This is a genomic window from Novosphingobium sp. FW305-C-30-35 (genome assembly GCF_058783135.1).
This window is the reverse complement of the sequence record NZ_JBYSYJ010000003.1, coordinates 226,450-282,146: the sequence shown is the minus strand read 5'-3', so window position 1 is coordinate 282,146 and position 55,697 is coordinate 226,450. Positions and strand designations below refer to the sequence as shown.

Below are 55,697 nucleotides of genomic sequence, written 5' to 3'. Positions count from 1 at the left end.
CACGGAACTGACCTCGTCGGCCATCCTGCGCTGGTCGCAGGAGCGGCGCGTCGAGTGGCACTACATCGCGCCGGGCAAGCCGATGCAGAACGGCTTCGTGGAAAGCTTCAATGGCCGTCTGCGCGACGAATGCCTCAACGAGACGCTGTTCACCTCACTGGCTCATGCCCGGTTCGTGCTCGCTGCATGGCGGCACGACTACAACAACGTCAGGCCACACTCGAAACTGGACGGGAAGACCCCCGCTGAGATCGCCGGCGAACGTGTCTGGGGGCATGCCCCCAGACACGTTGCCATCCCATCAAACATCAATCATGAAGGAGCGAGACTCTACCTCTGAGCGGTAACAATCTGGGGAGCACGTCACCGACTTGCGCCTTATAAGCCGTGAGACAGATAGTAAAGGCATTTAGCAGTTTGCATTTGGTCATCCGAGGCTATCCGACTACACAGCGCTATGGATGAAAAACCAGATACCATGTCACGGTCTCAGCGTCGGCAGAAGGTCATCACCGATGATGACCGCATTCTCTATCTTATGGACGAGATCAGTCGCGGCGCGCGCAGAGTGTACGATTCGAGGGTCGCCAGGATCGGTCTCAATCAGACACAGTGGAGGATCATCGGACAACTTCTTCGCGATCCTGCCCTTACGCAGGCTGAAATCGCCAAGAAACTGGAACTGGAATCGGCGACCATCGGCCAGGCGGTTGCAGGTCTTTGCGCTCGCGGGCTGATGAAAAGGCTTCGAGCTGAGACGGATCGGCGAGCGTGGCAGCTCATCCTCACGGAGCAGCTAGATGATATGCTGCCCGAACTGAGAGGCTCCGCGGATAGGCTTCATAATCTGCTTTGGCGCGACATTGCCGCCGACGAGAAGCAAACGTTGCAGCAGATTCTTGCAAGGGTATCGGAAAATCTGGACCAATTCCGGGCCGAGGCTGAGTAATATCATGGCATCGCCCCCGGAAAAGCCTATCAGCAGCATCGCTCGCGCCGCGGAGATTGGCCGAATCTTAATGAGGCACGGTGCGAAGACTCTCGCCGGAGCCCTCGGATTTATTCCCTCTTCGAGCAATGTCATCGATCCTCGCGAATTTCGTCCGGCCGCAGTTGTCGCGTTCCTCCGTGACATCGGGCCAGTCGGCATAAAGCTGGGGCAGCTCCTCGCCACCCGAAGCGATCTGTTTACCGAACACTGGATCACTGCATTCTCAACTCTGCACGATCAGGTGTCGCCGGTGCGCTTCGCAGATATCGAGCCCGTACTTGCTTCAAGCTGGGGTGAGGACTGGCGGAACGACTTTGCGCAGTTCGACGAACAGCCTCTGGCGTCCGCCTCGATTGCACAGACCTATTCCGCCAAGCTACGGGACGGTAGCGAGGTCATCGTGAAAGTTCGCCGCCCGGGCACCGCCGCGCGCATGGAAGCTGATGTGCGCCTGCTTGTGCGTCTTGCCGAGATCGCGGAAGCACGCTCGCCTGACATCGCGCGTTACCGGCCAGTCGAGTTTCTGCGGACCTTCGGCCGCAATCTTGCCTGGGAGATGGACCTCGCTGCGGAATCCCGAGCCTGCGAGCGGATCGGCGCATATCTCGAAACCATCGGCGTCAGGACCCCGGCCATCCATTGGGAACTGACCGGGCTGCGGGTGAACGTTCAGGAACGCCTGTACGGCAGGCCCGCGTCTTCGCTGGGCGCCTCATCGGGCGATCCGGAGGTGGCGGCGTTCGCCAAGTGCTATGCCAACGCAGTCCTGCGCATGATCATTCTGAACGGCGAATTCCACGGCGACCCTCATCCCGGCAATGTTTTCCTGATCGGCGAGCAGGATGTCGGCTTCATCGACTTCGGATCGGTCGGGACGCTCACCAAGGCCAGGCGCGACGAGATCGTCCGCCTCGTGCTTGCGATTGCTGGTGAGGAAACCAGCGATGTCGCGGATGTCCTGCTCGCATGGGCGGGGGAGCCGAAGGTGGATCGCGATGCGCTCGCGGTGGATCTGGATCAGTTGATTGGAGAGTTCAGGGGGACCGTGCTATCTGGCATCGAGTTCTCGCAGATTTTTTCCCGCGTTTTCGATCTGTTGCGGGATTATCGACTGGTTCTGCCACCTGATCTGGCCATTCTTCTGCGTACCTTGTTGACTGCAGAGGGCTTCGTCCGATCGCTGGCACCGGACTACAACATCGCCGAAGAGACCCGGCCGATCATGACGGAGCTTCTCGCCGAGCGGTTCTCGCTCGGCAGCGCTCGGTCGGGTTTGAAGAGACTTCGCGGTCAGCTGCTGGGGTTGTCGGCGTCCTTGCCCGACATACTTGCCACTGCGAACTCGATCGCAAAGTCAGGATATGTGCCGGTTCAGCTCGATCCGCTCAGTATCGAGCAGCTCGCTGGACTTCGCAATGAGCGTCAGTCCTTGAAAGGCCCTCTAGCTGCCGCATTGATCATAGCTAGCGCGTTGCTTGTCGATCAATCCTGGCTTCTGGCTGGCGGCGCGCTTGTGATTGCTGGGGTGGTGCTCATCCGAAAGTCATAATGAAGGAGCAACTTAATTCGTGCACGGTCACGATACGGCGAAGCCGAACTTAACGAGGATTTCGTGCGCCTCACTTCAGCGACCAAGACGCATCGCGAAGAAAATTTTTCGACCTATTGCGATTGAAGGCTTATTTTCCTCAATCAGACGAAACTTTGGAACGGCAGCTTTCAGGCGTGTCCTCGCCTGACTTTATGGCCGCTATGGGGCGCTTTGCTGACCTTCTGCTTTCCCCTCAGCGATCGACCGCTTCCGGCTAAATACGACGTTCAATTCAGTCAATCTGAGGGTCTGGCTCTGGTCGGCAGCCGTCTTGACCGAACGCAGCGACCTGAAGCAGTTTACCGCAAATCGGACCCCCGGGCCTGTTGTTCAGCAACGTCCGACATTCCTGTCGTTGGTCGTTCATCGACCTCGTGGTTAGAAAACACCGCTTGTGCGGTCTTGGGTACCACTGCGGGCGATGCCGGCAGCTTCGGCCTGACGGCCGGGAGGGAAGGGGGGTGGGAAGAGAGTGATCGAACAAGGGGTTCGGTCGCAATCGATCCACCTAGGAGAACGTCCATGAACATCGGTGAAATCCGCAAGAACGCCAACGGCCAGCTGATCGGCTCTGTCGAAACGCTCACCATCACCCGCACCATCGGCCTGCGGCCGGTGACCTCCAGCAACCCCCGCGCACCCCGCTACGAGATCGTCGCGCTCAACGACCAGCGCCGCTGGGTGATCGTCGGCGCGCTCTTCGAGCTATCCTCGAACTCGACCGGCGAGAGCTTCTACCAGGGCAAGATCGACGACCCGTCGATGGCGCAGCCGCTCTACATCGCCGCTTTCCCGCGCGAGGACGGCACCATGGCGATCGCCTGGCAGCGTCCGCGTCGCAGGAACAGCCAGCTCGGTTCGGCCGAATACGGCGAGAGCGACATGTTCCCGGCCGACGATGCCGGCGGCGACCTCGGCGCGGAGCAGGCCGGTGACGGGCGCAATGACGACGGTCTGGGCGACAGCACCGCGACCCCGCCTGCCAAGCGCGGCCGGGTGGGTGCCAAGGACGGCACCGAACACGATGGCGCGCTGCCGCCGCTCGTCGAGGCCTGATCGGCAAGTCCACCTCCAACCGGCGGGGACCCCAAGCGGGTCCCCGTCTCCGTGCAAAGGCCGCGGATGCCCCCCCCCCGCGGTCTGAGGCGGAACGCCGGCACTGCCCCCCGCCCGGCGTTCCGCCTCTTCGCTTGCATGGGGATGTCCGGAGAACCAGAATGCTGACTGACAGTGAACGCTTCGCCTTCATCACCCGGCGTCACCACGCCTTTGCCAGTACCGGTAATGCCTACGATGCGGTCCAGTGCGACGAGGCCATCCATACCGGCGACACGCTGGTCGTGTTCACGGAGGAGGGTGGTCGGCGTCGCCAGCCCCAAGCCGTTTGCGGTGACGCAGGCGCACGGGCATCTCCATGCCTGTCCGCGCCGCCCGAGGGCGAAACGCTAGCGGATCTCGCCCGCTCGATCCACTTCAACGCTGCGGACTTCGAACACGCCGCCGAGATCGCCCGGCGTTTCGGGTTTCCGCTCGACCGGCAGATCGAGGCGCTCTCACTCGCCCGGCGGGCTGAACTAGCGGGCCTCAGAGCGGCAGGATCGACTGTTGCGATGACGGCGCATTCGCGGGCGCGTCGACCGCGTCGGCAATCACGCGTGCGAGTTCGAGTGCGGCATCTTCGCGCAGCCAGTAGCTTGGGGCAGTGATGCCGACCCGCGCCCAGCCCGGGGCGTCCAGGATCGCATGAGCGACAGCAGACGTATCGATTTGTTCCATGTCGATATGAGAACATAGAAAGAACATGTTTGCAAGACGGCTGGCACCGCTGCCCGTTCCGATTGACAGGGCAGGGTGGTCGGCCGAGCATCCCCCCATGTGCAAGTTGTATCGCATGACCAGGGCCCCTGGGAAAATCGTCCGGCTGTTCGGTGCGCGCGGCGGCGCAGGCGCGAACTTCGCCGCCGAAGTCTATCCCGGCTATCCCGGCCTCGTCGTTGCCGACGGCGAGACGCGGGTGATGACCTGGGGCTTTCCTCTCGTCCTCAAAGGCAAGCACGGTCAACCGCTGAAGCCAAAGCCCGTCAACAACGCGCGTGAGGACAAGCTCGGCACTTCGTTCTGGCGGCCAAGCTTCGAGCGCCGCCGCTGCCTGATCCCGGTGACCGCCTGGGCCGAGGCCGAGGGCATCAAGGGTCAGATGACCCGGACCGGGTACTCGCTGGCGGGCGAAGAGGTCTTTGCCGTCGCAGGGCTGTGGCGCCCGACCGAAGAGTGGGGCGCGGCCTATTCAATGGTGATGGTGGATGGCTGCCCGCAGATGGGCGACGTACACGACCGCATGCCCGTCGTCCTCGCCCGAGAAAACTGGGAGCAGTGGCTCGCGGGCACACCTGCTGAAGCCTTCGCGCTGTGCCAGACCTGCTCCAGCGCACTCGCCGTCGATCGCACAGCCGAACGCTGGGGGGCAGGGAGGCCCACAGCGACATCAGGCTGAGGGGAGGGGGGCTTCGCCGGTCGGATCAGACCCAAGCGAAAGGACCCAGGCCCATGGACGACCGAGCCCCCGTCCACATCACCATCGGCGGCGCATTGCCGCGCGAAAATCTTGCCCTCTTCGCCGCGCACGCGGCCGACTATGACCTGCGCACCGAGTGGGACGGCGAACCCTTCGATCCTGCGGCACTGCCCGGCGGCGAGCCGCTCGAGCTCTACGGCACCGAGCTCAATGGCGGACAGATTCCCGAGATCGACGCCTTCTGCGCCGAGCACGGCCTGCCGTTCCGCCGCTGGTCGGGCGGCTGCCTCGGTGCGTTCCTCCCCGAAATCGTCCTGTTCGATGGGCGAGGGCCGATGCGCGACTACACGGCAAGCGAAGACGAATTCGTTCTCTTCACCACGTCATGGATCAACAGCTTCACGCGGCTGCGCGATCTCAAACGCGAGATGGCCCGCGCCGAGATGACCATCCCGGCCTTCGAGGTGACTAGAGGTGCGAGCGATGACCGCAGCTGACGCAACCCTGCCGGCCGCCTCGCGCGAAGCCGTGCTCGCCCGCTTCCCGCTCTCGCGGGTGAGCGAGGCCTTCTTCGACGACATGCTCGGCGTCCTGCCCCCGGCGCACATCGCCGGCGTGCCAGGCTTCTTCGCCAGCGAGGCGGTGAGCGAGGACATCCACGCCCAGTTCGTTGCAGCCGGTGACCGCTTCTACGGGGGCTACGTCGGGCTCAAGGATCGTGCGGGTCTCATCACCCATGCCGCATCGCCGAGTTCGAGGCAGCGCATCCGGACGCATTGGAACTTGCCTGGTATCCCGACAGCTCACTGGGGGCTGCGTCATGAGCCGGCACCGGATTCTCGAACTCGGTGCCGGTCCCGCCGACGGCGAGGCCTCGGGCGGCACCGGCCAGGCGCTGCGCATCGCCGCCAGCCACGGCGTCTCCGTCTTCAAGCTCCAGCCGCCGCGAACACGCGCCCACGTCGAGCGCCACCCCGTTCTCTGATCCGTTCAATTCCGCGCCTGGTCGCCGTTCTATCCCTTGCCTTGGCAACGGGACGCGTCGGCGCGCGGCAACACGAAAGCCCTAGCCATGTCCTCGATCAAGCTCACCCTCGAACTTGCCTGCACCAGCGAGGAAGCCGCGCGCTTTGCCGCGGTCGAACTGTTCCTCGCCGAGGTGGGCGAGGACGCCGAGGCCGAGCCCCCGGCCGAACTCGACGCCATCTTCGGCGCTCGGTCACGCGAGACGATCCTTGGCCTTGCCGGGCACCCGCAGCCGCTCGGGATTACCTTCCGATATGGCCAGGACCGAGGCGTGATGACGCTCGCTGCGGCGGGCGGCACACCCAACCTCGCCGCGCTGCCCGTGCTGCTGCTGTGGCTCTATCCCGACAAGCTGCCCATCGCCTACTCGGTCCACGTGACCGAGCGGCCCGAGTTGCCGGTCTGGACCATCGTCGGCCTCAATTGCATCGAGATCACCCAGCACGAGCGCGAAGTCGCGGCGCGGCTCGAAGCTTTGCGGGCGGACCACGACACGCCCCGGCGTCTCGATCTGCTGCCGACGAAGCCGCTGCCCGGCACAGGCGACTGGGCCCGCTCAGGCCGCCTGTTGCCCGTCCCAGCTTCGCCGCGGCGCCCGGCTGACGCGGGCCGGGAGCGGCTCGCCTTCCTTCCACAGCAGGTGCGCTACGCCTTGCCCGGCGAGCAGCGCTTCCAGCGGCTCTGCGACCTCATTGTCGCGGTCGTGGATGTGGATGGCGATCGCTTCCTCGCCGGTGTCCTTGAGCACCAGGCTGGCGATCGGAGTGTCGGCATCGAGATTGACGCGCAGGCCCTTCACGAACCGCCGCTTTTCCGCGACTGCCTTTCCGACGAGATAGCGTTCGTCGCTGGTCTCATAGGGCAGCCATTCCGCCGTCACCGGCATGAGCGCGACCTCGATGAGATCGAAGGTGCCCTCGCGGCGCCGCGCGAACGAGCCGGCAAGAACCAGGTGGCCGCTTTTGCCGTTCGGACTGTCCTGCGCCTGCCACAACGCGAGTTCGCCCGCGAACCGCTTGTGGAAGCGCCGCGCCATGTCCTGGTCCATCACGAACGGCATGTCGCCGACATGGCGCAGGACGATCTTTTCCGCGCCGTGCGCGGCCACGATCTCCTTGATCTCGCCCACCACCACCATCATTTCATCGCGTGAGGCATAGACCCGGGCAAGCGCCGCGCGGCGGCGGACCCGGATTTCCTCTTTCTCCTCGACTTTGAAGCTCTCGGGCACGAATAGGACGTGGGGCAGGGCTTCCTGCTTGGCGCGGCAGCTGGCCGCCGCCTCGAGCAGCGCGCGGCGCACCACGAACCAGGTCCGCTTGCCCGCCATCTTCGGATGCCAGTGGGTGAGTTCGGCACGGTCCCAGAGGACGTGCAGCAGCCCGCGCATCGAGAGCTTCTGACCTGTTGATTTCACCGTCGGCTTGTCGTTGGTCAGCGCCGCGGGCGCGAGCCGGGCGGCCCCGCGCGAAAGCGGGAAGCCGAGCTTCAAGCTGGTCTCGCCGCTTGTCTCATCGTCACGCACGGCGCTGCCACTTACCTGGCCCATGCCGGTGAGGTAATCGGGCGCATCGTAGTGATCGCAGGCGGTCGCATGGCGCGCGCCCGAGCCCGGCCAGCGCGCGAGCACGTAGCCATTCTGCCGGTGCGAAATGTAGAGGGGGAGTTCGCTTCCCTTGCGGCATTCGCAATGGACCGGGCTTTTGCGCTCGTAGGCTTCGCGCAGCACGTGCTGAAGTTCATCGCCTTCGACCACGCTGCGGCCGAGCACACGGTATCGCTGGATCATTGGGGTATCTCCAATTTCTCGCGATCGACGCTGCCCGTTCGACCTCTCGCGCATCTCCTTCGTTTTACGCGGCCCCGGGTGGGCTCGCGTGAGTCAGTCTATGCTGGCCTTAAGGGCGCGGCAAGGCTTGCTATGCACGGGGGTGGTGTGTGGAAAACCGCGCTCCGGCTTGGCTTGCACGGTCCGCGCTGGCATCACTGCGCGATGACGGCATCCGACCAGCAATTTCCTTGTTCGATCTCGATCTCGACCCGGTGGTCGAAGACCGCAAGAGCGCCACTACGCCTGCCGGGCGCTTCAGCAATTTCATCGTCTATGTCGACGAAAGCGGCGATCACGGCATGCAGACCGTCGATCCCAACTATCCGCTGTTCGTCCTCGCATTCTGCGTTTTCTACACGAAGCACTACAGCGAGAAGGTTGTCCCGGCGCTCGAGAAGTTCAAATTCACCCACTTCGGCCACGACATCGTGATCCTGCATGAGCGGGAAATCCGCAAGGAAACGGGTCCCTTCAAGTTCGCCAACGAGGCCGAGAAGCTGGGGTTCATCGATGGTCTCAGCGGCATCGTCGACAAGTCCAACTTCATCCTGATCAGCTGCGTGATCGACAAGCACCGGCTCGGCGCGCGCGATGTCGAGCGAGACAACCCCTACCATCTTGCGCTCGGGTTCTGCCTTGAGACACTCTACGAGTTTCTCATCGAGAAGAACCAGGACGCCAAGAAGACCCACGTGGTCTTCGAGTGCCGCGGCAAGAAGGAAGACAAGGACCTCGAACTGGAATTCCGCAGGATCTGCGACGGCGAGAACAAGCTCGGGGCACCGCTGCCGTTCGAGATTGTCTTTGCCGACAAGAAGGCGAACTCATCCGGGCTGCAACTGGCCGATCTGGTGGCGCGGCCGATCGGCATGAGCGCGCTGCGGCCGAGCCAGGACAATCGCGCGTTCGATGTCCTGACCCGCAAGTTCTATTGCGACGGCGGGCGCGAAAATGTCGGCAGCGGTTATGAGAACTGGGGGCTCAAGGTTTTCCCGCCCCAAATAAGCGAAAAGCCCCGATGAAACTCACCGAGGCTATGACGCCGACCGGGAACCCCCAGTCCACTTGTGCCCCCTATATGCGCACTCCCGGCCAATTGACAAACGGAACATTGTGCCAATCCGGCCGAGCCGAAGCGAGGCGATGGGCCGCGAAAGAGTTGGGCGCGTGATGGACGACCTGTTTGCCCCCGCGTGGCCTCGTCGGAAGAACACTGGTTCGTGCCGATCTCGTCCCGCTCTGCGGCGGTCCGGCTCAGGTGGTCGTCGACTGCGATCTCGAGGAAGCCGACCTTTCCGGGCTCGATCTCACCCGCTCGCGCTTTGAACGCTGCAACCTGCGGCACAGCGATCTTGCGGGGGCAAAGCTTGAAGGTACGGTCTGGCAAGGTTGCCGGGGACCGTTCGCCAATTTCTCGGGCGCGAACCTCAGCGAGGCCAAATTCATCGGCGGCGACTGGAACAATTGCGCGATGCGCCGGGCCAGCCTGACCTCGACCCGCTTCACCGGCTCCAAGCTCACCGGCGCCGATTTTACCGAAGCGCGCGCCATGCACGTCCATTTCGAGGAAGTGCTGCTGGTCTCTGCCAAGCTGCCGGGCTTCTCGATTCGCAAGGAAACTCTGCGCCGGGTCGATCTGTCGGGTGCGGATGTGCGCAAGGGCGATTTTCGCATGACGGTGTTCGAGGACTGCTCGCTGCGCGAGGCGCTGGTCGCCGGATGGCGCTTCGAGGGCTCAGACCTGCGCGGTGCCGACCTCGGCGGGCTACGCCTGGTCGATGCGGGGCTGTTTCGCGGGGCGACCATCTCGCGCGAGCAGGCCGGGCAATTGCTGGGCGAATTGGGGCTCAATGTCCGGTAGGTCGCAGGGCCGGGCGGCTCACCGGTCCTGAAGTGCGTTTTGTTCCAGGCTTTCGGTCACGCCTTCGGCAAGACCGAGGCAAAGCGCGGCTTCCTCGCGGGAGAGCGTGACCTCTTCAGCCGCTAAGACACTCAGCTTCGCGCGCAGCACCTCAGTCATCGCGCGCGCCACCTGCAGGGCGCTTGGCATCATCTGAGGATCAGCCATGGTCCGGGATCCTTTCCCTTAGATGGCTCTGCCTGCGGCAGCGGGGCCAGTGCGGCCGGGTTGAAGTGCGTTCATACCGGTTTTGCGGGAGTCTGGCGAGGCGGGGAGGGAAGGGGGCACCCCGGGGCCCGCGTCCCACGCGGGCGCCGCGGCGACCCGCTCTACTCGCTAGGGCGGAGCGTCGGCACTTTTGCACCGCCGCCCACCCAGGCCTTCGGGTGACGATCGGGGCCAGTGGAGGAAGCGGCGAGGCTGGTTGGCGCGGGCGGGCGAGGGCGCTAGGCTCTACCCATGCCGATCGCTCTTGCTGCCGCCGCCCTTTGCATGTCGCCTTCTGTTCACGACGGCGACACGATCCGCTGCGGCCGCGAGCGTGTCCGCATCGCCAATATCGATGCACCCGAACTGCCCGATAGTCCCAAGTGCCAGGACCGGAGACGGTCCTACGCCTGGTGTGACTTTGCCGCAGGCGAAGCCTCGCGGGTTGCCCTGACGCGGCTGCTGTCGCGCGGACAGGTGACGATCACGCGACTTGGCACCGCCCCCTATGGACGGACGCTCGCCTCGGTCTCGGTGAACGGCGTGGATGCCGGCGACTATCTGGTCGCGCAAGGCCTCGCGAGGCCTTGGCGCTGAGCGTCCCCATCGGGGGCAGGCGATCCATGCTCGCCTGCGGCCGCCTTCTTGCGCATCTGACGAATAGCCTTGCCGTAGCGCATGGCACTGGACGGGAGGGGCTGGGCCCGGCCCCGTGTGACCGTGCGTCACTGACCAGTATGGAGCGGGGGCCGAGGAAGGCAATGCCCGCTGCGCGGGCGCTGGCGGGTGGGAGCAGGTCCTGCCGAAATGGCCGAGGCTGACGGATCTGATCTTTGCGGGGATCCGCTGAGCCTGACCTGACGAAACCGCCCTTCGTTTGCCGATGAACCCTGCAGCGCCAGTCCCCGGCCGCAACCCAAAAGCAGCGGACCGTGAAGCCCTTCGGGCCTGCCGCACCACTCCTCGCTTTTGGGTTTCCCTCACATGCGTTCGGTGCGGGCGCGGGCCTTTGGCCCTGCCTGTGGTGTTCATCGGCGGGCGGTTCCGCCGAGTTCCAGCCACGGAGAATACCCCATGAAGAACCTCGTCATCCTGATCGGCCGCATCGCTGCTGCTCCCGAAACCCGCCACGCCGGCGAGACCGCGATCACCTCGTTCACCCTCGTCACCGATCGCCCCAAGCTGGTCGACGGCAAGACGGTCAAGAACGAGGCCGGCTACGCCGAGACTCTCGCCGAATTCCACCGCGTCACTGCTTTCAACGGCCTCGGCACCTCGGTCGCCAAGCACAAGAAGAAGGGCGACCTGGTCGAGGTGCAGGGCCGCCTACACTACTCGAAGTGGACCGACCGGGAGGGCGTCGAACGCTACGCGGTCGAGATCGTCGCCGAGGAAGTCCTCTTCCTGTGACACCGAGCCCGGGAGGCGGTAGCGCCGCCTCCCATTGGGATCATCCGGACCGGCCCCCGATTGCTCATGAAGACGATGTCCAGAAGGAGCGGCGGTTGCGAAAAGGCAACACTCCGCGTTCTTTTCGCACGTGCAGCATGAAGGGGGCTGGCCCCTATGTGGCATGCCTTTCAGGCATCCTCTCCCAAAACTTTCCAAGGGGCTGGCTCACGCCGGCCCTATTTTTTTGCCTGTCGGGTCGGGGCTTGTGCCCCTTGCGGGGCATGGCATCTGTGACACTTTGCCCTCGGGCAGAGTGTCATGTTGCGCTGCGCCCGTGACATGCGCGGAGGGCGGGTCATCGATTATGCCTGCACGATGGCGGAAGTAGTCGCGGAGAGAGGGCAGCGCACGTGTGGCAGGGCAAACCAGATGGCGTCTCCGGGCGAAGTGTCACGGGCGACAAATGACAGGGCAGGGCACAAAGGGGATTCACAGGATTCACCTTTTGTGCTCAATACTGATTGATGGAACGAGCCCCTGAAATCACTGGCGTCGGTGGGATCTACGCGGTCCTGGTCGAAGCCTCGAACCGCCCGCGCTATGCGTTTCTCGTCCTTCAACTGGTAGCCGAAATTGCCGACGGGCGAGGGCAGGCCGGACCCTTCGTCGCGCAGGGCGGCGTGCCGGTGCTCCTGCGCGAATGGCTCTGCTCTCAGCTTCTGCCGATGAGCGAACAGCCCGCTCGTCGTGCGGCGATGCGTGCGCGCGTTGCCGCTGCGCTGAAGGACGAACTGACCGGTGACGCTGTTCGCGATGCCGCGCACATCGAAGCGGCGGTGGAAGAGCAGGTCCAGGCCGTGGGCCGCGCCAATGTCAGCCGCGCGATTTCCGATCTGGTCCGCGCCGGGCTGATGACCCGGCACTATGCGGGCTACGCCACCAACCACAAGAACCGCGGCGGCGGACGTCACGCGGTTTATGTGGTCAAGCCAGGCGTCCTTGCGCTGCTGCGCAAACCTGCGCCGCCGCAGCGACAACGTCCAGGTCCTGCCAATCCCCAAGGCGAACTCTTTGCGGCCTGATCTATCCATGGTCGCTCCCGGCTATCCCGCCATGCAGAAAAGCTTGCGGCGAGGATCGGGCTTTGGCCCTACGCCCGGCCATAGGCCGAAGGTCCGAGCTCCGCGGTTATGGCTTCGGTCGTGCCCTGACTCAGCACGGGCTCAACGTTCTGCCGCTGCCAGGGAAGCAGCGATGGCGCCGATCGACTGGAACAGCACGAGTGGATCGTCGCGCGAAGGCAGGAAGCCCTTGCCTAGCCAGAAGGCTGCAGCCTCGTCATCGATGGCATTGACGATCACTGCCCGGCCGCCAACGAGGCGGGCAGCTTCCAGACACCGTCCCAGAGCGTGCCGCAGCAATCCCGAGCCGATGCCCTGTCCCGCCCATGCCAGATCGGTCGCGAGTTGACCGAGCAGCAGGCAAGGCACGGGATCGGGCGGTTGCCCCGTCCGGATGGACCGCGGCAGAATGCCGGGTATCACCGATGTCGGAGCCAGGCCGTAGTAGCCCACCACCCGCATCGCCTCATGCACGACCAACACCGCAGTAAACCCGCGCTCTTGGTTTGCGAGGGCGCGCCCCTTGAGCCAGTGATTGAGCGATGGCTTGCCGCAGTCGAAGTCATCGACTTCGTGAGCTGCGTTCAACAGTTCCGGCGCCGACAGGCCCAATTGTCAGTGCCGATCGTCCGAGGGCATGTCCCAAGGCGCCGGTCGTCTGAGCACATCGACGAGCGAGGGAACGGCCTCGGCAGGCTTTTCGAGCAGCGCGATGAATTCGGCAAACCCTTCGGTGCTCATCCGCACGAGCCTCTGGTCCATCAGCACATCCTCGGCGGCGCGCACCGCCGCTTCTCGCACGAAATCGGTTCGCGAGCGGCCGCGCGCAATTGCCGCACGATCGATCAGGGCAATGTCGGCATCAGGCAGACGCATCGATACCGGGTGATCCTTGCGTTCAAGGGACTTGGCCATATTCTATCTCCACAAGGCATCATACAGGGTGTATTGCAAAATGCAATACAGACTAATTGCGGTCGGACGGGGTCCATGAGCAATTCGGAATTCTTGAGTGACGTATCCGACCAACACGGTGTTTCTCCCCGGCGTCTGGCTGCGGCGCTCAGGACCGCCGAATCCGAGTTGGCCATTGTTGCCTGGGTCTCGCCTGAAGCGCTTACCAAAGCTGCCCGCATCGGAAGCGTGACACCGCAATCGCAGTTGGTTGAAATTTGCGGGATCATCGACCGGATCATTCCTTGGGCGGCCAGCGCGCCAACGGCCTATGCCTGGTACCGGTCGCAATCGCTGCCTTCTTTCGGTGATGCAACGGCTGAAGAACTCGCGCGTCAGGGATGGAGCAACAAGCTGCACGCTTATCTTGATCGGCTGAAAGATGGCGGCTTTGCCTGATTCTGGAGTGCTATGCTTCGCGCGATCGCACTTGCCGCGCGACGGGAAATCCGTGTAAACCATTGATATGATTTAACATAAGATATATTATCAATTTGAAACCGGTGGCAGCGGTGACCGCTCGCGTCCCGCCGGTTTATCCCACATTTTCCCCTCTTGCCAGGTTGTGGGATAAACCCGATCCTGTCTCGCGCTTTGGGTGCCGATCAGGTCGCCTGCATTGGCCTCGATCTGCGGGCGGCGCATCCTTCAGGTGACACCGCTCCGAGATCATCGGTCCCAAAGAAGCGTCGCATCTGGTCGTCGATTTCCATGTCTTTGCTTTCGGATTTACAAGCGGCCTGATGACCTCGTCCGCCTCGTCGAGTGCAGAGCGCATCGCACAGCGGGTCCGGCGATCCCGGCGCAACGTGTTCATGCGATCGATCTTGGCGAATTTGGAGGCTATGACACGGTCGGGCGCGCACTTCTCCATCAGGTGCTGTCAGGCCGTCTGGTCCGGATTGGCTAGCACTACTTTGGCAGAAGTGTAGACGGGCTGGGATTGAACGAGCATCCGCAGTGAGGGCATTGCAATGGTGGAGAGCGTGACAGGCAGTCAATAATGGCTTGGCGTACTGCTGGCAGGCTGGGTTGCGGCGGCGGGCCGCAGACTCTTTTTTTTCCGTCCCGCCTGGGCGATCCGGCGGAATTGCAGGAAGGCATAGGCCAGCATCGTCATCAATGCGTGGCGATGGAGCCCGGTCCAGGACCGGCCCTCGAAGTGGTCGAGGCCGAGTTCTTCCTTAAGTTGCTGATGGGCCTGCTCGCATATCCAGCGCGCTTTGATCGCGCTGGCCAGGTCCTTGACCGGAGTGCCGGCGGGCAGGTTCGAGAGATAGTATTTGCGTTCGCCATTCGAACGATGCTCGCCCACCAACCAAGCTTCCTCCCCCGGCATATGCTGGGCTCCGGCGGAGCCGATCCGCTGGGGAGCTCCGTCGGCGATGCGCACACGCACAGCAGCAAAGCGTGCGCTCAGGCGTCCCTTTGTTCCCTTGCGCCAACTGACCTGACGCCACTTAGCGTCTTCGAGCATGGTGTGTGCAGCCCGGGACTTGACGTCTGGCACGTGCCGAACCCGCGGTCGCCCGCGAGCCGCCACCGGGAAGATCAGTTCCACATCGGACGGGTATACCTTTTGGTGCCGAGGGATGCCGACGGCCCAGCAAAGGCCGCGCTCGCTCAGTGCCTGCCGGAACGGAGCCGACAACCCATAACCAGCATCGGCCAGCACGCAGCCGAAGCGCACTCCGGCAGCGATAACTCGGTCGATCTCTTCGATCGCGATCTCCGGTTTTGTGCGATACTCACGCAAGGGCGCAGGCACGCCGGCCTTATCCATTCTCGCGGCATCGCTCGTCCAGCTTTCCGGCAAGAACAGCCGCAAACTCAGCATGACCGGAACTTCGCCCGAGGCCAGTGTCACCGACACCAGCGTCTGGCAGTTTGCGTTCTTACCCAGCGCTGTGGCGTATTGCGGCGCGACGCCAACCGACGCCTTGCCCTTCTTCGGCAACGCGGTGTCGTCAATGATCAGCCAGGCTCCGTCACCGCCCACCAGTTCATCCGCCTGACTCCACAAGGTCGCTTCCAGCGGCGCGCTGTCCCACAGGCCCGCCCCGATGAAATGATGCAGCCGGTCATAAGCAATGGCGTCAGACCGGGCCGCCATGGGCTGGATACTCTTGCGATCACCCGGCCCAATCAGCCCGGCGATATAGGCCGGACACATCCGGCGCCGCGTTTTGTTACCCAGCCAGCCCAGATACGGCTCAAGCCACCGCTCCAGATCCGCACGCCAGTCCTCGTCCATCGCCAGCCTCCGTCAAAGCTGGCTCCCCATGAATCACGCATTACGGGCCAAGGGAATCCCAAAACCACACTTCTGCCAAAGTAGTGCTAGGCCGTGTTGACAAAAGGGATTCCCAAACCGGTCGGGTTCTGATTCAAGGCTGCTCTTTGGGGAGCGGTCATGGGCCGTGGGGACTTGTCGGATGCTGAGTGGGAGTTGATCGGCCCGCTGCTGCCATCTGAGCGGGGGCGCTGGGCACGACCTGCTGGCGACAACCGGCGGTTTCTAAACGGTATGCTTCACGTGCTGCGGGTGGGCTGCCCCTGGCGGGACATGCACGAGCGCTACGGCAAGTGGAACTCCGTCTATGTGCGGTTCCGACGCTGGGCCGAACAGGGCGTCTGGGATGCCCTGCTGCAAACGCTGGTCGAGCTCGGCTTGACCGACGACTGGCAGCACATGATCGACAGCACCACGGTTCGCGGCCATGTCTCGGCAGTGGGCGGAAAAGGGGGGCTTGTGCGCAGGCTTTTGGTCGATCACGCGGCGGCTTTACGAGCAAGGTCCATGCCCGCTGCGACAATCAAGGACTGCCTATCGGGTTCGTCCTGACCGGCGGCGAGGCTTCGGATTATGGGGCGGTCGATGACCTGATGGCCCTGCCATTGCCCAAGCCCAAGGCGCTGCTTGCCGACAAGGGCTATGACGGCGACCGGCTCCGCGAAAACCTGCTCCTGCGCGGGATCTTGCCCATTATCCCGCCCCGGTCGAACAGGAAAACGCCAGTCCATCCCGACTATCGGCGCTACAGGGACCGCAACCGCATCGAGCGGATGTTCGGCAAGCTGAAGCAGCAGCGCCGCATCGCTACCCGCTACGACAAGACCGTCCTCTCGTTCGAGAGCTTCCTCAACCTCGCCGCCGCACGGCTATGGCTGAAGTCTTTTGTCAACGCAGCCTAGCACTACTTTGGCAGAAGTGTAGACGGGCTGGGATTGAACGAGCATCCGCAGTGAGGGCATTGCAATGGTGGAGAGCGTGACAGGCAGTCAATAATGGCTTGGCGTACTGCTGGCAGGCTGGGTTGCGGCGGCGGGCCGCAGACTCTTTTTTTTCCGTCCCGCCTGGGCGATCCGGCGGAATTGCAGGAAGGCATAGGCCAGCATCGTCATCAATGCGTGGCGATGGAGCCCGGTCCAGGACCGGCCCTCGAAGTGGTCGAGGCCGAGTTCTTCCTTAAGTTGCTGATGGGCCTGCTCGCATATCCAGCGCGCTTTGATCGCGCTGGCCAGGTCCTTGACCGGAGTGCCGGCGGGCAGGTTCGAGAGATAGTATTTGCGTTCGCCATTCGAACGATGCTCGCCCACCAACCAAGCTTCCTCCCCCGGCATATGCTGGGCTCCGGCGGAGCCGATCCGCTGGGGAGCTCCGTCGGCGATGCGCACACGCACAGCAGCAAAGCGTGCGCTCAGGCGTCCCTTTGTTCCCTTGCGCCAACTGACCTGACGCCACTTAGCGTCTTCGAGCATGGTGTGTGCAGCCCGGGACTTGACGTCTGGCACGTGCCGAACCCGCGGTCGCCCGCGAGCCGCCACCGGGAAGATCAGTTCCACATCGGACGGGTATACCTTTTGGTGCCGAGGGATGCCGACGGCCCAGCAAAGGCCGCGCTCGCTCAGTGCCTGCCGGAACGGAGCCGACAACCCATAACCAGCATCGGCCAGCACGCAGCCGAAGCGCACTCCGGCAGCGATAACTCGGTCGATCTCTTCGATCGCGATCTCCGGTTTTGTGCGATACTCACGCAAGGGCGCAGGCACGCCGGCCTTATCCATTCTCGCGGCATCGCTCGTCCAGCTTTCCGGCAAGAACAGCCGCAAACTCAGCATGACCGGAACTTCGCCCGAGGCCAGTGTCACCGACACCAGCGTCTGGCAGTTTGCGTTCTTACCCAGCGCTGTGGCGTATTGCGGCGCGACGCCAACCGACGCCTTGCCCTTCTTCGGCAACGCGGTGTCGTCAATGATCAGCCAGGCTCCGTCACCGCCCACCAGTTCATCCGCCTGACTCCACAAGGTCGCTTCCAGCGGCGCGCTGTCCCACAGGCCCGCCCCGATGAAATGATGCAGCCGGTCATAAGCAATGGCGTCAGACCGGGCCGCCATGGGCTGGATACTCTTGCGATCACCCGGCCCAATCAGCCCGGCGATATAGGCCGGACACATCCGGCGCCGCGTTTTGTTACCCAGCCAGCCCAGATACGGCTCAAGCCACCGCTCCAGATCCGCACGCCAGTCCTCGTCCATCGCCAGCCTCCGTCAAAGCTGGCTCCCCATGAATCACGCATTACGGGCCAAGGGAATCCCAAAACCACACTTCTGCCAAAGTAGTGCTAGGGTCTTTACGCCAAGGCCGAGCCCTCGCCGCTGACCGGCGGGCCTGGGGATATCATCGGGATCCGGATCTTGGCGAGCGAGGCCGTCGAGCGGCTAGGCAAAATCGGTTTCGCCATCGAAGCTGGATACTGCCTACAATAGCAAGCGCTCGACCGAAGTTCCGACTGGACGCGCGCTGCGGTCTCAGCCCGGATCCGCCGACAGATCGGCTACGATGGCCACTTTGTCGTCTTCCAGCGCATCGGATCTCAAAGGTCCTACCGGCTCGCAAGTGAAGTTCAACCAGCCTGATCATGCTTTTCGCATGGTCAGTTGGCCCAGAGCACCGATACAGGAACACCGGAAATCTTCTCACTGAACGGTCGCGGCCCGTCATAGTCGTGGAGCACCAGCCCACGAACGAATTTGTCGCCCGCCGCCTCTTCGAGTTTGCGCAGCCCCGAAAAGTCCCCGCGACGCAACGTCGCGGAAGCCTTGACCTCGATACCGACGACGCGTCCCTGTTGATCCTCGAGCACGAAGTCGACCTCGTCACCCTCTTTCGTACGAAAATGCGAGAGGGTCACGCGTGCATTGCTCCAGCCGATCAGCTTGCGTAGTTCAGACCCGACGAAGCTCTCGAGGAGCGGGCCGAAGCGCTCGGGATCTGTCTGCGGCGGTGCCGGGCTGAAGCGACGGAGCGCGGCCAGGAGGCCACTGTCAAGGAAGTGATGCTTCGGTGTCTTGATGAGGCGCGAGATACGATTGCTGAACCAGGGCGGCAGCGTGTCGATCAGGAACATGCGTTCGAGCGTCTCGATGTAACGCCCGACTGTCGCCCGCGAGATTTGCAGTGCCGACGCCATGTTGGAATGATTGGATAGCTGTCCCGACTGCTCCGCGAGCAGCCGGACCAGCAAGGGGAGCTTTTCCAACTGGTCGATCGTAGCAATGTCGCGCACGTCCCGATCGAGGATCAAGGCGAGATAGTCGTCGAACCATTTGATCCGCCGCTTTCCGTCGGCGCGACCTATGGCTTCGGGATATCCGCCTCGGGTGACCAGCTGCGCCAGATCCTGCCCGACAACGGGTTCACCGATCACAATCGGATCGCCGCTGAAGAAGCGATCGATCGCATCGCCTGATCGTTCCAACAGCTCCGCCTGGGCGAACGGAAAGAGTTCGACGATCTCGATACGGCCCGCGAGCGAATCCCCTATCGTTGGCAGCGCCATGACATTGGCTGAGCCCGTCAGCAGGAAACGTCCCGGGGTTGTGTCGGTATCGACCGACTGCTTGATCACCAGCATGAGTTCGGGAGCTCGCTGGATTTCGTCGATGACCGCACCCTCCAGGTTCCGGATAAACCCGACCGGATCGCTCTTGGCGTTGGCAAGAATAACCGGGTCATCAAGCGACAGGTAGGGGCGACGCTCGTGAACGAATTGTCGCACAAGGGTCGTCTTGCCCGCTTGGCGCGGACCTTCGACCAGCACGACGCGCGTATCCTCGAGTGCTGTCGCCACAGCCGTCTCTGCACGGCGCGGTACGAGCGGCAATTTTGGAGATGCGATCATGGCCAATTGCTACATCAAAGTGCGTCCAATCGTCAATCTAAGCCTGACCAATCGTCAGTCTATATCCGTCCCATCGCCAACCCAGCCCTCTCACAGCCGCTTGATCAGCGAAGAGTAGCGGTGTTTTGCGGTTAACCCCGAACGCCCCTGCTCCTTTCAGGTTCAGGGTTTCGGGGGCAAAACCGTAATCTCTCTCTCATCTCGGTGGCTGAGCGAAATCAGCATCGCCATAGCATGACGCCTGGGAGATTGGCGGCCGTCAAGGATCGCGGGTGCCCCCCGATTTTGGCCTGCTGCGGCTAGCGCCTTGCGATCAAAAATCGGCTCCCCCCACGCCCGCTATTCGCGGCGGCAGCGCGTGCGCGCCGCCGTCCCTGACTGCCTGACTCCGGCGTCCTTCAAGGCACATCTTTCATCAGCGTGATGAGAGAAAATTCCTTTTGGAGGTTATCATGACGGACCGTTTCTCGAACTTTGCCGACCTTGCTGAACACTATGCGCGCGAAATCGCCACGCCCGACTACGCCCGGGCGTTCATGGAGCAGACCGAACTGGCCAAGCTCTCGATCGAGCATGAGCCGAGCGCAGCTGAAATGCCCGACCCGGAAGCGGCGCAGGCGGCGATCGAGATCATGCTGGCAACGGTCTTCGACCTGTTCCGCGACACCCGGATGGAGGACTTCGCCGGCGAAGTCGCCTGGGGCATCGCCAACAGCTTCCATGTCGTGGCCAAGCGCCTCGATGATCGCGAGGATGCGATGGCGAACCGGCTTCAGGAGAAGCTGCGCGAGTACGATCCGAGCGAGGTCTACGCCACCGACCTTGAGGACCTCACCATGCAGGCCCGTAGCCTTGCCGAATGCCGCGATGCGATGGAATGCATGCGGGATCATGCCGCGCGGATCTACCTCGTCGAAACCGGCCGTCCGTTCTCGCCGGTCCGGGGTTCGCGGGTGTCCTCCAAGACCAATGCCTCCATGATCGAAGCGCGCGATTATCTCGCGGCACAGAAGGCGCAGCGGCGCGAGCAGTTCGCCCCCTCGGGTCCGGTTGTGGTGTTCTCGGGCGGGCAGCAGTTCACCGACATTGCATTGGTGGAAGACTACCTCGATGCGATCCACACCCGGGTCCCGTCGATGGCGCTGGCAACGACCGCGCAGAACAAGGGCGCGGACGTGATCGCAGCAGCATGGGCCTCGCGCCACAATGTGCCGGTGATCCTGTGCAAGCCCGACACCTCGCGGGGACCTTCTGCGCCCTATCAGCGTAATGCGCGCATGCTCGCCTTCAAGCCGGTCGAAGCGGTGGTGTGCAGCGGCGGTGGCATCCAGGCGAACCTCGCTGACCGGTTGCGTGAGGCGCGAATTCCCCTTCACATCGTGCGCGATGCTTCGGCCCAGAAAGAGGCTCTGGCGGCGAAGGCCAAGGCTCCAGCGCAGGCTGAACGCCCGGCAATGAAGCGCGTTGCCGATGGCGACGATCTCCCGCCGCTCTGAGCGGGGCTGATCTGTCTTCATCAATCAGAAGGGTGTCCGGTCTCACCGCCGGATGCCCTTCATTTTTGTCGATCGGGACGCACACTGTCATGCCCGGCTCGCTCGCTTCCTGCCCCCGCCAGTAATGGCCTGACGGCCTTCTGGCGGGGCTGCGAAGGCTTCGCATCGGCCGGGCGCTCAAGACCCGTGCCTGGGACCGCCGGGGTGCTGCCCAACAGGGTTAGACACTCTCGCAGAATTCCAAGCATGATGGCCGCCATTGGCCCGCGTCAAGAAGCACGGTTCCCCCAATTTTTGCGCCTGAAGAAGGCGAAAAATCGGCTCCCCCACCCCCGCTCACGCGGCGGGCCGCGGGCGGCCCGTTCCTGACCCGGGCCAAGGTTGGCCATACCCGAGGAGACCTCTTCGATTCCTTTGACAGGAGGCTCACATGAACGCTCTTACCAAGACCCTCGACATCCCGGCTTTCGACCACATCAGCTATGACGCCGCGGTACGCGCCGCGACTGTCCGGGCTCAGCACAGCTTCTTCGACAGCCATGTCATCGAGGACGAGTTCGGCGGCTTTCTCGCCATCGACGAGGGCGACTACAACGCCCTGCCCCAGGACCTGATCGACCGGATCGTCCAATCCGTCCCGGGTATGATGGCCGACGACTTCGACGAAGCGAACATCGGCCGCGCCGCGAGCTTCATGAGTGTGGTGATGGATCCCGAATGGGACGCGGACTGCCCGTTCTGACAGGCCGCATATAGCACCGCGCCGGAGGGCTCTTGAGGGCTCTCCGGCCCCTCTTTTTGCTTGTCCCCGATAAAGCGCAGCCGGGGCCCCCTCGCCTGCCTGCCGACGCAGCCAGCAACTTTGGGAACCCCGGCTGCGCCGGCCTCGGTCGAGACCGGTTTCAGCTTGCCCGCAGGCGCTTCTCAGCTTCGTCCAGACCGAGCTTTCCAAGAGCGGCGAAGAATGCTTCGACCCTCTCGAACGGGGCCTTGCCGAGAACCGATTTGTGCATCAGTTCGACACTCGCTGCCCGCTCGCTTTCGCGCAGTTTTGCCTCGCGCGCTTCCAGCGCTTGACGCTCCTTTGCGATTGCCTGTCGTTCCGCTTCAAGGCTTCCTTTCCTGGCCATGATGATACCTCGTGGGTTGGTGCTGAAACCTCCCGCGCCAAAGATTCCAAGCAGTGTCTGACGTGGCAAGCCCTTTGCCACCAGTCCTGGAAATAAATCTTGCGACCCCGTCCTGAAATCAGCGGTACTCATTGGCTTAAAGACAGGTGGTCAAAGCCCGAATCCATGCGCCAGAAAGACCAGAAGCCAGTCACCAGATACAAGGCATCGGATTATGGGGAAGATTTGCACACCCTACACGGCAGGGGCGTAGGGAAAATGGCGGAAATGCGTGTGTTTACAGAGTGGACATTTGGTAATACATCGAATTACAGCGTTGAAGCTCGCCGTTAAAGTCCCGGAATTGCGCTATTTCCACGGTATTACATTGTAATACGCCATTTGGTCCCCAACCGCTTTCTTGCCAAGGGCCCACCGATGGCCTAAAACCGTTCTCGCGCAATCTCCACCAGGCCCTTTCGAAGGGCGTGGTGATGACTGAAACAGTATTGATAACACTCCGGCTTCCACAGCCGCTGGCCGATGCGGCGCACGCCGCCGCAATCGCGCAAAACGTCTCCCGATCGAACCTCTTGCGAATCGCGCTTGAGCAATTCCTGGGCGTCATGTCGGGCACCAGCGAGGCAGATCGTCGCCGCCAGTTTTCGGCCGAGTATCTGTTCCTGGTTGCCGACCTCATTGTCCAGCGCCAGTTCCCGGATGCCCACAGCGCGCTGATCACCGAAGCCGAACGCCGGATGGAGGCGCTCTGTGCCGCGTCCTGACACCTGGTCCGACCGGGCGCGGCCGGGCAAGCTGCAGCACCATTCCGCGCGCGGGAACATGCCGCGCAACGCCGGCGATTTCACCCGCGGCTCGCAGCTCATCACCCATGAGTTCATGATGTGGTTTGCCTCGGCGAAGATGCCGCTGCTTGTGTGGTTCTTCACCTTCTGCATCGCGCTTTCGATCGTCCTCGCGCTGCTGCTCGAGAGCCAAGAGATCCAGATGATCCTGATGCGGGTCTACGCCTCTGGATGGACCTTCATGGAGTTCTCGCACGCCAAGATTCTCAACCTCACCCTTCCCTCCGGCGAAGTCGTCCGGGCTCCTGTTGGCATGGTCGCCTCGCACCCCGATGTCGTCGTCGCCTGGAACAAGCTGATGCGGGCAATCTGGGGCTCGCTGTTTATCTCGCTCTTCGTCGCCGTGCCGATCGCGGTGTGGTTCGTCGACTTCTCCAAGCGGCGCGGAAAGTCGATCCTCGAGGAGCGGCACCAGCGCGGCGCCATGCTGGTCGATGCCGCCGAACTTGCCGATGTCATCAACGCTCATAACCGCGACATGCTCGGCGAAGAGATCGCCGAGCGCCTCCCCGGCATGAGCTTCGACGAGGTCATGAAAATGAGTCTCGCGGCGCGCAAGGAGGCGGGCATCCATCACGCCTATTCAATCGCGGGAGTGCCCTTCCCCTGGCGGACCGAGCAGGCCCACACGATCATGATCGGCTCGACCGGCACGGGCAAGACGACCCAGATGCGGGCGCTCATCGCGCAGATGCGCGCACGGCGCGACCGGGCCGTCGTGTTCGACCTCACCGGGGCCTATGTCGAGGCGTTCTACAACCCCGCAACCGACACCATCCTCAACCCGATGGACGAGCGCTGCCCGTCTTGGTCGGTCTTCGCCGAAGCGAAGAACCATGCCGACTTCACCAGCATCGCCGCCGCCCTGCTTCCGGCAGATGGCGGCGGCGCAGAACCCTTCTGGATGCTGGCTGCGCGCACGCTGTTCGTCGAGACCTGCATCAAGCTGATCAAGCTTGGCGAGGCGACCAACCAGGCGCTCGCGAGCCGCCTGATGATGGCCGACCTCAAGGAGGTTCACAAACTTCTCGAGCACACCGTCGCCGACCCGCTGACCGCGCCCGAAGCCGCCAAGATGGCAGAATCCATTCGCGCCGTCTTCAACACCAACGCACAGGCTCTGCGCTTCCTTCCCGAAGGCAAGGAGCGCTTCTCGATCTCCGACTGGATCCGGGCCGAGAACAAGCCCGGCTCGATCCTGTTCATTACCTCCTTGCACAACGAACTGGTGCTCAACCGGGCGCTGCTCTCGCTCTGGATGAACCTTGCGGTCCACACCCTGATGCGCCTGCCGCGCACCCGGGATCTTCGCACCTGGTTCTTCTTCGACGAAGTCCACGCGCTCCACCGTTTGCCCGCGATCGAGGACGGGCTGCAGACCGCGCGCGGCTTCGGCGGCGCCTTCGTGCTAGGCATCCATTCTTTCGCCAAGCTGGCCGAGACCTACGGCAAGGAGGGGGCGCAAAACCTCGCCTCGCTTGCGCGCACCAAGCTCGTTCTCGCCGCAGCCGACCGAGACACCGCCGAGCACTGCTCGGACTACATCGGGCACCGCGAGGTGCGGATGATGGATGAGGCCTACAGCTACGGCTATTCCAACATCCGCGACGCCGCCACGATCACCCCGCGCTCTGAAGTGCAGCCTTTGGTGCTCCCCGATGACATCATGAAGCTGCCCTCGCTGCGCGGCTTTCTGGTGTTCCCCGAAGGCTTCGATGCCGCGCGGATCAAGCTTACCTACAAGGACTATCCCAAGGTTGCCGAAGGCTATGTCTTGCGCGCGCATGTCGAGCCGATCGAGTTTGCGCGCGATGCCGACGATGACGCGGAAGGCGAAGCCGGCGGACGCGAAAACAAAGATGAAATTGAACTCTTCCCTGCACCCGCGATCGACGACGAACCGGCAAAGCCCTGTCCCGCTTCCCGCCAGGAAGAGCTGAACTTTGCCGCCGCGCAGGCCGAGCCCACGGCAGCGCCGCAATCCAGCCTCGGGCGCTCGATGATCGCCAGCGCCGAGATCGTGAAGAGCGCGTCAACTGCGCGCGCCAACGAGCCCGAAACCGCATCCAAAGCCCCCCGCAGTGCGGCCCTTAAGCTCCCCGCCCAGCGGGCCACGCAGGCTGCGCGCGAGCTTGCCGAAGCGATCGACCGCGAGGCCGCGGACGGACGGGGGAAGGAACCGTCGCGAGAGCCTGAGCTCGATACCCCCTCCGCTGACGGCGGCATGGAGATGTAGGCCATGCACTCCATCGCATCCGTCAGGTCGTCGAGCGGCGCAGCCGACTATTTCGCGAACGATAACTACTACACGGCCGATGAACACGCGGAAGCCGGGGTCTGGGGCGGCGAGGGTGCGCGCGCGCTCGGACTTAAGGGCCAGGTCGAGCGCGATCAGTTCGCGGCGATTTTGAATGGGCGGCTGCCCGACGGCGAGATGGTGGGTCAGGTCGAGGGGCGTCGTCTGGGTCTCGACCTTACCTTCTCGATGCCCAAGTCCGCTTCGATCCTCGCACTGGTGAGCGGCGACAAGCGCATCCTCGATGCGCACCTCGCCGCCGTAAAATCGACGATGTCTCAGCTCGTCGAAAAGCAGTTTGCCGAGAGCCGCAATTACGACCGCTCGCGCAGCGGCGAGCCGCAAAAGACCGGCAATCTCGTCTATGCGCTGTTCGCCCACGACACGAGCCGTGCGCTCGATCCGCAGGGCCACATCCATGCCGTCGTCGCCAACCTGACCCGCGATCCGAAGGGTACCTGGAAGGCGCTGTGGAACGGCGAGATCTGGAAGAACAACACGACGATCGGCCAGTTCTACCATGCCGCCTTCCGCGCCCAGTTGCAGAAGCTCGGCTACGAGACCGAGGCCGCCGGCAAGCACGGATCGTTCGAGATCAAGGGCGTGCCGAGGGAGGTCATCAAGGAGTTCAGCCAGCGCCGAGAAGACATCCTGACCAAGGTCGAGGAACTCGGCATCGCTTCCCCGCAGGGACAAGACCGGGTGACGGTCAATACCCGCGATCCCAAGCTCGCCGTCGAGGACCGCGCAGCACTCGTTCAGGCATGGCAGGATCGCTCCGCGGCAGTGGGATTCGACGGCAAGGCGCTGATCGCAGAGGCCAGAGCCCGCGCCGAAGTACAGGCACGCCCAACCTTCCGTGAAACCGCGACCGCGGCGCTCGGTGAAATCTCAACCCGGATCGGCGCCGCGCTGCGCACGCCGAGCCCGCTGGCGGTGAGCGGCGCGGCAGCGTTGTTCCTCCCCGCCGGCACGCTCAAGGCACAGCACGCCACCGCATCCGCAATCCGCCACTTGTCCGAGCGCGAGGCGGCGTTCTCGCCGCAGGCGATCCTTAGTGCCGCGCTGGGTTTCCAAATCAAGGGTCTTGAAGGCGGCGCCGTCGTTGAGCGGATCGGCGAACTCATTCGCGACGGCCACCTGATCCCCGGCAAGACTGACCGGCTCGATGGCCATTTCGATCTGGTGACGACGCCGGCGGCACTCGCTATGGAACAACAGATTCTGGACCGCATTGATGAGGGGGCCGGAAAGGGCCGCGCGTTCATGCCGCCCGAGCAGGCCATGGCGCGGCTGCAGGACGCGGCGCGCGAACTTGGGCAGGCCCGCGCCGGGGTCGATACCTGGCGGCTGAACGAAGGACAGCTCGCAGCCGGCGTCGCGATCCTCTCCGGCACCGATCGCTTTCTCAATGTCCAGGGCGTGGCGGGTGCGGGTAAGTCGACGCTGCTCGGAGCGCTCGACAAGGTCCTGAGCAATGAAGGCGTCAAGCTCGTCGGGCTCGCCTTTCAGAACAAGATGGTTGCCGACCTGCGCGGCGGGGGCGGCCAGGGCATGTCGGCCGAGCAGATGCGCGAGGCCGGGATCGAGGCCTACACGATCGCCAAGTTTCTCAGCACCTATGGCGGGGCCGCGGCCGCGGGATCGGGCGAGCGCTTCGAGGCCGCCAAGGCGGGTCTCGCCAATACCGTCATCATAACCGACGAAAGCTCGATGGTCTCCTCGCGCGACATGCTGCGACTGACCGCGCTTGCCGAGCAGCTCGATCTCGCCAAGGCACCGTTCATGGGCGACCGCCAGCAATTGTCGGCGATCGAACAGGGCAAGATGTTCGCGGTCAGCCAGGCCGCGAGGCAAGCCACCGTGCGGATGGACGAGAACATCCGCCAGAAGAACTCGCCCCTGCTGCTGGCTGTCGCCGGGCTCTCCAATGAAGGTCATGCGAGCCTCGCGCTCGATCTGCTTGCGGCTCACGGCCGGGTGATCGAAGCAGGGCCCGACCATGTGGCCCGTGCAGCCGACATATGGCTGTCACTCAGTCCCGACAAGCGCGAGGCGACCGCCATCTTCACCGCCGGGCGCGAGGACCGCGCCGAGATCAATGCGCGGGTCCAGGTGGGGCTGCTCAAGGAAGGCACGCTCACCGGATCGGGTCTTCCCCTCACCACCCTGCAGAGCGCCAACACCACGCGCGAGGAGCTTCGCTTTGCCTCGACCTACCGGGTTGGACAGGTGTTCGACGCGCGGATGGACGTGCGCGAACTGGGGCTGAAGCGCGGGGAGTACGAGGTCCGCGAAATCCGCAAGAATGGCAAGGTCGTGCTCGAGGCCGGGGGACGGCGCAAGGTCATCGCCCCTGACCGGCTAGACCCCGATCATCGCTTCGACCGGATCGGGCTCTACGAGCAGAGAGAGCTCAAGATTCATGACGGCGAGACCGTGTTCTGGCGCGACCAGGATGGGGCGCGCGACATCGCCAAGTCGACCTATGCGACCGTCCTCGAGGCCCGGCCTGAAGGTGTGCGGGTCGAGCTTGCCGACAAGAGGCAACTGGTGCTCGCACCGGGCGATCCGATGCTACGCCGGCTCGACCTTGGCTATGCGCTCAATGCCCACATGGCACAGGGCATGACGAAACCGGAAGCGATCGAGGTTATATCCTCCTCGCAGCGCAACCTTGCGACCCAGCGCACGCAGAATGTGCTCAACACCCGTGCGACCGACGACATGATGGTCGTCACCAACGACCTCGAGGGCCTCAAACAGCAGCTCGACCGGACGCCTGGGAACAAGACCTCCGCGCTCGAGGTGACAGGCAAACTTGAGGTCGAACCCCGCCACCACAATCCGGTCAATGCCCGGAAGTTGCCGGAACTTAGGATGAGCGCAGATCTCAAGGCGAAGCTCGACGCGGTATTGGGGCCAGCATCCGAAGCTCCGGTCAGGCAACTCCCCGTGCCCGAAAAGTCGCTGGGACTCGATCTGTGAAGTTGTCCCAGTGCATGGGCAGCCTTTCGCACTTCGGCGTTCAGACGAGCTTTGTCGAGGCGTTGAATGACAATGCCGGTTGCCCTTGCATTGCCCATGGATCGTCGCTTCCGAGCCATGATCTGCGGGGACAGCGCGCGCTTTCACTTCCTGCCCGTAAGGGCAAGACGGCGCGGTCCGGGTTACCTCCCACCGGGCCGCGCCAATCCTTCACCCAGACACTACTGGTAAGAAAGCGGCTCGGCAGGCTAAGGACGAGCATGTCGTCCGGTCTGCGGGCGGCTGCCTTCCGACCAGATTGCGCCATCCATGACCTACGACGCCATCCCGCCCCCGTGTCTCCAGGTACCACGACGGCACTACCGCACCGGGAGCGCGTGGGCCGATATTGCCGGACGAAGACAGGCTGTGCTGGCGGCTTGGGTTTGTCGACGAATGAGCGGTGGAGGTCAGCGGGCGGGGCCGGGTGTGAGGACGTATTGTCGATGTCGACCGGATCGAGGTCGAATATGTCGAGATGCAGTTGGGTCTGAGTAGCCCGGGTCAGCTTTCGGTAAGTGTCTCACTTGCCTTCAGCAGGGCATTCCAATCCTCGGGCGGGTTGCCCTTGTCGAGCATAGCCCTGAAGACGGCATAGGCGTCGTTCTTCGCGCCATAGGTGCGAAGCGTGTCACTATCGTTGACCCATGCGAAGATGATGATCTTTGCGGATGTCGAATAGCGGAAAAACAGGCGGAATCGCCCATTTCCGAACTTCGCCCGGAACCAGTGCTTGCGGGACGGGCCCAGCGTCCCGCCCTGTCGGAATTCGGGGCGGGCTGGATCGACGGGGATTAGCTCAAACATCAACTTGCGAAGCGCCGTGAGGAGCTTCGCGTTGGCAGTCGATGCGTATCCGCTGGGACCCTTCGCACGGGCGCGTTCGACAGCAAGCGTCAGCTTCTCCAGTTGGTCGAGGAAAAGGCTCTGTTGCAAACTCTGACACGGTTTCCAAGATTGGGCTCATGTACTGTCAAGGTCAGTTGCGATGAACGATTTCAAAGGACGGCATTTTACCGGCGAGGTCATCCTATGGGCGGTGCGCTGGTATTGTCGATACGGCATCAGCTACCGTGATCTCGAGGAAATGCTGTCCGAGCGTGGGATCGATGTCGATCATACGACGATCTATCGCTGGGTGCAGCGCTACGCGCCGGAGATGGAGAAGCGTCTCCGCTGGTTCTGGCGGCGCGGCTTTGATCCGAGCTGGCGTCTGGATGAGACCTACGTAAAGGTGCGGGGCAAATGGACCTACCTGTACCGGGCGGTCGACAAACGGGGCGACACGATTGATTTCTATCTGTCATCGACACGCAGCGCCAAAGCGGCGAAGCGCTTTCTGGGCAAAGCTCTTCGTGGCCTGAAGGACTGGGAAAAGCCGGCCAAACTCAATACCGACAAGGCACCCAGCTACGGCGCAGCAATCGCTGAGCTGAAACGCGAAGGCAAACTGGCGGCGGAAACCGAGCACCGGCAGGTGAAATATCTGAACAACGTGCTCGAGGCCGACCACGGCAAGCTGAAGATGCTGATCAAGCCGGTACGTGGCTTCAAGTCGATGCCAACGGCCTACGCCACGATCAAGGGCTTCGAGGTCATGCGCGCCCTACGCAAAGGACAGGCCCAGGCATGGTGCCTGCAGCCAGGTATCATGGGGGAGGTGCGCCTGGTTGAAAGAGCATTCGGAATTGGACCCTCGGCCCTGACCGAAACCATGATTATGCTCAATAAGCATTTCGCCAATACTGCCTAATCCCCCAACTGGGTGACGCCGCGCGGCCGTGCCCCATGTTTGCAACAGAGCCGCCCATGGCACCGCAGACCACCCGGGAACCGCAGCCTTCGCCGCGGCGACGGCCGCATCGGCTTGGGAAGCCGACGCCCGAGGTACCTTGCAGAAGGCCTTTCCGGTGGCAGGATTGATCACATCCATCGTCATGTCGCCATCGACGAGATCGCCGCCGATCAGCAGCTTGTAGTCAGCCATGGTCCTCTCCCGGCGGTTATTCCCGCCTTCAAAATCAGATTGTCAGAACTTCGCGCCTACCGTCACACCGTAAGTGCGCGGGTTGCCGATGTGGTTGTAATCAAAGCCGAAGCCCGCCAGCAGATCGACGCGTGACGTGAAATAGAACTTGTCGGTCAGGTTCTTGCCCCACACTGAGGCATTGAACCGGCCGTCAGCGCTCTCCCAGTCGATGTGGCCGCCAACCAAGGCATATGACGTCTGCCGAAGCCGCGGCACGTTCAGCACCTCGAAGAACTGGCTGGATTGGTAGGAAACGTCGGGGTGAACCGACACCTTGCCCATGTCTCCATCGACGAGCGTAAGATCGATTGTGGCGTTGAAGGTAAAGGTCGGCGCGTTGGACAGGCGATTGCCGGCGACATTCACCCCGCTCACGCTGCCGCGCTGGATCCTGGTGGCCAGCACGCCCATGCCGCTATGCAGCGTCAGGCGATCATTTGCCCGCACGGTAATTTCCGCTTCCCCACCGTAGATGCGGGATTTCGGGATGTTGAGCAGCGTCTGCGCCGCTGAGGCAGGATCGAAGTTGATGAACTGCTGATTCCGGTAATCGTAGTAGAAACCGGCAAAATTGAGCGTCACCCGCCGATCAGCAAACTGTGTCTTGGCGCCGATTTCGTAGGACGTGACCTGCTCCGGCTTGGCAATCGAAAGCTCTGCCGGATCGAAGAAGGCCTGCGCGTTGAAGCTGGGCGCGCGATACCCGCGGCTGACGCTGGCGTAGATCAGGTTGCCGTTGGCCAGCTTGTAGTCGAGCCCGATCTTACCTGAGAGATTGTCCTGCGAATAGCGCAGCGCGGAAACAGGGATCAGGTTTGCGATCAAGGAGCCGTCAACGCCCAGCGCATCTGACCGGAATCCGCTCTGCTCGCCGGTGTCGTGGGTGTAGCGCAGGCCACCGCGCAGCGTCACCGCGTCAGACAGCTCGTACTTCAGGTCGGAATATATTGCGTAGCTCTTCTTGAGCTGGTCAAAACGGTTGCGGAAAAGGCATGCCAGCGGCAGACCTACCGCGCAATCATTGGCAGTGATGCCGGGCAGGCCATCGGAATCGATGTCTTTTCCGATCTCGAAAGTGGTCTCGTTGAACACCTTTTCTCGGTGGAAGTAGCCGCCGAGGATGAAATCAAACGGTCCGCCAAAATTGCTGGTCAGGCGCAGATCCTGTGCGAACTGGGTGGCGCGGTCATTGTAGGGGATTTCCAGCAGCTGCCCCGCCGTGCCGTCGGTGTCCTCGTAGAAGAACAGGTTGCCCTTGTCCCAGGCGGTAATGCTGGTGACCGCAAGCGTGTCGGAAACATCGAACGTGCTTGTCAGCGCCACGGAATAGGTACGCGCACGCCGCTTTGTATCGATGTTCGAGGCGATTTCGCGGCGGCCAAGTCCTGGGCGGTTGGCGGCTTCGGGCTGGGCATAGATGCCGTAGTTGTACGGATTCTGGAAGCTGGTGGATGCGCGCAGCACGAAACGCACGGTTTCGCTTGCCTCCACATTCAGTGTCGCACGGACCGCATATTCGTCGGTGGAGGCGAGGTCGGGCTTGCCGGGCACGACGTTCTTGAACCACCCGTCCGCCTTGGCATAAGTCCCCGCCACTCTCAGTGCAGCCTTGTCCCCCAAAGGCACGTTTACCGCCGCGTTGAGGTCGATGCGGTCATAATTGCCATAGCCTGCGTTAACATAGCCGCTGGTTTCGCCAAGCTTGGCACCATTGGCGATGATGTTTACCGCGCCGCCCGTTGTGTTCTTGCCATAGAGTGTGCCCTGCGGCCCGCGCAGCACCTCTACCCGTTCAAGGTCGTACATCGCCACGCCAAGGAAGGCGAAGTTACCCTTGTATACTTCGTCATAGTACGTCGCCACCGGGCTTGCCTGGTTGAGGCTGTAGTCCGACATCGACACGCCGCGCAGCGAGAAGATCGGAGTATTGTCGCCAACGATCGACGTCAGCTGGAGGTTGGCAACCTTGGTAACAAGGCTGTCGACGTTCATCACGCGCGACTTAGACAGCGCGTCGCCACCGATGGCCGATACCGAGATCGGCACCGACTGAAGGCTTTCCGCCCGCTTGGTTGCGGTGACGACGATTTCGCCCTCAGGCACCGCCTCATCGGCCTGCGCCTGTTGCGCAAATGCCGGAGAGGCCAGAAGGATCGAACCGCTGGCTACCCCTGCCATGGCGATCGATCGGAAAAGACGTTCCCTCATTGTCTTTGCTCCCGGTTTCAGGGTGATTGTATTCGTGCTCTATCCTTCGTGAACCTTGCTGTCAATCGGCGTTCAATCGGGACCCCCTATCGGCGCGCAAAAGGGACCCCTCTGCGGCTATGAGGATCCTTTGATGTTGAGCGCATGTTTCGCGCTGCTGGCGGCGTAGGGAGGGCGTAGCCCGACCGGAGGCGTCAGCAGCGCGAAGGCGGTTTTCTGGCTGGGTCAGCTGCGGTTTTTGAAGCGCCAGCTGTCGTTGCCTGTCTCGACGATATCGCAATGGGGCTCTGTTGCAAACATGGGGCACGGCCGCGCGGCGTCACCCAGTTGGGGGATTAGGCAGCATTGGCGAAATGCTTATTGAGCATAATCATGGTTTCGGTCAGGGCCGAGGGTCCAATTCCGAATGCTCTTTCAACCAGGCGCACCTCCCCCATGATACCTGGCTGCAGGCACCATGCCTGGGCCTGTCCTTTGCGTAGGGCGCGCATGACCTCGAAGCCCTTGATCGTGGCGTAGGCCGTTGGCATCGACTTGAAGCCACGTACCGGCTTGATCAGCATCTTCAGCTTGCCGTGGTCGGCCTCGAGCACGTTGTTCAGATATTTCACCTGCCGGTGCTCGGTTTCCGCCGCCAGTTTGCCTTCGCGTTTCAGCTCAGCGATTGCTGCGCCGTAGCTGGGTGCCTTGTCGGTATTGAGTTTGGCCGGCTTTTCCCAGTCCTTCAGGCCACGAAGAGCTTTGCCCAGAAAGCGCTTCGCCGCTTTGGCGCTGCGTGTCGATGACAGATAGAAATCAATCGTGTCGCCCCGTTTGTCGACCGCCCGGTACAGGTAGGTCCATTTGCCCCGCACCTTTACGTAGGTCTCATCCAGACGCCAGCTCGGATCAAAGCCGCGCCGCCAGAACCAGCGGAGACGCTTCTCCATCTCCGGCGCGTAGCGCTGCACCCAGCGATAGATCGTCGTATGATCGACATCGATCCCACGCTCGGACAGCATTTCCTCGAGATCACGGTAGCTGATGCCGTATCGACAATACCAGCGCACCGCCCATAGGATGACCTCGCCGGTAAAATGCCGTCCTTTGAAATCGTTCATCGCAACTGACCTTGACAGTACATGAGCCCAATCTTGGAAACCGTGTCAGAGTTTGCAACAGAGCCCTAGCGCGAGGCCCTCGCGATCGCACTGATCTCGACGACGACGCCCGGAATCGCCAGGCCGCTGACCCCGAGCGCGGTCCACGCCGGATACGGCGGTTTCACGAACGAGTCCTTGACCTCCGGGAACCAGTCGAAGATGCCCGCGACATCGCCCACGTGGTGGCTCGTGATGCTCACGATGTCGTCGAATCCCAGCCCTGCCTCGGCGAGGACGGCGCCGATGCCCTCGAACGCCAGGCGAGCCTGCTCGGCCGGGACCTCGGGAGCCTCGCCAGAAGCATCCGCACCGATCTGACCCGAGATGAAGAGGAGGCCGCCGGCCTCGAATCCGGGTGCGAAGCCGTACTCTTCGGCGAACTCGGCCATCGACGGGGGGATGATCGGCCGGCCCCCGGCGCGCTGGCCGGTCACAGCGCCAGCCCCTCCAGCGGCCCGGCTCATCGTTCGCCCTCTCGCGCCGAACCGGCGAGGATCTCCTGGGCGATCGCGGCGGCCGCCTTCTGGCCAGCCCGCACGCCACCCTCCATGTAGCCCGACCACTGGTACGAAGCCTCGGTACCGGCGAAGTGGATGCGGCCGATCGGGTCGCGCAGCGCGGCACCGAAGTTCGACATCACGCCCGTGGGCATGTAGGTGACGGGGCCGCCCCTGGCCCATTCCTGCTCGGTCCAGTTGGTCTCGTGGTAGTAGCTGGGCTCGGCCGCTTGCGGGCCGAACGCCTTGACGAGCACGTCGATGAAGCCCTGCTTCCGCTCCTCGGGCGACTTCGCCGACCAGCGGTCGTAGTGCGTGCCGCCGACGAAGCCGATGAGCGCCGAGAGCGAGTCCATCGGCTTGGTGCCGTCGAGCACGAAGACGCCCATGTCGTCGGTGTCGACGAGCGCCCCCGAGTTGCCCTGCTCGACCCAGAACGTGCTGGGGTAGCGCGCCTGGATCTTGAAGTAGCGGCCCATGGGCGCGCGCGCCTGGAGCTGCGCCCGCGAGGTCGGCAGGGCCGGCTCGAAGCGGATCTGGTTCGCGGCGATGGGCGCCATGGCGATGATGACGTTGCGGGCCCGGAGGCTGCGCTCCCCCGAGAAGACCGTGATGCCGTCATCGTCCTGCGCGATACGGGTCACCGGCCAGTTGAGGAGCACCTTCTCGCGCCCGATGGCGTCGGCGATGCGCCAGCTCACCTGAGCGGCGCCCCCGACCCACCAGGCCCACTGCGCGCCGTCGCGCGTGCCCATGAGCTGGGCGACGCCTTCGCACTCGCTGACGTAGTAGGCCCAGTAGAGGAGCGAGACCTCGGAGGCGTCGGCGCCGAGGAACACGTTCACGAAGAGCGTGTGGAGGCGCTTGACCTCGGGGTGCTCGAAGGACTCCTCGATCCACGTGGCGACGGTCTTGCTGTCGAGCTCCGCGGCGTCGGGCGAGGCCCAGGGCTCCTCATAGCCGACTCGGTCCGCGAGGGCGTCGAGCGCCTCGAGCGATGCCTCGTACTCGGCGGTGAACAACAGGCTGGGGTCGAGCTTCTCGTCGGGTGCCCGGTGCACGTTCCCGAGCATCATGTAGGTGTCGTCGCCGGGCTTGCCGGACGGCGTCATCTCGAGACCCAGGCTCGTGCCGAGTTCGATGAGGTGCTTGTGCGTCTCGCCGATGAACATGCCGCCCTTGTCGAGGGCACCGCCCGGCATACCTTCCGGCTCCGTCCAGGTGCGTCCGCCGATGCGGTCGTTGGCCTCGACGATGAGGACCTCGACGCCCTGGTCGTGCAGCGACTTCGCGGCAGCGCTGCCGGAAATGCCCGCGCCGATGACGATGACATCCGCGTCGTAAGTGGTTGGCGCAAAGCCGTTGGTGTTGACCATTGCTCTCTCCTGCTTGTCGTTCTCCTGCGGCTCACTGCACTGCTGTGTGCTCGCGTGTCAACCGGCGCGCAAATTTGACCCCCTATCGGCGTCCAAAATTGACCCCAGCTGATTGTTGTTTTGGCGGTTATCCCGGTAGTCCATAGGAGGGCCCCGCGGACGACGACGCGCGCCGTCAGGAGCGCTGGCGGCGGCGTCCGTGGGAGGTACCTGTGGACCCACCGGGTTAACCGCCGGGGATGGGGGTCCGGGGGAAGGGGTTCAGCTGCGGTGTTTGAACCGCCAGCTGTCGTTGCCCGTCTCGATAATATCGCAATGGTGGGTAATGCGATCGAGCAGCGCCGTCGTCATTTTGGCATCGTGGAACACGCTCGGCCATTCGCCGAACGCCAGGTTGGTGGTGATGATCACCGAGGTCTTTTCGTAGAGCTTGCTGATCAGGTGGAACAGCATCTGGCCGCCTGATCGGGCGAACGGCAGATATCCCAGCTCATCAAGCACGACGAGGTCGAGCCGGGCTAGTTGCGCTGCAAGGCTGCCTGCCTTGGCCTGACGGGCCTCTTCCTCGAGCCGATTGACCAGATCGACGGTGTTAAAGAACCGCCCTCGTGCCCCGGCACGGACCACGGCGGCAGCGATGGCAAGGGCCAGGTGCGTCTTGCCGGTGCCGGTGCCGCCGACCAGCACGATATTACGCTGTTCAGGCAGGAACGATCCGGCGTGTAGAGAACGAACCAGCCCTTCATTGATCGGTGTATCGTCGAACACGAAGCCATCCAGATCCTTGATCGCAGGCAGGCGGGCTGCGGTCATGCGGTAACGGATCGACGCTGCTTCGCGGTGTGCAACTTCAGCATGCAGGAGGTCGCCCAACATCTCCATCACGGAGCGGTCGCGGCGGATGCCATGGGTGACCGCATCGTCGAAGGCTGCGACCATGCCCTTCAAGCCCAGCCCCTTCAGGGCGCTGATCATCTCATGCCGCTGCATCAAGGCCTCGCACCGTGTCGTAGCGCGCGCAGTCGGCAATGGGCGGATGCTTGAGCTTGAGGTCCACCACGACGTCGATGGGCTGCGCTACCTGCGGTTCGCGTCGGCGCGACAGGATATTGAGGACCACTTCGTCGTTGACCGCGCCTGCCGCCAAGGCTTCGCGTATCGCGCCCTCAACCGCGGCAAGGCCATCGTCGATCACGGCAGCCAGTACCCGCACAAAGCGCCGGTCGGCATCGTCGCTCCTGCCTAGCTTGCGACGCAGCTGTGCCAGTGCAGGCGGCAGCTCCCAGTCATGGAACGGCGCGCCGTTGCGCCAGGCGCCGGGCTTGCGCGCGAGCACTGGCAGATAATGCCAGGGATCCAGCACGGTCTGGTTGCGTCCGAACATGCGGGCATGCTCAGCGACCACCTTGCCGGCATGGCGGATCACGATCCGGTCGGCATAGGCGCGTACCTGCACCACCTGCCGAGCGGCACTGGCCATGACCGAGTAGCGGTTGCGATCGAAGCTGACGAGGCAGGTCGCGGTGGCAACATGTTCGCTCTCGAAGAACCCGTCGAACGGCACGGGCAGTGGCTGCAACATGGCGCGCTCCCTCTCCAGGGCCGCAGCGATGGTCGTGTCTTCCAGGTCCGGGTGGGCATAGCGCTCGGCCCAGCGCCGGCACTCGGCCTCCAGCCAGGCGTTCAACTCCTCGATAGTGGCAAAGCGCAGGCGAGGCTTGAACAGTCGCTCCCTGCCAGTCTGGACCTGGTTCTCGACCTGGCCCTTCTCCCACCCCGCCGCCGGACTGCAGGCCACAGGCTCCACGCCGTAGTGGTCGGTCATGATCAGGAACCGTCGGTTGAACATGCGCTCCTTGCCGGTGAACACGGTCGTCACCGCGGTCTTCATGTTGTCGTAGATGCCCCGGGTGGGCACACCGCCGAAGAAGGCAAAGCCGCGCACATGGGCATCGAACACCATCTCCTGCGTCTCGCGCGGATAGGCCCGTACGAACGGTGCGCGCGACCAGCACAGCCGCATATGGGCCACCTTCACCCGCATCGGCTTGCCTGCAATCTCGACGTCCTCGTGGCTCCAGTCGAACTGGTAGGCCTCGCCGGGGCGGAACAGCAGCGGGATGAACACCTTACTCATGTCCCCGGCATCCACCCGGCGTTCCCGCTTCCAGCGCGCCGCATACCGCCGGACCGCATCATAGGAACCGGTGAAGCCCTCCCGCTCCAGCAGATCGTGAAGCCGGGTCAACCGTAGCCGATCACGGCGGGGCCGTTCCTCGTTCTGTTCCAGTAACTCATCCAGGCGCTCCCGGAACGGGCCGGTCTGCGGACGTGGCTGCTCTCGCCGCTCATAACTGAACTGCGCCTCGGGTGCCCGGATCGCCTTGCGCACCGTATTGCGCGACAAATGCATATCCCGCGCGATCGCCTTGATCGGTTTACCCTGCCTCGCTTCTCGTCGGATCTTCGCCGTCGTCTCCACAATCAACATCCCCATCCCCCACCGCTTGGAAATCCCAAACGGCGGTGCCTCACACCCAGGAATGAAGGGGTCAATTTTAGACGCCGATCACCCCGCTATGGGGGTCAATTTTGCACGCCGCTCCACACATCGATGCGGCTACCGTGGCCCCAGTGCAGACCACACTGCAAAAACGCATCCTGCGCGCCTTCGTTGCTCGGGGCCTGCTGGAGAACTGTGACGCCAAAGACATGCTGGGCTACAAACACAGCGGCTTCTCGGTGGATGCGGGGGTGTGCATCGAAGCCCACGACCGCGCTGCGCTGGAGCGGCTGCTGCGCTATTGCGCGCGTCCACCGTTTTCCATGGAGCGCCTACGCAAAGAGGGAAGCAAACTGGTGTACCGCTGTGCCAAACAGCGCAGCGAGCCCACCAGTGACAAGCGTGGTGCCAAGGCAGATGAGCTGCACCTCACACCGCTGGAACTGATCGACCGCATCGCCGCGCTGGTGCCACCGCCACGCACCCACCGGCACCGCTACTTTGGTGTGCTGGCACCAAACTCGCCGCTGAGAGCGGCGGTAACGGCGCTGGCTCAGCCTGCTGCGTCGCAACCAGCCACGGTGGAGACTGCACAACCTGGCGCGGGCGTACCTGGGGTGGCGGCGCCGGGCAACGCGGCCACACCCACACCCGAACCTGAAGCACGCCCGAAGCGAGCGGCGCATTACTTGTGGGCGGTGCTGATTACCCGCATCTACGAGGCATTTCCGCTGCTGTGCCCCATGTGCGGTGGGCAGATGCGCATCATTGCCTTCATCACCCACACCCAAGTTGAACAGTGCCTTCATAGAACGGATTTTATATCAATAGGATACGCGAGTGTGCGCGGGTGTTACCACTACATTTTGCGGCTGATGTGTGGGACGCGCGAACGCGCGGCGGAGCTTACGTTGCGGTCTGCTCAGCAATGTTGGCTGGGAGTGCGATGCCGACAGCCTTGAAGACGTTGCCCACGTCACCTGTGACGTGCGTGCGTGTGGTAATGGCCTTGCCATCCTTTTCGATGGTGGCCTGCTGGAGACGATCGAGATCGTTGAGAAGCGGCTGCCATTCGGGCTGGAAGCCCTTGTCCTGGCATAGCCGGGTCAGTTCCTTGGCGAGCGTCAGGGCAAGGAACGAGACGAAGACATGGCCGCGGATCGCGGCATCGGACTGATGGAAGATCGGCCGGGTATCGAAGCTGGCCTTGGCCACGCGGAACAGGGCTTCGACCTGTAGCAAGTCTCGATAGCGGATGACGGCCTGAAGCGGGGTGATCCGGGCATTGGTGCGCAGGACACTGATGCCGTCGAAGCGGGCCTCGTCGGCGAGTTTGCCCAGATCGATTTCGAAGCTCTTGCCGCTGGCTTTGAGATAACGCCGATAGGCCGAGTTACCGACCAGCGCCTTGTCGCCCTTCTTGAGCTGGGCCTGGAGCCCGTCGATGATGGCCTGACGGTCCGCCTTGTCCTTCTTGGCTTCGGCCTCGTTCAGCGTGACGATGTAACGCTGGGTGTCCTTGCCGCTGCCGACACGGACCTCCTTGACCCACAGCTGGGTCTCGCCTGCCTGCCGCTCGAGCACGAGCGGAACCATCGGAGCAGTGTCGTTCAACACGACATCGCGGATGACGCTGCTTGATCGCTCGCGGGCGCCGAGGATGTATTCCATGCCCAGCTCTTCGAGTGCGGCAATAGTGTCGGCGCTGATCATGCCGCGATCGGCCACGACGCAGGACCGGGTAATCCCGAAGCGCGTACGCAGGCGCGTGACGATGGGCAGGAGGACTTTCACATCGGCCGTATTGCCCGGCACCATCTCGGTGCAGATCGGCCGCCCCTGGGCATCGATCACCACGGCCAGGATCATCTGCGCAAGCTCGGGCCGGTGATCCTTGGAATGACCACGCCGCCCCAGCGTGTCACCGCCTGCGCCGTAGAACGATAGTGAGGTGGTATCCATGAACACGAGGCTCAGATCCGTGAACAGGTCCCGGCGCCTGTCGAACAGCTTCTCCTCGATCACGTCCTTCACGCATCGGGGTGCCAACGCGCCTTCAGCCTTCTCCTCGATCTCCTCGCCCAGCCAGGCCATGGCACGGTAGAAGTGATGGAGCGCCAGATCCTCAACTCCGTCGATGGCATAGCTCTTCATCCAGTCGGTGCACGCCCGGTCCGAGCCTGACACGAACGGCTCTGTTGCAAACTCTGACACGGTTTCCAAGATTGGGCTCATGTACTGTCAAGGTCAGTTGCGATGAACGATTTCAAAGGACGGCATTTTACCGGCGAGGTCATCCTATGGGCGGTGCGCTGGTATTGTCGATACGGCATCAGCTACCGTGATCTCGAGGAAATGCTGTCCGAGCGTGGGATCGATGTCGATCATACGACGATCTATCGCTGGGTGCAGCGCTACGCGCCGGAGATGGAGAAGCGTCTCCGCTGGTTCTGGCGGCGCGGCTTTGATCCGAGCTGGCGTCTGGATGAGACCTACGTAAAGGTGCGGGGCAAATGGACCTACCTGTACCGGGCGGTCGACAAACGGGGCGACACGATTGATTTCTATCTGTCATCGACACGCAGCGCCAAAGCGGCGAAGCGCTTTCTGGGCAAAGCTCTTCGTGGCCTGAAGGACTGGGAAAAGCCGGCCAAACTCAATACCGACAAGGCACCCAGCTACGGCGCAGCAATCGCTGAGCTGAAACGCGAAGGCAAACTGGCGGCGGAAACCGAGCACCGGCAGGTGAAATATCTGAACAACGTGCTCGAGGCCGACCACGGCAAGCTGAAGATGCTGATCAAGCCGGTACGTGGCTTCAAGTCGATGCCAACGGCCTACGCCACGATCAAGGGCTTCGAGGTCATGCGCGCCCTACGCAAAGGACAGGCCCAGGCATGGTGCCTGCAGCCAGGTATCATGGGGGAGGTGCGCCTGGTTGAAAGAGCATTCGGAATTGGACCCTCGGCCCTGACCGAAACCATGATTATGCTCAATAAGCATTTCGCCAATGCTGCCTAATCCCCCAACTGGGTGACGCCGCGCGGCCGTGCCCCATGTTTGCAACAGAGCCGCGCCGGCCACCCTTGGCGGCTGGCGATGACGAGGACCAGAATAGTGACGGCGAGACGCCCGAGCCTCAGCAGGATCGCGCGCGATGCCGAGCCGCCATGTGTGACGAGGTCGGCTTCTCTCGCGATGGCCGCGAAATGGGCGAGGCCGACCGCAAATCCGAGGGCCAGGAACAGGATGGGGGAGAGCTGGCTCATTGCCGGTGCATCCAGCGCCAGCCCGACCAGCAGCCGAGGGCGAGCCCGACGAGCAGGAGCGGCGCGGTCCAGAAGATGCCGCTATCCAGCCGGTGGTCGAGCCAGCGGCCGATCGCGAGACCGACCAGCGCGGGCAGGACGATCTGCCAACCGAGCACGCCGATCTGGCCGAGATTGCGGGCGACGGAAGGAAGCCGCTGCGCAAGCCGCCGCCGTTCCGCGCGGGTCCGGATGGCTTCGACGATCGGCTGCTCGGGCTTGTCCGCGTTCACAGACCAAGCTCCCGGCCACCACCCTGCAGGGCCTCGACCATATGGCGGATCGCCTGCATCCTGAGCTTCGCCGACGCGGTCCGTTCGGATCGTTCGCCCTCGTCGCGCTCGCGGTAGCGCGCGAGCACGTCATGCTCGAGCGTTCCAAGGTCATCGCCGACATGGCCTTCGCGCGTCGCGACCGCGACCTCCGTGCCGTGGCTCACGGTCAGAATGCCGTTGCGCACCGCGCAATAGCCGGGAGCGCCATCGGAGCCCCGCCAGGAGACGATCGAGACGCCAAGCGCGGTCAAGAAATCGGCATGGCCCGACAGGATGCCGAAACTGCCGCTGGCGTCCTCGGCGCGAACCGACGCGACATCGGCGTCGACGAGGATCGCGGTCGGATCGGTGATGCGCAGCTTCATGCGCCCTGCCCCACGCGAGAGCGTGCCTCTTCAATATCGCCCACCATGTAGAAGGCGCTTTCGGGCCAGTCGTCGGTCTCGCCCGACAGGATGGCCGCGACGCCCTTCAGGGTATCAGCCAGCGCCACCGAGCGGCCGGCTTGCCCGGTGAAGGCCCGCGTCACCATGAAGGGCTGGGTCAGGAAGCGCTGAAGTCGCCGCGCCCTGCCGACGATCAGCCGGTCTTCGCGGCCCAGCTCCTCGATGCCGAGCAGCGAGATGATGTCCTGCAGCTCGCGATAATGCGCGATCGTCTCTCGGACCTGCTGGGCGAGCGCGTAATGATGATCACCCACGACCTGCGGATCGAGCAGGATCGACGAGGACCCCAGGGGATCGACCGCGGGATAGATGCCTTCGGCCGCCATGGCGCGCGAGAGCAGAATGGAACTGTCAAGATGGGCGGAGATGGCGGTGACCGCAGGGTCGGTGAAATCGTCGGCGGGCACATAGACCGCCTCGATCGCGGTCACCGCAGCCCCATGCACAGAGGCGATGCGCTCCTGCAGCGCGGCCACCTCGCTGGCCAGCGTCGGCTGATAGCCGACGCGCGAGGGCATGCGTCCAAGCAGGCCCGACACCTCGCTGCCGGCCTGGACGAAGCGGAACACATTATCCATGAGCAGCAGGACGTTGCGCTTCTGCTCGTCGCGGAAATGTTCGGCGATGGTGAGCGCGGTCAGCCCGACCCGCCAGCGCGCGCCCGGCGGCTCGTTCATCTGCCCGAAAACGAGCACGGTCTTGTCGATCACACCCGAGCCGCGCATGTCGGTGAGCAGCTCATGGCCCTCGCGCGATCGCTCGCCGATGCCCGCGAACACTGAGACACCCTCGTAGCGGGCGACCATCGCGTTGATGAGTTCCATCACCAGCACGGTCTTGCCCACCCCCGCGCCCCCGAACATGGCGGCCTTGCCGCCCTGGGCAAGCGGTGCGAGCAGATCGATGACCTTGATGCCGGTCTCGAACATCGCCGTCGCCGCGCTCTGCTCGTCGAGCGGTGGGGGTGCGCGATGGATCGGCCTCAATGGCACATCCGGTCCGAGCGGCGCGCCGCCGTCCCCCACCTGCCCGGTCGGCGTAAGGAGCCGCCCAAGAACCTTGTCTCCGACCGGAACCGCGATGGGTGCGCCCAAGGCCACCACGCCGACATTGCGCGCCAGACCGGAGGTCGGCTGAAGCGCGACGGCGCGGACGGTCCGATCATCAATATGGCTCTGCACTTCCGCGACCAGCGGGCCTGACGCCGCATCGATGCGCAGTGCTTCATTGACTGCGGGCAGCGGCCCTTCGTCGAACTCGACATCGAGGACGGGACCGCGGAGCGCCGCAATCCGGCCGAGCCTGGCTATGGATGGTATCACGCCCATGCCGGTTGCCGGGTCAGACCATAATCATGCCCGACCGTGCCGCGATCATGACGGGACGGGTAGAAGTCGCTGCCCGCGGGCACGACATGGACGACAAGCCAAAAGTGCATTGGCTGAGCGTCGCAGGCAAGCCGCAGATTCGGCATACGTAGAGTTACCGATTCTCTCTGATTCAGCCTCGCCGAATATCGGCGGCGCGACGCGATGAGCCTCAGGCCAGGGCTGCATGCCCGATACGCTGGAGCTTAGACGCGAAGAGAAAGGTTCATCGTCCCATGCCCTATCCGGTCGATCAACTTGCCGCGCTCGCCAAAGCGAATGTCGGCCTGATGCTGAAGCTCGCCGAAGTCGCCCGGAAAGTTGGCGAAGAGTCGCTCGAGGTCGGCAACCGCGCCGCCGGCCGCTTCGCCGAAGAGGCGCGTGCCTCGATTGCGGGCGCGACGGACAAGACGTCGGACGCCGGCGCGGTCAGCCCGGCCGGACCGCGGGCACTGTTCGAGGACATGGCCACGGTCCGCGAGCATATGATTGCCGGCACAAGATCGGCGTTCGAGGAATGGCAGCAGGCCTGGCAGGCCGTCGCGAGCGCTCCGACGGCTCCCGGGGCGCTGGATGCCTTTGCTGCCATTGTCGGACCATGGTTCGGGCAGAAAAGCCCGGGCGACGGCGAGAAGCAGGCCACCAGCGACAAATAGGATAGCCCCCGATCGCGGCGAGCCGCCCTAGCCGAGCAGGTGCTGACCGCCATCGACCGGAATGATCGTGCCGGTGATATGGCGGCCGGCATCGCTCACCAGGAAGGCGGCGAGCCCTCCGACATCCTCGATGGTCACGAGCTGGTGCTGCGGGACCGTCGCCGCGGCCCGTTCGAGCAGCTCGTCGAAGCGGTCGATGCCGCTGGCAGCGCGGGTCGCGATCGGGCCTGGCGAGATCGCATGGGCGCGAATGCCCTTGGGGCCAAGCTCAGCCGCGACATAGCGGGTCGCGCTTTCGAGGGCCGCTTTGACCGGCCCCATCAGGTTGTAGTGCTCGACCACCCGCTCCGACCCGTAGAAGGTGACGCACAGCAGGCAGCCGCCATCCGACATCAGCGGCTCGGCGAGACGCGCCATGCGCAGGAAGCTGTGGCACGAGACGTCCATCGCCAGCGCGAGGCCTTCGGCCGAGCTGTCGACGACGCGGCCGTGCAAATCCTCGTTCGGCGCGAAAGCGATCGAATGAAGCAGGAAATCGAGGCCGCCTTATTCGGACTTCACCCGCTCGAACAGGGCCTCCAGTTCGCCCGGCACCCGGACATCGCACGCGGCGAGCCATTCGACTCCCAGGGTCTCCGCGACGGGCGCCACGAGCGGCTCGGCCTTTCCGTTGAGATAGGTCGCCGCCAGTCTCGCGCCACAGTCGTGGAAGGCCTGGGCGCAGCCCGCCGCGATGCTCTGCGCGTTGGCGATGCCGATCACCAGGCCGCGCTTGCCAGTAAGATCGACGAGAGGTTTCATGGTTTCGGCTCCTCACGCAGAAGATCGGCGGTGTGGATGGCGATCATCCACTCCTCGTCGGTCGGGATGATGCGCACCGTGACACGGCTGAACGGCGCGCTGATGACCGACGCTCCGCGGAGATTCGCGTCCGTGTCGAGCGCCACGCCGAGCCAGCGGAGCCGATCGGCGACGCGGGCGCGGATTTCAGGCGCATTCTCGCCGATCCCGGCGGTAAACACGAAGCTATCGAGCCCCCCGAGCGAGGATGCGAGGGCGCCAGCCTGGCGCGCGATCTGCCAGACGAAGAGGTCGATCGCTTCCCCAGCGGCGGGCGTTTCGCTGCCGAGAAGCGCGCGCATGTCGCTCGATGTGCCGGACACGCCCAAAAGGCCGGACTCACTGTAGAGGAGATGCTCGACTTCGCGCGCCGTCATGCCCCTCTGCTGGAGAAGATAGAGCACCGCGCCCGGGTCGAGCGCTCCGCACCGCGTGCCCATCACCAATCCGTCGAGTGCGGTGAACCCCATCGTCGTGTCGATGCTGCGCCCCCCGTCCATCGCACAGAGGCTGGCCCCGTTGCCGAGATGCGCGGCGATCGTGCGGCCACCGCCTGTATCGGGATCGATCAAACGCAGCTGCCGCGCGATATATTCGTAGGAGATGCCGTGAAAGCCGTAGCGCCGCATGCCCTCTTCGCCGAGCGCGCGCGGCAGCGCGAGGCGCGTCGCAACCGGGGGCTGGCCATGATGGAAGCCGGTGTCGAAGCAGGCGACTTGCAGCAGAGCGGGGCGCAGCCTGGAGACGGCGCGGACCGCGGCGAGATTATGGGGCTGATGCAATGGCGCCAGTGGGCAAAGCGCCTCGAGTGCGGCGAGGAGTGGCGCGTCGACCCGCGCCGGCGCTGAATGGTCAGCGCCCCCATGAACGATCCGATGTCCTACCGCGATCAGATCCTCGCCGACCGAAGCTTCGATCTCCCGCAGCAAATCCTTGAGCAGCGTCTCATGCGTGATCGTGACGTCTTTCGTCCAGCGCCGGTCGGCAAGGACATCCCCCTTCGCATCGCGCGCGATCAGGTGCGGCTCAAGGCCGATATTCTCGATCTTGCCGCTCGCCAGCAAAGAGGGCTCATCAGTGCCCGGCTCGGCGTAGAGCGCGAACTTAAGGCTCGACGAACCGGCGTTGAGGCACAGGATTTCAGCCATCGCGGCGCTGTCCCGCAACGCCGGGAGCCGCCTTGGTCGCAGCCCGCGCCAGCAGCACCGCGAGCGCGCAGGAGGCGAGGCGCGTGCGCACGCTGTCTGCCCGGCTGGTGAGGATGATCGGAACGCGCCCGCCGAGCACCACGCCTGCGGCATCGGCGCCGCCCAGGAAGGTCAGCTGCTTTGCGAGCATGTTGCCGGCCTCCAGATCGGGCACCAGCAGGATGTCCGCCTGGCCGGCGACCGGCGAGACGATACTTTTCTCGCGCACGGCCGCCTCGCTGATCGCATTATCGAGGGCGAGCGGGCCATCGAGCAGCGCGCCTTCGATCTGGCCCCGGTCCGCCATCTTGCAGAGCGCCGCGGCATCCAATGTGGTGCGCATTTTCGGATTGACCGTTTCGACGGCGGCGAGGATCGCGACCCTGGGTTGTTCGATCCCGATCACATGGGCAAGGTCGATCGCGTTGCGCGCGATGTCGGCCTTGTCCTCAAGCGTCGGCTCGATGTTGATCGCGGCGTCGGTGATGATGAGCGGGCGCGGATAGCCGGGCACGTCCATCACATAGGCGTGGCTAATCCTGCGTTCGGTCCGAAGGCCCGTGTCGGACGATACGACCGCGCCCATGAGCTCGTCAGTATGAAGCGAGCCCTTCATCAGCAGCGCGGCTTCGCCGGCCCGCACGCGCGCGACGGCTTCGGCGGCGGCGGCGTGGCTGTGCGGGACGTCGATCACCCGGAAGGCCGCAATATCGACACCGGCGTCCTTCGCCGCATTCGTCATACGCGCCGCAGGGCCGATGAGAATCGGAACGACGATGCCGGCGTCGGCGGCCTCAGCCACTGCGCGCATGGCGTCGGCGCTGCACGGATGGACCACGGCCGTGACGCACGCAGATCCGTCCTTGGCGCGCGCCATCAACTGGCGGAAGCGGTCATGGCTGGCGATCCGCACGTCGGGAAGCGGCATGCGGGGCCGGCTGACTTTCTCGGTGGGCGCCTTGACCTCGGCCTGGCCGCTGATGACGGTCTCGCCCTTCTGGTTCACGCAGGTGCAGTCGAGAACGATGACATGATGCTCGGCGCGCTTCTGCGCGACGGTGACGCAGGCCGTGATGGTGTCGCCGACGCCCACCGGGCGGGTGAAGCGAAGCGATTGGCCGAGATAGATCGCACCGGGCCCTGGCAGCTCGGTTCCCAGGATCGCCGAGATGAGCCCCGCGCCCCACATGCCATGAGCGATGACCCTGTGGAACATGTCCGTTTCGGCATAGACAGGGTCGAGATGCGCCGGATTCACGTCGCCTGACACCGCCGCGAAGAGCTGGATGTCGTCGGCGGTCAGCGTGCGGGTGAGGCTGGCCGTGTCGCCGACGGCGATCTCGTCGAACGTGCGGTTCTCGATGAGGTTGGCGGTGGCCATGGCTCAGCGCTCCAGCACGTAGCGCCCGGGGGCATCACCGAGCGGCGGATAGTTCCGTTCGGGCGCGCCCATCGACGGTGGGGCGGCCGCCTTGCCCGAGTGCGATCCAAGCCATGAACTCCATTCCGGCCACCACGACCCTTCGCGCAGCTCGGCCCGCTCCAGCCAGGTATCGGGACCTGGCGCCGGGCCATCCTGCATCCGTGTCGCGACGCGAAAGTGGCGATGAGGATGCCCGGGCTCGGAGACGATCCCGGCATTGTGGCCACCGCTCGTCAGCACGAAGCGGATCTCCGCGCCCGTCAGCATGTGGAGCTTGTGGGTCGAGCGCCACGGCGCGACATGGTCGGTTTCCGTGCCCACCATGAAGATCGGCATGCGCAGCCCCGAGAGCGAGACCGGGTGGCCGCCGGCCTCGTAGCGCCCTTCGGACAGGTCATTGTCGAGGAACAGGCGCCGAAGATATTGCGCGTGCATGGCATAGGGCAGGCGGGTGCCGTCGGCGTTCCATGCCATGAGGTCGGTCATCGGCTCGCGCTCGCCCATGAGATAGGTCGAGAGGATGCGCGACCAGAGCAGATCGTTGGACCGCAGCATCTGGAAGGCGCCGCCCATATGGCTGCTGTCGAGAAAGCCGCGCGCCCACATCATCGCATCGATCAGGTTGATCTCCGCCTCGTCGATGAACAGACCAAGTTCGCCCGGCTCGCTGAACTCGGTCTGGGCGGCGAACAGCGTGACGCTCGCCAGACGCTCATCTTCATCGCGCGCCATCGCGGCCGCGGTGATGGCGAGCAGCGTGCCGCCGATACAATAGCCGGCCGCGTGGATCTTCTCGGTGCCGGTAATCGCCTGGATGACATCCACGGCGGCCATCGGCCCAAGCAGGCGATAATCCTCCATGTCGAGATCGCGGTCGGCGCTGTCGGGATTGTGCCAGGAGATGCAGAACACGGTGTAGCCCTGCCCTACCAGCCAGCGGATGAGCGAATTTTCCGGCGACAGGTCGAGGATGTAATATTTCATGATCCATGCCGGCACGATCAGTATCGGCTCCGGACGCACCGTCTCGGTTGCGGGCGCATATTGGATCAGTTCCATGACCCTGTTGCGAAACACGACCTTGCCAGCCGTGGCTGCGACCTTCTCGCCGACCCGATAGGCCTCCGTGCCCGCTGCGGGCTCCCCGCGTACCAGGCGTTCCAGGTCGTCGCAAAAAAATCGCGCACCCTCGACAAGGCATTGTCCTCCGGTTTCGAGGATGCGCTGCTGGAGCACGGGGTTGGTCGGGATGAAATTGGTCGGGGACACCATGTCGAGCATCTGGCGGGTCGCGAACTCGACGATCGCTTCGTGGTGCCCGGTGACGCCGCTCACGCCGGTCGTCGCGGCATGCCACCATTGCTGCTGGAGCAGGAAGGCCTGCTCGATCAGGTCGAACGGATGGCGCTTCCAGGCTGCGTCGGCGAAGCGCCGATCCTGGGGCAGCGGATCGATCGCCGGCTCGGGATCGCTGCCGGATGCGCTGCGCATGGCATAGTCGGCGAGCCGCATCAGCTTGCGCCCGCCCTTGGCGGCGAGCTGCAGCTGCCTGCCTGGCGAGCAGAGAATGTGCGTCCACCAGTCGGAAAAAGACTGCGCCAAAGTGGCGGGCGACTGGCCTGAAGTCAGCTGCGCGATGGCGGCGAAGCTCGACCGATCCAGCGTCGTGGCCAGACCGTCCAACGGGTCAGGGATATTGCTTCGACTCTGCACATTTTCGCTCCTGCTGCGGTGCAACAAGCCCTGAAGCGCAGGAAGCCTCTGCGCACTCCGTAGTCCTACGGAGGGATTGCCTCGCATATGCCAGCCCCAGAAGTCAGAGCTCAGCACGACATTGCTGTATGAAAAGCGGCCAAATACGATCAGGAGGCTCAGTGCGGTCGCACGGGCGAGCCAGCTATCCCGCCGAACCAGTCCCGCAATACCGGCGAAAGGGTCTGCGGGTTGCCGCCGATATGGCGAAGATCCTCCGCCAGCAGTGGCGGGCGGACTGCGAGGAAATATATCGCGAGGCCCGTCGTGAGAATGCCAAGTGCGATCAGCACCCCGGCCGCCAGAGCGGGTCTGGTCCGAGAGGCGGCCGGCGCTAACATTTTCTGTCGAGACTCAGTTCGGCGATGATGGGACAATCTGGCCGCTCGTCGCCATGACAGCGCTCGGCGAGATCGACGAGGGTCTCGCGCAGGGTCGTCAGCGCTTCGGCCTTGCGCTGCAATTCCTCCGCCCGCGCCAACGCGACCCGCTTTACATCGGCGCTGCTGCGGCCCGTGTCGGCCCACAGGCCGAGCAGGGTCCGGATCTCCTCGATCGGAAACCCCAGATCGCGCGCATTGGCGATGAACCGCAGGCGATGAAGATCGCGCTCGTCATAGTCGCGATAACCCGCTCCCCGGCGCGGCGGCGCCGGGATGAGGCCGATCTTCTCATAATGGCGGATCATCCGCTCCGAGACCCCGCTTTGCTTCGACGCCTCCCCGATGTTCACAGCGCTTTCCGGTTGAGGCGCAGCGCGTTGGTGACCACGCTGACCGAGGAGAGCGCCATGGCGGCGGCCGCGATGATCGGCGAGAGCAGGATGCCGAACAGCGGATAGAGCGCGCCCGCCGCCACCGGCACCCCGGCGACATTGTAGATGAAGGCGAAGACCAGGTTCTGGCGGATGTTGGACATGGTCGCCTGGCTCAGCCGCCGTGCCCGCACGATGCCCATGAGATCGCCCTTGAGCAGCGTCACGCCCGCGCTCTCGATCGCGACGTCGGTGCCCGAGCCCATGGCAATACCGACATCGGCGGCAGCCAGTGCGGGGGCGTCGTTGACCCCGTCGCCGGCCATCGCCACCACGCGCCCCTCGCTTTTCAACCGCGCGACGACGGCACTCTTCTGGTCGGGCAGTACCTCGGCTTCGACATCGTCAATGCCGAGCCGCCTTGCCACCGCCTCTGCTGTGGTGCGGTTGTCGCCAGTCAACATCACCACGCGAATGCCTTCGGCCTTGAGTGCGGCCAGGGCCTCCGGCGTCGTCTGCTTCACGGGATCGGCGATTGCAAAGGCGCCGCCGACGGTGCCGTCGACGCCGATGAAGATCGCGGTGGCGCCATCCCGGCGCAGGGCGTCGGCCTGCTCCGCCAGCGCGTCGGTTGCTATGCCCTCTTCCGAGAGGAACCGCGCATTACCGAGCACGATCCGGCGGCCGTCGACGGTGCCGAGCGCGCCGCGTCCGGTGGGGGAATCGAAGTCGGTGACGTCGCTCGTGGGGATGCCGCGATCCTTGGCGGCCTCGACGATCGCCAGCGCGAGCGGATGCTCGGAGGCCCGCTCGACCGAGGCGGCAAGCCGCAGCAGTTCGGCTTCGTCGAAGCCGGGCGCCGGCACGATCTGGGTGACGGCAGGCCGGCCTTCGGTCAGCGTGCCGGTCTTGTCGACGACGAGCGTGTCGACTTTTTCCATATGCTCGAGCGCTTCGGCATTCTTGATGAGGACGCCGAGCCCGGCGCCGCGGCCAACCCCGACCATGATCGACATCGGCGTGGCGAGACCCAGTGCGCAGGGACAGGCGATGATCAGCACGGCGACCGCCGCAACCAGCCCGTAGGCGAAGCGCGGCTCGGGGCCCCAGATGCCCCAGGCGATGAATGCGACCACCGCGACCGCGATGACCACGGGCACGAACCAGCCCGACACCTGATCGGCCATGCGCTGGATCGGCGCGCGCGAGCGCTGCGCCTCGGCGACCATCTGGACGATGCGCGCGAGCATGGTGTCCCGGCCAACCTTGTCGGCGACGATAACGAGCGCGCCGGTCTGGTTGAGCGTGCCGCCGATCACCGTGTCGGCCTTGGCCTTGGTGACGGGCATGGACTCACCGGTGACCATCGACTCGTCAAGCGAGGAACGGCCGTCCTCGACCACGCCATCGACCGGCACCTTCTCGCCGGGACGCACACGCAGGCGGTCGCCGACCGCAACGAGATCGAGGCTGATTTCCTCTTCACTGCCATCGGAACCGATCCGGCGCGCGGTCTTTGGCGCAAGGTTAAGCAGCGCCTTGATCGCGCCCGAGGTCCGCTCGCGCGCGCGCAGTTCGAGCATCTGGCCGAGCAGCACGAGGACAGTGATCACCGCGGCCGCCTCGAAATAGACGGCAACCATGCCGTCCTCTCCGCGGAAGGCGGGCGGGAACAGCTGGGGCGCGAGCGTCGCGACGACGCTGTAGATCCAGGCGACCCCGGTCCCCATCGCGATCAGGGTGAACATGTTGAGGTTGCGGGTCTTGAGCGAGGTCCAGCCACGCTCGAAGAAGGGCCAGCCCGCCCAGAGCACGACGGGTGTCGCCAGCACGAACTGGATCCATACCGAGATCGACATCGGCACGAGGCGATGGATCGCGGGAAAGAGATGCGCGCCCATCTCGAGGATCAGCACCGGGAGGGCCAGCATCAGGCCGACCCGGAAGCGCCGTGTGAAATCGACCAGTTCGTGGCTGGGGCCGCTGTCGGCGGTTACTGTCGCGGGTTCGAGCGCCATGCCGCAGATCGGACAGGACCCGGGATGGTCCTGCCGGATCTCGGGATGCATAGGGCAGGTCCAGATCGTGCCTTCTGGCACCGCGACCGGCGGTGCCGGCGGGCCGAGATAGCGCTCGGGATCGGCGATGAATTTTGCCCGGCAGCCCGCGCTGCAGAAATGATAGCGTTCACCGCCATGCTCGGCTTGATGCGCCGTGGTCGCCGGGTCGACGGTCATGCCGCAGACCGGGTCCTTGACGCCGGTCGCCGCTTTCGCGGCGCTGTGGCCGCCGCAGCAACCGCCGCCATGCGCCGCTCCATGTGTCTCGTTCATCGCCTTGCTCCTTTCGACGCCTGACGATCTAGGGTCTGACACCGTGTCAGGGTCAATACGTAATCGCCTAAGCGGACAAATCGGCGGGCCCGTTCGCCTGGCCGCCATCAGCCAAGGTCATTGGCAACCGTAAGGCCGTGGTCCTGCGCCGGTCGATGCGCCGTAAACAAGTCGATCGCGCCGGTGATGGTCAAAAGCCGAAACGTCTCGGCCACATGCCTGAAGCCGGCCGCCGCGATCAGGCCGGGGAGCACGCCGTCGGCATTGGGCCGGGTATCATCGATGCCATCGAGCCGCTGCACGGTCAGGCGGAAGGCAAGCCGCATGAAACCCTGCTGGCGGCCATAATCGGCGATCACCAGGCGCCCACCCGGGCGCAGCATGGCGAACATGGCGCGCAGGGTTGCCGCCTTCTCCCTGACCGGCATCTGATGCAGCACGAGACTCGACACGACAGCGTCGGCGGTACCCGGGGCCACGTCCCTGGCAAATCCCTGACGCCAGTCGATATCGGCCCGCCGCACAGCGGCCTTGTGCCGCGCGATGTCGAGCGCCTCGGCATCGGGATCGAGACCGATCACCTGCGTCCTGGGCTCGGCTTGCTTGAGCATCAGCGCGAAGCTGCCGGTGCCACAGCCGACGTCGACGACCGTCTCACCGGCTTTGGGCGCCAGGGCGGCGAGCATGGCGGCACGCCACCGCTTCTCCCGCGTCCACAGGCGGATCGCGCGATCATAGTCTTTCGTCGATCCGGTCCCGAGCGGCGGGGTGTAGGATTGCATTGGCTTCTCCCAACGCGAGGCGTCCGAAACGATAAGCTACATCGACATGGGCGGCGATAGTGTCCCCAGCCAGGCGACGAGCCCGAGAATGACGATCGCAAGACCGCCTTCGACGACGAGGCTCGCGCGCAGCAGCGCCTGCGCCCGTGGCGCGTCCTCTTCCTCGATCGCCTGCGCAAGTGCCGGGGTCAGGCGATAACGGTTGAGCGCGGCCAGGCCCAGCATGCCGGCGAACAGCAGCAGCTTGGCGATGAGCAGCAGGCCGTAGGTCGACTGCCCGAGCGAGGCGATGTTGCCCGGACCGACGAGGAACCAGCCGTTCACCGTCCCGGTCAGGATCAGCAGGGCGACGATGATCGTGCCGACGAGGGAGAAGCCCCGCAACGCTTCCTCGGCGAGCGTGACCCGGTCCATGTCTTGAGCGGCGAGATCGTCGGTTGCGAGCCTGGGAAGTACCAGCGCGAGGAATGCGGCAAGCGCGCCGACCCAGGCGCCGGCGGCGAGCAGATGGATGAGATCGGCCCCCAGTTGCAGCCAGCCCGCCTCGCCTTCGCCAGCCGCGCCATGCCCACTCCAGGCGAGGGTCGCGAGTGCGACCGCGCCTGCCAGAGTGGAGGCGATGAAGGCAGGACCGGATTGCCGGCGATAGAAGGGGATGGAGAGCAGAAGAACGAGGAGCGCGACGAGGCGCGCCTTCAGCGCCGTTCCCATGGACGTGCCGTTGAACAGCTCTGCGACCATGGAAAGATCAGGCTGGGTGAGCGGCAGCCCGGTCATGGCCGCTGCCTGCAACGCGAACCCCAGCGCCGACAGCAGGAGGGCGAGACAGGCGAGACCGGCCACCATTGCTACCATCGGCAGATGCCGCTGTACCATCCGGCCGCCGCCGGGCGCATAGAGCGCGAACAGCGGCAGGCCGAACAACAGGCCGAGATCGACGTAGAGCGCCCAGCGGACGGCGACGAGTGCCACGTCGTTCATGGCGTCACTTGACGGTAAAGGCGAGATTGCCCTGGATGCGGTGCGTGTCGGTCGAGACGACGTGCCAGGCGACCTGATAGCTGCCCGCCATGAGCGGCTTGGCGAGCGTCAGCACGAGCGTCTTGTCGCCTTCGACGGACGTCTTGAAGCCGGTTACCGCCATGCGATGGTTGGGCATGCCGGGCATACCGGTCATCACGATCTCGGCACCCGACAGCCTGGGCATCAGACCTTCGCTGAACGTAAGCGTAATGCGCGAGGGCGCCGAGACGCTGGCATTGGCGGCCGGAGCCGAGGATACAAGCTTGGGATGGGCATAGGCCGGAGCCGAAACACTTAGGCCTACGATGGCGATAGCTGCGAGAGGCGAAAAGAAACGCATTGGAACATTCTCCTGTGGATCCCATGAGACAATACGCAGCCGCGACCTGCACCCCTCGCAATTTTCTTTTTGTTCCCGGACAAGGGTTGCCGGACCATCCTGCGTATTGAGAAGTGAAGACGGAGAAACATCATGGACCACCTCGACGACATGCTCAGCCGGTTGCGGGAAGCGCCGCTCGATCCCCGGCTTGCCGGGCTGGACAGCCGCGTCATGGCCGAGATCGCCCGGCTCCAGGCCATGCCCCGCCTGAGCGCCACGACATTCGGTATCGCCGCGACAGCAGCCTTGTTCCTGGGAATTGCCGGCTCGGCCGTGCCTGTGCGGTCGACCGAAGCCGGGCCGATATCGCCCTTTGACGCGCGGCTCGCGCTCGCTCCTTCGACGCTGCTGAGTTCACAATGATGCGCGACCGCCGGCTCCTGCTCCTCGTCCTGCTGACCTTTGCCGCGGCGATCGCTGGCGTTGTCATCGGCCGCGTCTATGTGGTTCCAGTACGCCCGGTCGAAAATGAGCTGCACGAGCTGCTCCATCGCGATCTGAAGCTGGATTCCGCGCAACACAGCCGGCTCGAGACAATCGAGAAGAACTACGCCTTACGGCGTCAAGCGCTGGAGGCCGAACTGCGCGCCGACAATGCGCGCCTCGCGGAGGCGATCGAAGCGGAGCATGGCTATGGCCCGCAAGTCGCAGCGGCGGTGGATCGCTCGCACCAGGCCATGGGGGCCCTGCAGAAGGAAACGCTCGAGCACATCTTCGCAATGCGGGCCGTGCTGCGTCCCGATCAGACCGAGAAGTTCGACGACGCCGTCGTGAAAGCGCTGACGGCCAAGTCCAAATGACCGCGAGCCTCCCCGACTGCTCGGACGGGGAGCTCGCGGCTTTGGCGCTTGGCGGGCGGCAAGCGGCTTATGGCGAACTGGTCCGGCGGCATCAAGGTTGGGTTCAC

The 55,697-nt window shown here is 64.1% G+C and carries 53 protein-coding genes and 7 pseudogenes (2 of these 60 only partly in view); 25 read left to right on the top strand and 35 right to left on the bottom strand.

Annotated elements, in window-relative coordinates; translation table 11 throughout:
- From AC3WLM_RS20875 to AC3WLM_RS20860, 4 genes and pseudogenes are all read left to right on the top strand, one after another.
- A pseudogene (locus tag AC3WLM_RS20875) lies at positions 1-340 on the top strand (IS3 family transposase) (its annotated part extends 551 nt beyond the left edge of the window); the annotation flags it as partial.
- Between the two features lie 117 nt (positions 341-457).
- Entirely contained in the window at positions 458-949 is a 492-nt protein-coding gene (locus AC3WLM_RS20870; protein ID WP_066112281.1) for a MarR family winged helix-turn-helix transcriptional regulator, read from the top strand.
- Between the two features lie 4 nt (positions 950-953).
- Positions 954-2,540, top strand: a complete 1,587-nt coding sequence (locus AC3WLM_RS20865) for an ABC1 kinase family protein (protein ID WP_038283222.1) — start codon at positions 954-956, stop codon at positions 2,538-2,540.
- A 564-nt stretch (positions 2,541-3,104) separates the two neighbouring features.
- The gene (locus tag AC3WLM_RS20860; RefSeq protein ID WP_039338701.1) at positions 3,105-3,638 is read left to right on the top strand and encodes a DUF736 domain-containing protein; all 534 of its coding nucleotides are present in this window, start codon (positions 3,105-3,107) and stop codon (positions 3,636-3,638) included.
- A gap of 528 nt (positions 3,639-4,166) precedes the next feature.
- Here the strand turns inward: AC3WLM_RS20860 and AC3WLM_RS20855 are convergent.
- On the bottom strand, positions 4,167-4,358 hold the full coding sequence (locus AC3WLM_RS20855; protein WP_039338703.1) for a DUF6771 family protein: 192 nt from the start codon (positions 4,356-4,358) through the stop codon (positions 4,167-4,169).
- Positions 4,359-4,455: 97 nt separating this feature from the next.
- Between AC3WLM_RS20855 and AC3WLM_RS20850 the strand changes: the two genes are divergently transcribed.
- Complete coding sequence (locus tag AC3WLM_RS20850; RefSeq protein ID WP_492478643.1) at positions 4,456-5,076, top strand: SOS response-associated peptidase; 621 nt, start codon at positions 4,456-4,458, stop codon at positions 5,074-5,076.
- A 53-nt stretch (positions 5,077-5,129) separates the two neighbouring features.
- Positions 5,130-5,594 (top strand): hypothetical protein, encoded by a 465-nt coding sequence (locus AC3WLM_RS20845; RefSeq protein WP_039338706.1) that lies wholly within the window; start codon positions 5,130-5,132, stop codon positions 5,592-5,594.
- Here AC3WLM_RS20845 and AC3WLM_RS20840 read toward each other — a convergent pair.
- The 4 genes from AC3WLM_RS20840 to AC3WLM_RS20825 form a co-directional block, all read right to left on the bottom strand.
- On the bottom strand, positions 5,566-5,835 hold the full coding sequence (locus AC3WLM_RS20840) for a hypothetical protein (protein ID WP_039338708.1): 270 nt from the start codon (positions 5,833-5,835) through the stop codon (positions 5,566-5,568). The two genes, AC3WLM_RS20845 and AC3WLM_RS20840, sit on opposite strands and share 29 nt — an antisense overlap.
- Entirely contained in the window at positions 5,828-6,091 is a 264-nt protein-coding gene (locus AC3WLM_RS20835; RefSeq protein WP_156135954.1) for a hypothetical protein, read from the bottom strand. Before AC3WLM_RS20835 ends, AC3WLM_RS20840 begins: the two co-directional genes overlap by 8 nt.
- Before the next feature lie 225 nt (positions 6,092-6,316).
- Positions 6,317-6,613, bottom strand: coding sequence for a hypothetical protein (locus AC3WLM_RS20830; RefSeq protein WP_193828877.1), 297 nt, complete (start codon positions 6,611-6,613; stop codon positions 6,317-6,319).
- A 66-nt stretch (positions 6,614-6,679) separates the two neighbouring features.
- Positions 6,680-7,912 (bottom strand): DUF1173 domain-containing protein, encoded by a 1,233-nt coding sequence (locus AC3WLM_RS20825; RefSeq protein WP_492478642.1) that lies wholly within the window; start codon positions 7,910-7,912, stop codon positions 6,680-6,682.
- A gap of 149 nt (positions 7,913-8,061) precedes the next feature.
- Here AC3WLM_RS20825 and AC3WLM_RS20820 point away from each other — a divergent pair, with 149 nt between their 5' ends.
- A complete protein-coding gene (locus tag AC3WLM_RS20820; protein WP_492478641.1) occupies positions 8,062-8,976 on the top strand; it encodes a DUF3800 domain-containing protein in 915 nt (304 codons plus the stop codon).
- 148 nt (positions 8,977-9,124) lie between these two features.
- Positions 9,125-9,815 (top strand): annotated as a pseudogene (locus AC3WLM_RS20815) (pentapeptide repeat-containing protein).
- Between the two features lie 18 nt (positions 9,816-9,833).
- Here the strand turns inward: AC3WLM_RS20815 and AC3WLM_RS20810 are convergent.
- On the bottom strand, positions 9,834-10,022 hold the full coding sequence (locus tag AC3WLM_RS20810) for a hypothetical protein (RefSeq protein WP_039336871.1): 189 nt from the start codon (positions 10,020-10,022) through the stop codon (positions 9,834-9,836).
- Between the two features lie 291 nt (positions 10,023-10,313).
- On the opposite strand from AC3WLM_RS20810, the gene AC3WLM_RS20805 reads away from it, so the two are divergent.
- From AC3WLM_RS20805 to AC3WLM_RS20795, 3 genes are all read left to right on the top strand, one after another.
- The gene (locus AC3WLM_RS20805; protein ID WP_039336869.1) at positions 10,314-10,658 is read left to right on the top strand and encodes a thermonuclease family protein; all 345 of its coding nucleotides are present in this window, start codon (positions 10,314-10,316) and stop codon (positions 10,656-10,658) included.
- Positions 10,659-11,135: 477 nt separating this feature from the next.
- Positions 11,136-11,471: a single-stranded DNA-binding protein gene (locus tag AC3WLM_RS20800; protein WP_039336867.1), complete on the top strand. Its 336-nt coding sequence runs from the start codon at positions 11,136-11,138 to the stop codon at positions 11,469-11,471.
- 506 nt (positions 11,472-11,977) lie between these two features.
- A complete protein-coding gene (locus tag AC3WLM_RS20795) occupies positions 11,978-12,535 on the top strand; it encodes a hypothetical protein (RefSeq protein ID WP_193828879.1) in 558 nt (185 codons plus the stop codon).
- Positions 12,536-12,676: 141 nt separating this feature from the next.
- Here AC3WLM_RS20795 and AC3WLM_RS20790 read toward each other — a convergent pair whose 3' ends face one another.
- Positions 12,677-13,162 (bottom strand): GNAT family N-acetyltransferase, encoded by a 486-nt coding sequence (locus AC3WLM_RS20790; RefSeq protein WP_231735432.1) that lies wholly within the window; start codon positions 13,160-13,162, stop codon positions 12,677-12,679.
- A gap of 27 nt (positions 13,163-13,189) precedes the next feature.
- Positions 13,190-13,489 (bottom strand): type II toxin-antitoxin system TacA family antitoxin, encoded by a 300-nt coding sequence (locus AC3WLM_RS20785; RefSeq protein ID WP_062343467.1) that lies wholly within the window; start codon positions 13,487-13,489, stop codon positions 13,190-13,192.
- Between the two features lie 75 nt (positions 13,490-13,564).
- Between AC3WLM_RS20785 and AC3WLM_RS20780 the strand changes: the two genes are divergently transcribed.
- On the top strand, positions 13,565-13,927 hold the full coding sequence (locus AC3WLM_RS20780; RefSeq protein ID WP_492478640.1) for an XRE family transcriptional regulator: 363 nt from the start codon (positions 13,565-13,567) through the stop codon (positions 13,925-13,927).
- Positions 13,928-14,525: 598 nt separating this feature from the next.
- On the opposite strand, the gene AC3WLM_RS20775 is transcribed toward AC3WLM_RS20780, so the two are convergent.
- Entirely contained in the window at positions 14,526-15,782 is a 1,257-nt protein-coding gene (locus tag AC3WLM_RS20775; protein ID WP_492478639.1) for an IS701 family transposase, read from the bottom strand.
- A gap of 159 nt (positions 15,783-15,941) precedes the next feature.
- Between AC3WLM_RS20775 and AC3WLM_RS20770 the strand changes: the two are divergent.
- Positions 15,942-16,723, top strand: a pseudogene (locus tag AC3WLM_RS20770) (IS5 family transposase).
- A gap of 87 nt (positions 16,724-16,810) precedes the next feature.
- On the opposite strand, the gene AC3WLM_RS20765 reads toward AC3WLM_RS20770, so the two are convergent.
- Both AC3WLM_RS20765 and AC3WLM_RS20760 read right to left on the bottom strand, forming a co-directional pair.
- Complete coding sequence (locus tag AC3WLM_RS20765; protein ID WP_492478639.1) at positions 16,811-18,067, bottom strand: IS701 family transposase; 1,257 nt, start codon at positions 18,065-18,067, stop codon at positions 16,811-16,813.
- Positions 18,068-18,465: 398 nt separating this feature from the next.
- Positions 18,466-19,713, bottom strand: coding sequence for an ATP-binding protein (locus AC3WLM_RS20760; protein ID WP_492478638.1), 1,248 nt, complete (start codon positions 19,711-19,713; stop codon positions 18,466-18,468).
- Positions 19,714-20,165: 452 nt separating this feature from the next.
- Between AC3WLM_RS20760 and AC3WLM_RS20755 the strand changes: the two genes are divergently transcribed.
- Positions 20,166-21,209 carry a DUF2493 domain-containing protein gene (locus tag AC3WLM_RS20755; protein ID WP_492478637.1) on the top strand — a complete coding sequence of 348 codons (1,044 nt, stop codon included), beginning with the start codon at positions 20,166-20,168 and terminating at the stop codon, positions 21,207-21,209.
- Positions 21,210-21,639: 430 nt separating this feature from the next.
- Positions 21,640-21,951 (top strand): hypothetical protein, encoded by a 312-nt coding sequence (locus AC3WLM_RS20750; RefSeq protein WP_039337958.1) that lies wholly within the window; start codon positions 21,640-21,642, stop codon positions 21,949-21,951.
- A 160-nt stretch (positions 21,952-22,111) separates the two neighbouring features.
- On the opposite strand, the gene AC3WLM_RS20745 is transcribed toward AC3WLM_RS20750, so the two are convergent.
- Positions 22,112-22,471 carry a hypothetical protein gene (locus AC3WLM_RS20745; RefSeq protein WP_427467691.1) on the bottom strand — a complete coding sequence of 120 codons (360 nt, stop codon included), beginning with the start codon at positions 22,469-22,471 and terminating at the stop codon, positions 22,112-22,114.
- Between the two features lie 341 nt (positions 22,472-22,812).
- Here AC3WLM_RS20745 and AC3WLM_RS20740 point away from each other — a divergent pair, with 341 nt between their 5' ends.
- The 3 genes from AC3WLM_RS20740 to mobF are packed head-to-tail and all read left to right on the top strand — an operon-like array spanning position 22,813 to position 28,468.
- Entirely contained in the window at positions 22,813-23,103 is a 291-nt protein-coding gene (locus AC3WLM_RS20740) for a CopG family transcriptional regulator (RefSeq protein WP_492478636.1), read from the top strand.
- On the top strand, positions 23,090-25,420 hold the full coding sequence (locus AC3WLM_RS20735; protein WP_492478635.1) for a type IV secretion system DNA-binding domain-containing protein: 2,331 nt from the start codon (positions 23,090-23,092) through the stop codon (positions 25,418-25,420). The genes AC3WLM_RS20740 and AC3WLM_RS20735 overlap by 14 nt, the downstream gene beginning before the upstream one ends.
- A 3-nt stretch (positions 25,421-25,423) precedes the next feature.
- On the top strand, positions 25,424-28,468 hold the full coding sequence (gene mobF / locus AC3WLM_RS20730; RefSeq protein WP_492478634.1) for a MobF family relaxase: 3,045 nt from the start codon (positions 25,424-25,426) through the stop codon (positions 28,466-28,468).
- 543 nt (positions 28,469-29,011) lie between these two features.
- Here mobF and AC3WLM_RS20725 read toward each other — a convergent pair.
- Positions 29,012-29,443: a type II toxin-antitoxin system YhaV family toxin gene (locus tag AC3WLM_RS20725; RefSeq protein WP_492478633.1), complete on the bottom strand. Its 432-nt coding sequence runs from the start codon at positions 29,441-29,443 to the stop codon at positions 29,012-29,014.
- A 52-nt stretch (positions 29,444-29,495) separates the two neighbouring features.
- On the opposite strand from AC3WLM_RS20725, the gene AC3WLM_RS20720 reads away from it, so the two are divergent.
- Positions 29,496-30,260 (top strand): IS6 family transposase, encoded by a 765-nt coding sequence (locus AC3WLM_RS20720; protein ID WP_492478632.1) that lies wholly within the window; start codon positions 29,496-29,498, stop codon positions 30,258-30,260.
- Positions 30,261-30,314: 54 nt separating this feature from the next.
- Here AC3WLM_RS20720 and AC3WLM_RS20715 read toward each other — a convergent pair.
- From AC3WLM_RS20715 to istA, 7 genes and pseudogenes are all read right to left on the bottom strand, one after another.
- Positions 30,315-30,440, bottom strand: a pseudogene (locus AC3WLM_RS20715) (aldehyde dehydrogenase family protein); the annotation flags it as partial.
- A gap of 96 nt (positions 30,441-30,536) precedes the next feature.
- Positions 30,537-32,744, bottom strand: a complete 2,208-nt coding sequence (locus AC3WLM_RS20710; protein WP_492478631.1) for a TonB-dependent receptor — start codon at positions 32,742-32,744, stop codon at positions 30,537-30,539.
- 335 nt (positions 32,745-33,079) lie between these two features.
- Positions 33,080-33,844: an IS6 family transposase gene (locus AC3WLM_RS20705; protein WP_006949122.1), complete on the bottom strand. Its 765-nt coding sequence runs from the start codon at positions 33,842-33,844 to the stop codon at positions 33,080-33,082.
- 65 nt (positions 33,845-33,909) lie between these two features.
- Positions 33,910-34,320, bottom strand: a complete 411-nt coding sequence (locus tag AC3WLM_RS20700; protein ID WP_492477672.1) for a RidA family protein — start codon at positions 34,318-34,320, stop codon at positions 33,910-33,912.
- A 26-nt stretch (positions 34,321-34,346) separates the two neighbouring features.
- The gene (locus tag AC3WLM_RS20695; RefSeq protein WP_492477671.1) at positions 34,347-35,759 is read right to left on the bottom strand and encodes a flavin monoamine oxidase family protein; all 1,413 of its coding nucleotides are present in this window, start codon (positions 35,757-35,759) and stop codon (positions 34,347-34,349) included.
- A gap of 261 nt (positions 35,760-36,020) precedes the next feature.
- Positions 36,021-36,749 carry an IS21-like element helper ATPase IstB gene (gene istB / locus AC3WLM_RS20690; protein WP_492478075.1) on the bottom strand — a complete coding sequence of 243 codons (729 nt, stop codon included), beginning with the start codon at positions 36,747-36,749 and terminating at the stop codon, positions 36,021-36,023.
- Entirely contained in the window at positions 36,736-38,250 is a 1,515-nt protein-coding gene (istA, locus tag AC3WLM_RS20685) for an IS21 family transposase (protein WP_492478074.1), read from the bottom strand. The genes istB and istA overlap by 14 nt, the downstream gene beginning before the upstream one ends.
- 92 nt (positions 38,251-38,342) lie before the next feature.
- Between istA and AC3WLM_RS20680 the strand changes: the two are divergent.
- Positions 38,343-39,050 (top strand): annotated as a pseudogene (locus tag AC3WLM_RS20680) (transposase); the annotation flags it as partial.
- Between the two features lie 118 nt (positions 39,051-39,168).
- On the opposite strand, the pseudogene AC3WLM_RS20675 reads toward AC3WLM_RS20680, so the two are convergent.
- Positions 39,169-40,452: pseudogene (locus AC3WLM_RS20675) on the bottom strand (IS1634 family transposase); the annotation flags it as partial.
- Positions 40,453-40,518: 66 nt separating this feature from the next.
- Here AC3WLM_RS20675 and AC3WLM_RS20670 point away from each other — a divergent pair.
- Positions 40,519-41,283 (top strand): IS6 family transposase, encoded by a 765-nt coding sequence (locus AC3WLM_RS20670; protein ID WP_006949122.1) that lies wholly within the window; start codon positions 40,519-40,521, stop codon positions 41,281-41,283.
- Here the strand turns inward: AC3WLM_RS20670 and AC3WLM_RS20665 are convergent.
- From AC3WLM_RS20665 to atpD, 4 genes are read right to left on the bottom strand one after another with little or no spacing between them, the layout of a single operon-like run.
- Positions 41,280-41,531, bottom strand: coding sequence for an N-ATPase subunit AtpR (locus tag AC3WLM_RS20665; RefSeq protein ID WP_492478630.1), 252 nt, complete (start codon positions 41,529-41,531; stop codon positions 41,280-41,282). The genes AC3WLM_RS20670 and AC3WLM_RS20665 overlap by 4 nt on opposite strands.
- Positions 41,528-41,803 carry an AtpZ/AtpI family protein gene (locus AC3WLM_RS20660; RefSeq protein WP_039335464.1) on the bottom strand — a complete coding sequence of 92 codons (276 nt, stop codon included), beginning with the start codon at positions 41,801-41,803 and terminating at the stop codon, positions 41,528-41,530. The genes AC3WLM_RS20665 and AC3WLM_RS20660 overlap by 4 nt, the downstream gene beginning before the upstream one ends.
- Positions 41,800-42,210 (bottom strand): F0F1 ATP synthase subunit epsilon, encoded by a 411-nt coding sequence (locus tag AC3WLM_RS20655; RefSeq protein ID WP_039335462.1) that lies wholly within the window; start codon positions 42,208-42,210, stop codon positions 41,800-41,802. Before AC3WLM_RS20655 ends, AC3WLM_RS20660 begins: the two co-directional genes overlap by 4 nt.
- Entirely contained in the window at positions 42,207-43,619 is a 1,413-nt protein-coding gene (gene atpD, locus AC3WLM_RS20650; RefSeq protein WP_039335461.1) for a F0F1 ATP synthase subunit beta, read from the bottom strand. Before atpD ends, AC3WLM_RS20655 begins: the two co-directional genes overlap by 4 nt.
- A 275-nt stretch (positions 43,620-43,894) precedes the next feature.
- Here atpD and AC3WLM_RS20645 point away from each other — a divergent pair, with 275 nt between their 5' ends.
- Positions 43,895-44,314: a hypothetical protein gene (locus AC3WLM_RS20645; RefSeq protein ID WP_039335459.1), complete on the top strand. Its 420-nt coding sequence runs from the start codon at positions 43,895-43,897 to the stop codon at positions 44,312-44,314.
- Positions 44,315-44,341: 27 nt separating this feature from the next.
- Here the strand turns inward: AC3WLM_RS20645 and fabI are convergent.
- From fabI to copC, 10 genes and pseudogenes are all read right to left on the bottom strand, one after another.
- Positions 44,342-45,115 (bottom strand): annotated as a pseudogene (fabI, locus tag AC3WLM_RS20640) (enoyl-ACP reductase FabI).
- Complete coding sequence (locus AC3WLM_RS20635) at positions 45,112-46,302, bottom strand: acetate/propionate family kinase (protein ID WP_226018244.1); 1,191 nt, start codon at positions 46,300-46,302, stop codon at positions 45,112-45,114. Before AC3WLM_RS20635 ends, fabI begins: the two are co-directional and overlap by 4 nt.
- Positions 46,295-47,722 carry a bifunctional enoyl-CoA hydratase/phosphate acetyltransferase gene (locus AC3WLM_RS20630; RefSeq protein WP_039335455.1) on the bottom strand — a complete coding sequence of 476 codons (1,428 nt, stop codon included), beginning with the start codon at positions 47,720-47,722 and terminating at the stop codon, positions 46,295-46,297. The genes AC3WLM_RS20635 and AC3WLM_RS20630 overlap by 8 nt, the downstream gene beginning before the upstream one ends.
- Before the next feature lie 3 nt (positions 47,723-47,725).
- A complete protein-coding gene (locus AC3WLM_RS20625; RefSeq protein WP_039335453.1) occupies positions 47,726-49,447 on the bottom strand; it encodes a PHA/PHB synthase family protein in 1,722 nt (573 codons plus the stop codon).
- Between the two features lie 188 nt (positions 49,448-49,635).
- Positions 49,636-49,809, bottom strand: coding sequence for a hypothetical protein (locus AC3WLM_RS20620; RefSeq protein WP_021245222.1), 174 nt, complete (start codon positions 49,807-49,809; stop codon positions 49,636-49,638).
- A gap of 41 nt (positions 49,810-49,850) precedes the next feature.
- A complete protein-coding gene (gene cueR / locus AC3WLM_RS20615) occupies positions 49,851-50,249 on the bottom strand; it encodes a Cu(I)-responsive transcriptional regulator (RefSeq protein WP_039335451.1) in 399 nt (132 codons plus the stop codon).
- A complete protein-coding gene (locus tag AC3WLM_RS20610) occupies positions 50,246-52,603 on the bottom strand; it encodes a heavy metal translocating P-type ATPase (protein ID WP_039335449.1) in 2,358 nt (785 codons plus the stop codon). The genes cueR and AC3WLM_RS20610 overlap by 4 nt, the downstream gene beginning before the upstream one ends.
- Before the next feature lie 107 nt (positions 52,604-52,710).
- Positions 52,711-53,385, bottom strand: a complete 675-nt coding sequence (locus AC3WLM_RS20605) for a class I SAM-dependent methyltransferase (protein WP_017501308.1) — start codon at positions 53,383-53,385, stop codon at positions 52,711-52,713.
- A 36-nt stretch (positions 53,386-53,421) separates the two neighbouring features.
- On the bottom strand, positions 53,422-54,366 hold the full coding sequence (copD, locus tag AC3WLM_RS20600; protein ID WP_039335445.1) for a copper homeostasis membrane protein CopD: 945 nt from the start codon (positions 54,364-54,366) through the stop codon (positions 53,422-53,424).
- A gap of 4 nt (positions 54,367-54,370) precedes the next feature.
- Positions 54,371-54,748, bottom strand: coding sequence for a copper homeostasis periplasmic binding protein CopC (copC, locus tag AC3WLM_RS20595; RefSeq protein WP_039335443.1), 378 nt, complete (start codon positions 54,746-54,748; stop codon positions 54,371-54,373).
- Positions 54,749-54,880: 132 nt separating this feature from the next.
- On the opposite strand from copC, the gene AC3WLM_RS20590 reads away from it, so the two are divergent.
- The 3 genes in view from AC3WLM_RS20590 to AC3WLM_RS20580 are tightly spaced (each overlapping or abutting the next) and all read left to right on the top strand, a layout consistent with a single transcriptional unit that may run on beyond the window.
- Complete coding sequence (locus AC3WLM_RS20590) at positions 54,881-55,153, top strand: hypothetical protein (RefSeq protein WP_039335441.1); 273 nt, start codon at positions 54,881-54,883, stop codon at positions 55,151-55,153.
- A complete protein-coding gene (locus AC3WLM_RS20585) occupies positions 55,153-55,590 on the top strand; it encodes a periplasmic heavy metal sensor (RefSeq protein WP_039335535.1) in 438 nt (145 codons plus the stop codon). The genes AC3WLM_RS20590 and AC3WLM_RS20585 overlap by 1 nt, the downstream gene beginning before the upstream one ends.
- Positions 55,587-55,697, top strand: partial view of an RNA polymerase sigma factor gene (locus AC3WLM_RS20580; protein WP_039335440.1) — the 5' portion only. It continues 456 nt past the right edge of the window; the window shows 111 of its 567 coding nt (coding positions 1-111); the start codon lies at positions 55,587-55,589; its stop codon lies off the right edge, out of view. The genes AC3WLM_RS20585 and AC3WLM_RS20580 overlap by 4 nt, the downstream gene beginning before the upstream one ends.

What these genes read in the sequence shown, in the direction of transcription:
- AC3WLM_RS20760 (WP_492478638.1), bottom strand. Translation starts at nt 19,713, where the DNA reads ATGATCGCATCTCCAAAATTGCCGCTCGTACCGCGCCGTGCAGAGACG.
- AC3WLM_RS20825 (WP_492478642.1), bottom strand. Translation starts at nt 7,912, where the DNA reads ATGATCCAGCGATACCGTGTGCTCGGCCGCAGCGTGGTCGAAGGCGAT.
- AC3WLM_RS20865 (WP_038283222.1), top strand. Translation starts at nt 954, where the DNA reads ATGGCATCGCCCCCGGAAAAGCCTATCAGCAGCATCGCTCGCGCCGCG.
- AC3WLM_RS20780 (WP_492478640.1), top strand. Translation starts at nt 13,565, where the DNA reads ATGAGCAATTCGGAATTCTTGAGTGACGTATCCGACCAACACGGTGTT.
- AC3WLM_RS20855 (WP_039338703.1), bottom strand. Translation starts at nt 4,358, where the DNA reads ATGGAACAAATCGATACGTCTGCTGTCGCTCATGCGATCCTGGACGCC.
- AC3WLM_RS20645 (WP_039335459.1), top strand. Translation starts at nt 43,895, where the DNA reads ATGCCCTATCCGGTCGATCAACTTGCCGCGCTCGCCAAAGCGAATGTC.
- AC3WLM_RS20755 (WP_492478637.1), top strand. Translation starts at nt 20,166, where the DNA reads ATGACGGACCGTTTCTCGAACTTTGCCGACCTTGCTGAACACTATGCG.
- AC3WLM_RS20800 (WP_039336867.1), top strand. Translation starts at nt 11,136, where the DNA reads ATGAAGAACCTCGTCATCCTGATCGGCCGCATCGCTGCTGCTCCCGAA.
- AC3WLM_RS20745 (WP_427467691.1), bottom strand. Translation starts at nt 22,471, where the DNA reads ATGAGTACCGCTGATTTCAGGACGGGGTCGCAAGATTTATTTCCAGGA.
- AC3WLM_RS20750 (WP_039337958.1), top strand. Translation starts at nt 21,640, where the DNA reads ATGAACGCTCTTACCAAGACCCTCGACATCCCGGCTTTCGACCACATC.
- AC3WLM_RS20775 (WP_492478639.1), bottom strand. Translation starts at nt 15,782, where the DNA reads ATGGACGAGGACTGGCGTGCGGATCTGGAGCGGTGGCTTGAGCCGTAT.
- AC3WLM_RS20795 (WP_193828879.1), top strand. Translation starts at nt 11,978, where the DNA reads ATGGAACGAGCCCCTGAAATCACTGGCGTCGGTGGGATCTACGCGGTC.
- AC3WLM_RS20720 (WP_492478632.1), top strand. Translation starts at nt 29,496, where the DNA reads ATGAACGATTTCAAAGGACGGCATTTTACCGGCGAGGTCATCCTATGG.
- AC3WLM_RS20805 (WP_039336869.1), top strand. Translation starts at nt 10,314, where the DNA reads ATGCCGATCGCTCTTGCTGCCGCCGCCCTTTGCATGTCGCCTTCTGTT.
- AC3WLM_RS20705 (WP_006949122.1), bottom strand. Translation starts at nt 33,844, where the DNA reads ATGAACGATTTCAAAGGACGGCATTTTACCGGCGAGGTCATCCTATGG.
- AC3WLM_RS20845 (WP_039338706.1), top strand. Translation starts at nt 5,130, where the DNA reads ATGGACGACCGAGCCCCCGTCCACATCACCATCGGCGGCGCATTGCCG.
- AC3WLM_RS20860 (WP_039338701.1), top strand. Translation starts at nt 3,105, where the DNA reads ATGAACATCGGTGAAATCCGCAAGAACGCCAACGGCCAGCTGATCGGC.
- AC3WLM_RS20850 (WP_492478643.1), top strand. Translation starts at nt 4,456, where the DNA reads ATGTGCAAGTTGTATCGCATGACCAGGGCCCCTGGGAAAATCGTCCGG.
- AC3WLM_RS20655 (WP_039335462.1), bottom strand. Translation starts at nt 42,210, where the DNA reads ATGAAGCTGCGCATCACCGATCCGACCGCGATCCTCGTCGACGCCGAT.
- AC3WLM_RS20840 (WP_039338708.1), bottom strand. Translation starts at nt 5,835, where the DNA reads ATGGGTGATGAGACCCGCACGATCCTTGAGCCCGACGTAGCCCCCGTA.
- atpD (WP_039335461.1), bottom strand. Translation starts at nt 43,619, where the DNA reads ATGGGCGTGATACCATCCATAGCCAGGCTCGGCCGGATTGCGGCGCTC.
- copD (WP_039335445.1), bottom strand. Translation starts at nt 54,366, where the DNA reads ATGAACGACGTGGCACTCGTCGCCGTCCGCTGGGCGCTCTACGTCGAT.
- mobF (WP_492478634.1), top strand. Translation starts at nt 25,424, where the DNA reads ATGCACTCCATCGCATCCGTCAGGTCGTCGAGCGGCGCAGCCGACTAT.
- AC3WLM_RS20590 (WP_039335441.1), top strand. Translation starts at nt 54,881, where the DNA reads ATGGACCACCTCGACGACATGCTCAGCCGGTTGCGGGAAGCGCCGCTC.
- AC3WLM_RS20630 (WP_039335455.1), bottom strand. Translation starts at nt 47,722, where the DNA reads ATGGCCACCGCCAACCTCATCGAGAACCGCACGTTCGACGAGATCGCC.
- AC3WLM_RS20695 (WP_492477671.1), bottom strand. Translation starts at nt 35,759, where the DNA reads ATGGTCAACACCAACGGCTTTGCGCCAACCACTTACGACGCGGATGTC.
- AC3WLM_RS20665 (WP_492478630.1), bottom strand. Translation starts at nt 41,531, where the DNA reads ATGAGCCAGCTCTCCCCCATCCTGTTCCTGGCCCTCGGATTTGCGGTC.
- istA (WP_492478074.1), bottom strand. Translation starts at nt 38,250, where the DNA reads ATGTTGATTGTGGAGACGACGGCGAAGATCCGACGAGAAGCGAGGCAG.
- AC3WLM_RS20635 (WP_226018244.1), bottom strand. Translation starts at nt 46,302, where the DNA reads ATGGCTGAAATCCTGTGCCTCAACGCCGGTTCGTCGAGCCTTAAGTTC.
- AC3WLM_RS20785 (WP_062343467.1), bottom strand. Translation starts at nt 13,489, where the DNA reads ATGGCCAAGTCCCTTGAACGCAAGGATCACCCGGTATCGATGCGTCTG.
- AC3WLM_RS20670 (WP_006949122.1), top strand. Translation starts at nt 40,519, where the DNA reads ATGAACGATTTCAAAGGACGGCATTTTACCGGCGAGGTCATCCTATGG.
- AC3WLM_RS20610 (WP_039335449.1), bottom strand. Translation starts at nt 52,603, where the DNA reads ATGAACGAGACACATGGAGCGGCGCATGGCGGCGGTTGCTGCGGCGGC.
- AC3WLM_RS20870 (WP_066112281.1), top strand. Translation starts at nt 458, where the DNA reads ATGGATGAAAAACCAGATACCATGTCACGGTCTCAGCGTCGGCAGAAG.
- AC3WLM_RS20765 (WP_492478639.1), bottom strand. Translation starts at nt 18,067, where the DNA reads ATGGACGAGGACTGGCGTGCGGATCTGGAGCGGTGGCTTGAGCCGTAT.
- copC (WP_039335443.1), bottom strand. Translation starts at nt 54,748, where the DNA reads ATGCGTTTCTTTTCGCCTCTCGCAGCTATCGCCATCGTAGGCCTAAGT.
- istB (WP_492478075.1), bottom strand. Translation starts at nt 36,749, where the DNA reads ATGCAGCGGCATGAGATGATCAGCGCCCTGAAGGGGCTGGGCTTGAAG.
- AC3WLM_RS20585 (WP_039335535.1), top strand. Translation starts at nt 55,153, where the DNA reads ATGCGCGACCGCCGGCTCCTGCTCCTCGTCCTGCTGACCTTTGCCGCG.
- AC3WLM_RS20605 (WP_017501308.1), bottom strand. Translation starts at nt 53,385, where the DNA reads ATGCAATCCTACACCCCGCCGCTCGGGACCGGATCGACGAAAGACTAT.
- AC3WLM_RS20740 (WP_492478636.1), top strand. Translation starts at nt 22,813, where the DNA reads ATGACTGAAACAGTATTGATAACACTCCGGCTTCCACAGCCGCTGGCC.
- AC3WLM_RS20710 (WP_492478631.1), bottom strand. Translation starts at nt 32,744, where the DNA reads ATGAGGGAACGTCTTTTCCGATCGATCGCCATGGCAGGGGTAGCCAGC.
- AC3WLM_RS20810 (WP_039336871.1), bottom strand. Translation starts at nt 10,022, where the DNA reads ATGGCTGATCCTCAGATGATGCCAAGCGCCCTGCAGGTGGCGCGCGCG.